The sequence below is a fragment of the Chryseobacterium sp. WG14 genome (assembly GCF_024586945.1).
Taxonomy (GTDB): domain Bacteria; phylum Bacteroidota; class Bacteroidia; order Flavobacteriales; family Weeksellaceae; genus Chryseobacterium.
In genome coordinates this window covers 173,015-230,685 of the sequence record NZ_JALCZD010000003.1, presented here as the reverse complement: position 1 = coordinate 230,685, position 57,671 = coordinate 173,015, and the positions used below count along the sequence as shown (strand labels likewise).

Genomic DNA, 57,671 nt, shown 5'->3' with positions numbered 1-57,671 from the left:
ACCTACTCCGGCAAAAACTGAAAGACCTCCGTGTCCTTTTGCAATATTGTTAATCAACTCCTGGATCAATACTGTTTTACCTACACCGGCACCACCGAACAAACCAATTTTACCTCCTTTTGCGTAAGGCTCCACTAAGTCGATTACTTTAATACCTGTAAATAAAACTTCTGCAGAAGTTGAAAGTTGATCAAATTTTGGAGCTTCTCTGTGAATTGGAAGTCCTCCCTCTTTAGAAATATTCTGAAGTCCGTCGATAGCATCACCAACAACGTTGAATAGTCTTCCGTTTACAGCCTCTCCGATTGGCATAGTAATAGGATTTCCGTATCCAATTACTTCTTGCCCTCTCTTAAGACCATCAGTAGCGTCCATTGCGATACATCTTACTGTATCTTCGCCAATATGTTGTTCTACCTCTAAAACTACTTTTTCACCGTTTTCTTTTGTAATTTCTAACGCGTCATAGATGCTAGGAACAGATTCCACATCTGCGAAGACAACGTCGATTACCGGACCAATAATTTGAGAAATTTTACCTTTAATTTGGTTTGCCATTGCTAAATTTTTTCTTGGTGCAAATATAGTGATTCTTCATAAACCCACAATTGGTAAAAAAAAGATTTTTATCATGCTTTTTCAGTAATGTAGGAAGATAATATTTTCCCAATGCAACAATATTTATCATTGAAATAATTGATACACTGTTATATTGATACATTGGCACATTATTTCTATATTTGCAGTCAAAATTTTTCCGTTTTGAAAGTTTTCAAAAATTTTACAGATTATTCTTCTCAAAAGCCTTTAGCATTGTCTTTAGGTATGTTTGACGGGGTACATCTTGGGCATAAAAGCATTATTGATGAGTTGATAACAATAGGTACAGAAAACAATCTGGAGACAGCAATTCTTACTTTTTGGCCACATCCCAGGTTTATTTTTAACCCCAATGAAGATTTAAAACTTCTGAATACTTTGGAAGAAAAGAAGCAGCTTATTGAAAAATATGGTATTGCCCATTTATTTCTGAAAGAATTTGATGAAGAGTTCAGAAACCTAACAGGTGAAGAGTTTGTGCGTCAGATTTTAATTGATAAGCTCAATGTAAAGTACCTGATTATAGGCTATGACCATTCTTTTGGGAAGAATAAAAGCGGAAATTTTGAATTGCTTCAAAAACTATCTAAAGAACTGGATTTTGAGGTTGAGCAAATGGAAGCGATCAATATTCACGAAAATAATATCAGTTCAACTAAAGTACGTAATGCTCTTTTAACCGGAAATATTAAAGAAGCCAATGAAATGCTGGGATACTCCTACTCTGTTTCCGGAACTGTAGTTCATGGGAAAAAGATCGGAAGAACCATTGGTTATCCAACAGCCAATATCGATACAGAATCAATTAAGCTATTACCTAAAAAAGGAGCTTATATTGTTGAAGTTGAAGTAAAAGGAAATCAATATAAAGGGATGTTGAGCATTGGAACCAATCCTACAGTAAACGGAGACAAACTAACCGTTGAAGTATACATTCTCAATTTTGATGATGATATTTATGATGAGAAAATTACCGTCAGGTTCAGAGATTTCCTTCATGATGAGATCAAGTTTGAAGGACTGGAAAAACTTATTGAAAGACTGGATGAGGATAAAAGATTAACAGAAGAATTTAATTTTTAAATAAAAACTGTTTCACACATTATGCATGAAACAGCTCGTCAATAGATTTTATTTTAGTATTTTTAAATAGACCTTTTGTAGTTCACCATTCAATTTTACATTGGGAAATTCTTTATCATGGTCTATATAGATATCTCTTTTTTCACCTGCTTTGCCATTTCCGTCAGAATCCCATTCTATTGAGACATAATATTTCATACTTCCTGCAGCTTTGGGATCAATGCGGCTTGCAGCATCTTTAGGTACGGGCAGATCAATCGTAAAAGGAACTGATGTTTGCTCGTATTCTTTTTCTGTAATTAATGTAGCCGGAGCATCAGCTAACAGCGGATCATGACCATATAAACTCACCTTCAATTTTGGGTTTTTAATAGTAAAATTATCCGTACCTGTAAATTCTAGTTTTAAATTTTCCTGATTATCAGATGGATTTGATTCTTCAGATTTTGCCTCAGTATTCTCAGAAAGAAGTTTCTTATCCCTCTTATTACAGCTGAATAATGTAACAGATAAGACTCCTGCAGTCATTAGTAATGTAAGATTTTTTCTCATTTAAATTTATTTTGTGAATTATTTTTAACTATAGGAAACAGGCAACAAAACGCATGCCTTAAAAGCGCATAAAACACCCTATTTTTCATCTCATAAAGACTCATTAATTACATTCTGAGCCTTCTTTGTTAAAGATTTAAATACCAGTTCATAAGACTGATCGATCAGTTTCAGTATAAGATCTCTCTTTAATCCATCTACTAAAACAGAATTCCAGTGAGTTTTATTCATATGATAAGCCCCTGTAATCTGAGGATATTGCTCACGAAGCTCTGCACTCCATTCAGGATCTGTTTTTACATTAATGGACAACGGCTGTCTTTCGAGGCCCATCAGCAGAAACATTTTAGTATCTACTTTTAGCACAAGGGTTTCATTATCAAATGGAAAGCTTTCCGTAACAGCTTTTTTAGCAAGGCAATAATCTAAAATTTCGTTGGCATTCATGGGAGTTATAGGTATTGGATGTAGATGTCTAGCAAAGATCTTTTAATCTTTTAATCTTTTAATCTTTTAATCTTTTAATCTTTTAATCTTTTAATCTTTTAATCTTTTAATCTTTTAATCTTTTAATCTTTTAATCTTTTAATCTTTAATTCAAATTTAGTAAATTTAAGAAAGAAAATATCACTACATCAAACCCCATTGTTATGAAAGCTTTAGTAATCGGTGCTACAGGCGCTACAGGAAAGGATTTAGTCAATCAGTTACTTAATGATAAAGATTTTGAGGAAGTAGATATTTTTGTAAGAAAACCTGTTGATATTCAGAATGAGCGGCTAAAAGTTCATGTTGTTAACTTTGAAAAGCCTGAAGAGTGGCAGGATATGGTAAAAGGTGATGTAGCATTTTCCTGTCTGGGAACTACTTTAAAAGATGCCGGAAGCAAGGAAGCGCAGAAGAAAGTTGATTTTGATTATCAGTATAATTTTGCAAAAATAGCTAAAGCAAATGAAGTGGAAGATTATATTCTGGTCTCTGCTTATGGTGCCAGTCCAACATCTAAAATTTTCTATTCCAAAATGAAAGGTGAGCTTGAAGAAGCTGTAAAACAACTGCATTTCAATAAAATAACTATTTTTAAACCCGGTATGCTTGAAAGAAAAGATTCTGAAAGAACGGGAGAAGTTTTAGGAAGCCGTATTATCAAGTTCGCGAATAAACTTGGATTATTGGAAAGCCAGAAGCCCTTACCTACAAATATTTTAGCAAAAGCAATGATTAATTCTTCCAAAATAAAAAGCAACGGCTACTCCAGCATAAAGCTTGGGAATATTTTCTGCTTTGCAGAAAAGGTGGTAGAAAGTTAGCGGTTGATAACTGAGAGATAAGGTTTATTTTAAAACATCCATTAAAAAAATTTGCCATACACCATCACAAGTTTGCAGGATCTGTTAGCTTATTATTAATTAATAAAAAAAGTGGATCCAACATCCACTTTTTTCAATATACAATTTATATTTTTTTATTTCAGATACTTTGTAATAGCATCATCCGTAGGTTTTGTAGTACTTACAAAAGTGTCTATCAACTTTCCATTTTCATCAACTAAGAATTTTGTAAAGTTCCAAAGAATGCTTGTATTTTTCACTCCGTTTAATTCTTTCTCTGTTAAATATTTAAAGATAGGCGCTGTATCATCTCCTTTTACGGAAACTTTTGCTGCCAATGGGAAAGTTACTCCATAATTTTTCTGACAGAAAGCTCCTATTTCCGTATTAGTACCCGGCTCCTGACCTCCAAAATTATTGGCAGGAAAACCTACTATTACCAATTTATCTTTGTACTGCTCATATACTTTTTCCAGATCTGCATACTGTGGAGTAAAGCCACATTCTGAGGCTGTATTGACAATAAGGATTTTCTTGCCTTTAAAATCTGCAAAGTTGATTTCTTTGCCATCAAGGCTTTCTACTTTGAAGTCATATATTGTTTTTCCCATAAGTTCTTTGGTTTTAGCTTGAGACAGTTCGCTTTTTTGATTCGTGCAGCTTTGCAGAAATGCTATAAAAGAAAGCATTAGTAAAAAAATATTTTTCATTTTTTATAGATTTTTTTGCAGCTAAACTGCGTTAATTTAAAACTTAAAAATATTGGCAGGAAAGACTTTGTTGATATCAATTTTATTAAGTAACATCACATAATCTCCGTCTTTTTTAGAACTTGAAGATTCTATTCTGAATGGCATTGTAAGGTTTCCTACTTTTTTATAATCGGAATATACCATTGTTTCATCTTTTTTTACTTCTTTTAAAAGCATATAAGTTTTTGTATCAAAATAGTACATATTCTTATTGACATTCTTTGTAAGCTCAACTTTATGACAGTAGATCTCTCCTACTTTTTCTTTCCCCAGGTATTTAGCATCGAAACCTTTGCTTTCCCAATCAATGAAATCATTATCAAAACTTTCAGAAACATATTCAGGATATTCCTGAAGTTTATTGGTAGCATAGTTCATTGCATACCCTTTATTTCCGTCAAACCCTTCAATGGCAGTATCTTTTCCATTAATGGTAATCACTGTTTTGGTAAGGTTTGGGCGTTGTTGATAAATTTTTATCGCATATTCATCTTTAATTCCCAAAACTACTTTTCCCTGAAGCAACACTGAGTTTAAAAGTTTCCAATTGGTTAATCCTCCGGACAATTCAATGTTTTTATCTATAATTTCTTTTGCGGTCTGTGCAAAAGAAAAATGCGAGAATATCAGGGCAAATACAAAAAGTAATTTCTTCATTAATTTTATTTATAAATTCAAATATAAGGGGATTTGGCCGAAAAAACAAGAAGCCTAATAAAGCAGAGAAAGTGAATCAGCTCAGTGGTAATTCACTAACCTACCGGTTTTGTTTATTCATTTTCAAATGGCTCGATTCTCAAATTTTAAATTAATTTTCTCGCTTTTTCCAGATCTTCAGGAGTATCAATGCCTACTCCAATGAAGTTGGTTTCTATCATCTTGATCTTCATTCCGTATTCAAGATAACGAATACATTCAATTTTTTCTGATATTTCAAGAGGCTTCATCTCCAGTTTTGAAAACTGCAGTAACGCTTCTTTCCGAAATGCATACACTCCGATATGTTTAAAATAATCTACGTGATAAGAAATTTCTCTGTGAAAAGGAATTACAGAGCGGCTGAAATACAAAGCAAAACCCTTATTATCAGTAATTACTTTTACATTATTGGGATTTTCAATTTCCTCTTTTTCAAGTAATTTTATTTTTAAGGATGCTAATGAGATTTCATGTTGATTATCATTTTTAAAGACCTCGATCAATTGCTGTAAAGGTTCCAGTTTTAGGAAAGGTTCATCACCCTGGACATTGATTACAATATCGCAATCAATATTCTGTACTGCTTCTGCAATACGGTCACTCCCCGTCTCATGTGGCCCTGTCATCACAGCTTTTCCTCCATTTGTTACAATTTCATCAAGGATAGTTTCAGAATCCGTAGCAACAAATACCTCATCAAACAGACCTGTCTCCACAACATTCTGATAGGTTGTTGTAATAACGGTTTTCTCTCCTAAATTCTGCATTAATTTTCCCGGAAAGCGGCTTGCTTCATATCGGGCAGGAATGACAGCGATTATTTTCATTAAGTAAACAATTAGTATTATTAAGAAGTTAATATCTCCTGTCTCAAGGAGGATGAATACTAGTTTATATTCTGATCAAAAGTAATAAAAAACTTTCTTATGACATTATTTTTATGCAATAACTCAGCTTTATTGAATCAAAAAGAAACTTTCACTCCTACCATATTATATTCCCATTGGCGGGATGCAAGAAAATCGAGTTTATATCTGGTCTGTTTAGCATGAGGGTCTGAAACAGTGAACCTGCTTCTTGAAATCGTTTTTCCTATGAAATACCCCATCAATAAGGCTAAAGGATAGTCTGAAGCCCAGTGAACCTTACTCTGCATCATTTGAAAACATAATGCTCCTGCTAATGTATAACCTACAGGCTTTATCCATTTTGCATCGGGATAATTGTCCGCAATAACCGTTAACCCGGCCATAAATGTCGTTAAATGCCCGGATGGCATTGCATCATAGCTTGAAGTATTTTTTCCAAATGCTGAAAAGCTTGGAAATGGATTCCAGGCACCTCCTTTATTGCCATTTGCTTCTGCTATAAATGGGCTTTCTCTTCCGGTAACTCTTTTGATTGTTTGGGTAAACACTCCTGAGAGGATTAAACTTTCCATTAACCCGCTTGCCGTAGCCTGAGCCCGGTAATCATTTTTGATTACACCATAGACTCCAAAACCAATCCCGGCCAATACTACCGTAGAACCATTACCTATCAGGTATAAGGTAGATCCAATATCTTTAGGAATTTTAAAAACGCCCCCTACTTTGCTGTAGGTATTATCTTCACTCATCCCCCATTTCTCAGCAATTTCTCTCGAATTATCCGTTAATTTCTGATCCACAGGTATCAGAATCAGGGTTGCTGCAAGTGCTCCCCCTAAATAATAGGCATGATCTTTTGCGACAAAGTCTTTATTGGTATTGATAAAGTTTCGGGGTAATTTGGTTACAAAATCCAGCAGTTTAGGCTTTAAATAGGTTCTGACAGAACCGTCTTTTAAAGTATACGTTTGAACTTTTAGCTGTTCTTCAGGTAATTCCTGAATTTTTAAAGTATCAACCTCTTGTGAGCACACCCATATTGACGCTGGTAATAGCAGAAATCTTAGTTTTTTCATCCTTGTTTTTTTCAGGCCTATTTTATTCTTATAAAGCCCCTCAAAGGTAATTCCAAGTTCATTCCATTCAACATGTTTATTCAATTTTTAATATTTATTTAATTTTTTTGCATAAAAATAATAATCGTTATTAGTTCATGTATTTAATCAAATAAATAATTCCGTACATCCAGAAGACGTACAGAAAAGAGTAGAAAAAACCGAATCCAAAACTTTTTAATATATCCCCTTTACATTTCCCTGAGTTCTTAAATACCTGACGTAAAGCACGAAAGAAAATCCAATATAACATAGCCGTAAAAAAAAGCAATGCAGACCAAAAGAAGAGTCCAACAAAATAGGAAAGAAATACAAGGACAATGGAAAATACAATCCATAAGACAATAGAAAGTATAGCTCCTCCTATTCCATCACCTACAGAAGGCGGATCAAATTCAAAACCATCAAATGTCGGAGTCTTATCAGAGTATCGTTTTAATCTTTCTTTGTTTAAGATACTTCCAACATTGTCTTTTAATTTCAACCCATAATACAGCCCCAAGCTGATAAACAGGAAAAATGATCCTGCCAAAATTGAAGTTGAGAGTATAGAGTTTTGAAACAAAGAACGGTGAGAACTTTTTCCCGAAAACCAAACACATGCAATTACCAGACTGATAATAGTCAGTGTTGAATAAAACAAAATCTTACTTTCAAGAAAAGTTTTTCTGGGAAGTTTCATAGTAACTGCGTTGGTAAAAAAAACTTCAACTCTGCGCAGTGTGACATTGCTAATACTTAATACTAATTTTAACTATGCTACACTGACAGAGTCGAAGGAATTATTTTTTGAGTTATGAGTTATGAATTTTTACTTTTTGTTGTCAATATAATACTTCGTATTATTTTTAAAATTTCTGAAGCCTGGTTTCTTACATCTTCAAATTCTTCTTTAGAAATATACTCTGTAGTAAATAAGAGCTCCAGCCAATATATTGTTTCATCACATTCCTTTTGAGAAATGGAGAGTTTGTGAACAAAATCTCTTTTACTCTAACCATTCAAGGCCTCTCTGACATTTGCTCCGACAGAAGTTCCTGAGCGTAATATTTGTTTAGAAAGAACAAATTCTTTTTTATCCGCAACAAGCTTTTTATAAACTGCAATAATATTTACAGCCAGATCAAAGCTCTTTTTCCCAACAATACTTTCACTCATAACTCATAACTCATAACTTAAAACTTATTTTAAAGCATTCAAAGCAGCCTCCAGTTTCGGAAGCATCACTTTAATTTCATCAATGGCAAGTCCTCCTACAGAAGCACGGAACCAAGGTTCAGATTTTTCTTCTCCGAAGGCTGAGAATGGCACCAAAGCAACTCCTGCATCATTGATTAAGTAGAATACAAGATCAGAAGAGTTTTCAATAACTTCTCCATCCGGTTTTGTTTTTCCGATATAGTCTAATTTAATGGTAAGATAAAGTGCTCCCATCGGCTCAATACTGTCTATAGCCAGCCCTTTTCCTTTTAAATCCTGGATTCCTCCATGAAGAACTTTTAAGCTGTTTTCAAGCTTCCCTTTGAAATCTTCCACAAAAACATTTACATTTTCCGGGTTTTCATAGAATTTAGCGGTCGCTTCCTGTTCTGGTTTTGGTGCCCAGGCTCCCACGTGCGTAAGAAGTGCTTTCATTTTATCAATAATATGAGCTGGTCCGAATCCCCATCCCACACGTACTCCTGTTGCAGCCAGACATTTGGAGATACCATCAATATAGATTGTATATTCTTTCAATTCCGGGAAAAGAGAAACCGGATCTACGTGCTCAGCTCCAAAAGTAAGGTTAGAATAGATTTGGTCATACATCAGGTATAACGGTTTTTCATCTGCTCCTCTCTTTTTGTTTTCAGCAATCACCAATTCACAGATTTCTGAAAGCTGCTCTCTTGTAAACATCGTTCCTGTAGGGTTTAATGGCGAGCAAAGTGCCAGTAAAACGGCTCCATCCAAATGAGGTTTTAAATCCTCTGCAGTAGGCAGGAAATTGGTCTCAGGTTTTGTTTTTACTTCCACAGCATTGGCTGAAGTAAGGTATGCGTAATGGTTGTTGTTCCATGATGGAGTTGGATATACAATTTTATCACCTTCATCTACAATGGTTTTGTAAACAGCATAGATCAAAGGTCTTGAACCTGCTGTGATCAAAATATCATTGGGTGCATAATCCAGATTCCATCTTGTTTTTAAATCTTTGGATACTTCTTTTCTTAAAGATAAAAGTCCGTTTGCAGGTGGATAATTTGTCAGATTATTCTGATAGGCTTTCTGAATTTCTTCCTTCAGCAATGCTGGAATAGGATAGATATTAGAATTCAGGTCACCAATAGTAAGATTGGCAATTTCTGCTCCCTTTGCTTTTAGATCATTTACTTCGTTACCAATTTTTACAATTTCAGAACCGATCAGGTTCGCTGCTAATTTTGAAACTTTCACTTTATATTTATTTAAAATTTACTAATATTATCTTCTCAGATTAATTTTCTCTCCTATTTGATCCACAGGTATATGGGCATCAAAAGCGGCTATTAGTTCTTTAGTTTTTTTTGCAGTATTGGAATTTGGATATTTTTTGATAAGTGCATTATATGCTTCTCTTTTATCATCATAAATTTTTCCTTCCTCACTATTATATATCCGGTCACTGTCCATTCCCAGAAGATAATCCAGCAAGTAGTTGTGATAATTATCTTTTGCTTTCTTTATCAGTGGGCTTTGGGAATATTTATTTATAAAATTCTCCCACTCGATCAATCGGCCTCCCAATTCTTCCCAGGTAATCAAAAGTCCACCGTTCACGGCATAATTTTCCTTATTATCTTTTGCCATCTGTGAGATGTAGGCGGCATAATCAGGTGTTACCTTATTCTTGAAAACAGACTCATAATATCCGGGCAATGAATGAATTTCCGTAAGTCCTTCTCCCATTTCCCTAAATTCAAGGCCTACCTTACTAAATTCGGCAGCCATTTTCTTTATATTATCCGGCAGATTATAGGTATCTGGTCCTGTATGATAATCAATATACTTGTCGAGTATCTCAGTTTGAGAATCATTAAAACATTCCGTGTATTTGTCTCTTATTTTCACATAATCTTCATACACTTTATTGTTCTGCTCCGGACTGTTTCCTGCAATTTCTTTGTCTATTTTAGTACGATACCATTGCAAAGCTGTAATATAATCCTCAGTCTTATTTTCTGAAGAACATGCTGTATCAATTGGTTTATACTGATCTTCCGGGGTTTCTTTTTTTGCAATTGAATCGTTTACCGGCTTTATGTCAGAAACTGCAGTCTCTTTTTTACAGGAAACTACAGCTGCCGACACTAAGCAAACTGCTATAATTTTTCTTATCATTTGCTGTCAATGGGATATTAATCCAGTTTTAAATCTGTTTTAACAGCTCCAATTTTGGCTTCTAATGATGTTAATTTGTCTCTGAAATCTGCTTCAGAAGTAACTGAATCTTTTACTGAAACATAAAACTTGATCTTCGGTTCTGTACCTGAAGGTCTTACGCAGACTTTTGTTCCATCCTGTGTGTAATAGATCAGTACATTAGACTTCGGAATATCATTCATAACCGTTTTTTCGTTCTTTAAAACATTAAAACTGGTCTGCTCCTTAAAGTCTTTTACCTCTTCCACTAATGAACCTGCCAATTCTTTTGGAGGGTTTTCACGGAAGTTTTTCATCATATTCTGGATCTCTTCAGCTCCTTCTTTTCCTTTTCTTACAATGTTGACCAACCCTTCATAGTACATTCCAAGATCCTGATAGATTTCAATCATGTATTGGTACATTGTTTTTCCATTCGCTTTGCACCATGCGGCAATTTCACAAGCCACAAGGATACTTCCGCAAGAGTCTTTATCACGTACAAAGTCTCCCGTCATAAAGCCAAAGCTTTCTTCCCCTCCGCATACAAATTTTTGTGTTCCTTCAGCTTCGCGAATCATTTTTCCAATCCATTTGAATCCTGTAAGGCCTGCTTTGCATTCTACACCAAACTTCTGAGCGATGTCAAAGAAGATATCTGAAGTCACAATGGTAGATCCAATGAACTCTTTTCCGGTAATTCTTCCCTGTTTTCTCCATTCATTTAAGATATAGTAAGTAAGGATCGTATTGGTTTGATTTCCGTTCAGTAACTGCATTTCACCGTCAAGGTTTCTAACGGCAATTCCAAGTCTGTCACCATCAGGGTCTGTTCCAATCACAATATCAGCGTTGGTAATTTTTGCAAGATCCATAGCCATTTCCAACGCAGCCGGCTCTTCCGGATTTGGAGAATCCACTGTTGGGAAATTGGGGCTTGGAATCATCTGCTCTTTAACAAGATCTATTTTTTTAAATCCTGCTTTTTCCAAAGCTTTAGGAACCGTTGTATAAGTTGTTCCGTGGATAGAAGTGAAAACAATATTTAAATTTTCTTTTCCCACGTTCTGATAGGTAGAGTTTTCAATACATGCATCGATATACACATCATCCTGCTCCTCTCCGATCCATTCGATCAGATCATCATTTCCGTTGAATTTAATCTCTTCAAATTTTACAGAGTATACTTCATTGATAATAGCTTCGTCATGTGGCGGAACAATCTGTGCTCCGTCATTCCAGTATACTTTATACCCATTATATTCTGGTGGGTTATGAGATGCTGTCAACACAATTCCCCCATTACATTTTTTATCACGAACAGTAAAAGATAATTCCGGAGTAGGCCTGTGATCTTTGAAAAGCAGGACTTTAATTCCATTGGCAGTCAAAACATCAGCAACCAGTTTTCCGAACTCTTTTGAATTGTGACGAACATCATAAGCAATCGCCACTTTAATTTCCTCTCCCTTGAACTGCTTCAGCATATAGTTGGCAAGCCCTTGTGTAGCCTGTCCCAATGTATATTTATTTAAGCGGTTGGTTCCTACTCCCATGATGCCACGCATCCCTCCTGTTCCAAATTCCAGCTCTCTGTAAAAAGAATCTTCAAGATCAGGCGAATTGCCTTCAATCAGTAATTGTACCGCATCTCTTGTTTCTTTGTCGAACGTATCATTTAACCAAAGTTGTGCTTTTTCTACTGTTGTCATATTTATGTCTAATTTTTTTAAGCTGGAAGTAGGAAGCTGGAGGCAAGAAGTTATATTGTGCTTCGCTTCAAAATTCTGGCTTTGTTTATTTATTTTATTTTTTATGTCTGGAGGAAAAATTTTCAATTCGGAAAACAAGAAGTTAAAAAAAACATCATTACTCCCATCTTCCAGCTTCTGCCCTCCAGCTACAATTACTCTAATTTTTTATTCTCAACTTTCGTTGTCTTATCAATTTTAAACGCTCTGATCGGATCATTGTAATAGACCAATTTTGCTGTATTCTGCACATGTCCTTTTAAAGAGTCTTTTACATTTACTTCAGCATAATTTCCATTTTTAGAATCAATATTCAGATTGGTAATTTTCCAGTAAGGGGCAATTAAACTTGCTGTATCTGAAATCTTAATCACCGCTTCTTTGGTTAATCCTAAAAAGTTGGCTCTGCTTCTGTTATGCATTTCCACTTCAGCCCTTCTTGTATTAACAGATCCCATAAAGGAAGCATTGTTTTTCATGCTAAGTCTGAAATTATCCGTTTTTATTTCACTTGAAATATTCATTTCTACAGAGTCGGAAACAGCTACTTTTTCAAGATTGTATTTTGAATAAATGGTTACATTATAAAAATCTACGCCTTTTGTTCCTCTTTTCTCTTTGATACTAAGTATTTTGTCGTTTACATCCACATCAAGATTATTAGCCACATTGGGATAGGTTTCTATTTCCACAAAATTTTTCGGGCCTCTGGCATAAAACACCCTGAATTTTCCTTCCAAATCCAGATTTACAAACTCTGAAACCTCCACATCTTTCTTCTCAATATTTCCTTTTGGAGAAACTTTCCCACAGGAAACCACTGCTACCAGCATCAATGTGTACAATACTTTCTTCATATTTATTTTTAAAATATTCTATATATTAATGGTAATGATCAGGCACGATCATTTCTTACTGAATTTCCTGAGACTATTTTTCATACCGGTTCAGGAACTCGCAATAATATTATGTAACAAAAATAGGATTAAAATTTTTAAAAAACTTTGTCATTTGACAATAAAATACCTGATAATTTTCAATTTTTCCGACTTTTTTGGAGCCAACCTATTCTTTATACCTTTTTGTATTCAGTTTTTTATAAAACCAGGTTTTAGGATTTTTAGTCATTGAGAACAAAAGCAGATAATCACGGCTTATATAAGTAATCTTCATCTGCACTGTATCTTTTAAGTCATTATATTTCATTTTCAATATATTATTCTCCTTTTGATAGATTCCGCTATCATCCATTGAAGAAAAAGACCTGTCTTTGTGAAAAGTAAGAACCGCTGTTTTGTATTGGGAAATTTTTCTTTTTTGAATCAATGTACTTATCTGTTGTTTTTCTCCATCATATACATCAGCAAATTGCCATGAACCAATGAGTTGGTTAGACGAACAGGAAAACAGGAAAACAGGAGAAACAGGAGAAAGAAAACGGAAAGAAGCCTCAACTTTGTCATGTGATTATTAATTTCTGTAAAAAGACAATACCTCAGAAAATTTCTGAGGTATTGTCTTGTTTTATATTCAGATTATACTTAACCTCCCCAGATTTCAGCAATCTTCACTTTTTCCAGCTGAACCTTTTCACCATCACATTCCGCATAGAGCTTAATATCCTTATACATAAAGGTGGGTACCAAGACAATATCTATAGGCTTACCTGGATGTTTTTCTTTGAAATTTTCAAATATTCTCATCAGCTCTGTATCATCAAATCCAATTTCTGCACTATATTTCTGCATCATAAAAGTAACATTGTAAGGAATGGCATCTTTTTTATAAACTTCGGCTGCTTTTGCCCCTATTAAATATTCTGATTCGCCATTATAATTCAGGCGGTAAATCTGATCAAAAGTATCTTTTCCATCATATGGATGAAGCCTGAAACGGTAATTGTACTTCTCTCTGTATTTGTCCCATAATCCAAAAGGAATTCCGTTTTTTGCAATTTCAGTTTTTATACTGTCAGAAATTGAGATTTTGTATAACTCATCAAAAAAACCTTGTTGAGTCCTATTATGTGGATTATCATAAAAGTCATTAACATCTACAGTTGTTTCCTTAGCCTGCAAACGACAGATCTCTCTGCGGTGATGGTTCCCTGACAGCCACACGATCACAACACCACCAGGAGCTGCCCCAATCGTAATTCCATCATAAGTACTCTCTTCCCAAGGAAAGTCACCATTGCCATCCGGATTTCCCTGTATCATAAAGCCTTCCCTAAACAATTGAAGCATCTTCTCTTTGGGTAAATCAGCATCTATCCGCCAAAACTTTTTCTCTGCATAACTTACATAGGTAAGATCTATATGGGATGGAATTGTACTGCCTCCCTGACCCGCTTCAGCCCCATCATACTGCCAGCTCCCTGTCGTAACTCCTGCTTTAGGAACTCCACAGATCAGCTCCTTTTTATCATCCGTTAATGTTCCGACATGTACCTCCACAGGATATTCCTTCGGGGCGGTCATCGTTACCCTATAAGAAAACTTTTCTTGTTGCCTGTTTTTTGTACAGCTTTCCCAAGCTAATACACTAAAAAAAATAAAAAGTAGTATTCTCATTGTATCTTTATCCTCCCCAGATTTCAACGATCTTCACTTTTTCCAGCTGAATCTTTTCACCATCACATTCCGCATAAAGCTTAATATCCTTATACATAAAGGTGGGTATCAATACAATATCTATAGGCTTACCTGGGTGTTTTTCTTTGAAATTTTCAAATATTCTCATCAGCTCTGTATCATCAAATCCAATTTCTGCACTATATTTCTGCATCATAAAAGTAACATTGTAAGGAATGGCATCTTTTTTATAAACTTCGGCTGCTTTTGCCCCTATTAAATATTCTGATTCGCCATTATAATTCAGGCGGTAAATCTGATCAAAAGTATCTTTTCCATCATATGGATGAAGCCTGAAACGGTAATTGTACTTCTCTCTGTATTTGTCCCATAATCCAAAAGGAATTCCGTTTTTCTCAATTTCAGTTTTTATACTGTCAGAAATTGAGATTTTGTATAACTCATCAAAAAAACCTTGTTGGGTCCTATTATGTGGATTATCATAAAAGTCATTAACATCTACAGTTGTTTCCTTAGCCTGCAAACGACAGACCTCTCTGCGGTGATGGTTCCCTGACAGCCACACGATCACAACACCACCGGGAGCTGCCCCAATCGTAATTCCGTCGTAGGTACTCTCTTCCCACGGAAAGTCACCATTGCTATCCGGATTTCCCTGTATCATAAAGCCTTCCCTAAACAATTGAAGCATTTTCTCTTTGGGTAAATCAGCATCTACCCGCCAGAATTTTTTCTCTGCATAACTTACATAGGTAAGATCCATATGGGATGGAATTGTACTGCCTCCCTGACCACCATTCTTCCCATCATATACCCATTTGGTATCTACAACTCCTGCTTTAGGAACTCCACAGATCAGCTCCTTTTTATCATCCGTTAATGTGCCTATATGTACCTCCACAGGATATTCTTCTGGTGCAGTCATCGTTACTGTATAAGGAAAGTTTTCTTTTAAGCCGTCTTTCATCCTTGCTGTATTTTCTTTTTGGCATGCCTGTAACAAAATTATGCCACAAAACAGACCGAGAATATATATTTTCATTTATTTATTTTTCTTCCATTTTTTCTTAACTTCTATCTTATCTGATCATTCCTGAAATAAGAAAATTCATTAATATACCGTCCGCTTTCGTTTGCCATTTACAATATTAGGATAATTTTTCTGGGTAACAAGATCAGATCCCGACTGCCCATAAGTAGCATTCCAATGAAGGTAATGATTTCTCAGGAACTTGATTTCTCTGTTCTTTTTATCCGCTTCCGCATCATTACGCTTTTGGCCTTCCAGCTGGCGCTGCTGCCATTCCAGAACCGCTCTTCTGTCGCCTGTGGCATGTACAACCGGAGGCTCTTTATACGCTTCCGGCTCTATAAATACTAAGGGAGGCCCTCCGTTAAAGGTATAATTTTTCAGCTTCTCCTTAATCCCTTCTAAAAATGCAGTATTACCGGGAATCCAATTGTTTTTGAAGTCTTTAAATTCTAATAAGGTTGTTTTGTTAATAGGAAGCTTTTTCATTTCACAAAAGTCGGCCATAATATGCAGAGGAATAAAGCTGTACTGGTTGCTGAGCTTTCTTTCCCCTTCCAGCCTGTAATTGTTAACATTAAGCCTGTAAAAAGGATCTTTCTTAATACTGAGCTCTCCGGGCAGAAACCAGCCCTGCCTGATGAGTTCTTCGGAAAGAGGATATAGTGAGTCCTTCACAATGGTGGCATCAATTCTCTTCGGATTATCTGACCACCCTTCCACATAAGCACCCCCTACATCGCAATGCACTCCGGGATAATGCAGCTCAATTCCTCCTTTTTTACCGCTGTCAGGTGGCGTTTTGGCTACAGAGGAAATATCTACCAGGCTGAAATTAGCCCGGTGCTCATCTGCCGCGACCATATGTACTACATAATCTGCCCTGTTGACATCATTCAGCCCAAGATCTCCGGAGTCATTCGACTGGAATAATCCATGATGGGGTACCGTATCATAAATCCCTACAAACCGGATCTGTATTTTTACCTGCTCATCCATCAATCCCGCTTCAGAAAGCAGCTGTCCCAGATACCCAAAGGCAGGCATCATTCTATTGGCGTAAGACTCTGCTACAGTATATCCAAACCTATCCTTAACAATAAAGCCTTCCTTCCAGGCTGTGGTATGTGCCCTGTAGCTTCCCTGTGTCACTACATGTACAAAATGCCTGGCTGCCGCAGCTCCCCGGCTAAAACCAAAAACATCAAATATCAAAGTCCCTACCACCTGTTTGTTTTTATTAGTATTCTTTAAGATTGTTGTGGCAACATCTCCGATCGATTTTCTTACCCGATCCATAATTCCGGCAGCTCCCATCCCAAAAGCAGGCCCCATCATCAGGTCATCTCCTTTATAATCACTTGCACCTAATGCATCTCCATAGTGTTTAGGAGCTGTATTGGTTCCCATCCCTTCAGTATATATAGCAAATTGTTTTTTATCTTCATTCTGTTTATAATTTTTAAATAAAATAGCGGGATTAGAAAGGTCATTTTCGAAGCTGGTCTCTCCTTTGGATGGATCATCATCCACAGCTCCTCCTTTTTTCTTATAGATTTTTTGGGCTTCAATATCGCTTATTCCAGATGCTTCTGCTTTTTTCACTTCTTTTCCTGTTACCTTTTGCCGTAGCTCAGTATTGTACATATTATTCAATGTACCATCCAGAAAAACTCCAAATGTAAAGTTAACAGCTCTTTTTTTAGTTTTTACTTTAACCTCATTTCTACCTACCACAACCGGATTATTAGTAGGTTTTGGTTGATCAATATGTGTTTTCAGTTCATTTTCTACCACCAGCTGTGTTTTCTCTTCCGCCTGGTCTATATGGTTTTTATATTCTATTTTTATATAGTATTCATGTTCACTTTCGTTTACCCAATCAGAATCATTCAGCTTTTTCTGGTATAAACTCAGCTGGTTAAAATATAAATAGGCATATCCCCTTTCGTTTATGGCACTGCTTGTATAAGTATCCATGGCACGGTCTCCGGTAGAATCATCTTCATAAACAGAAATTTTGAGGGTATCCCTTTTAGGAATATTGGCTGTTTTTATGCTAAGTTTTATTTTATCCAGATAACCTACTTTCCGTTTTCCAATGGCTCTTCCATTAAAATCCTGCCATTCTACAGATACTATTTTAGGGCGGTCTGCAAGAATGGTAAGATCAATAGAATAGGCATTCGGCCTGCCATTTTGTATAGCTACCGCAGTAAGCTTTACAGTTTTTCCAGCCAGGCTGATATTGAACTTAAAAACTCCGTTGGTATTTGTTGCCAACACTTTGCCACCATATTCTATTCTCCACTCTTTTGCATTTATTTTCTTGCCTTCTGAAGATAGCGAATAGGAGCAGCCTGTACCGGCAATTGGACGTGTGTCTCCTGTAATAACCATAGTAATCCAGTTTTAATTAGTTTTCATCTTTGTTTTTATTTCTTGTTGAATACAATATACGTAAACAATGAACTTGTTCATCATTTACCTCTATTCTATACAATTATTTTTGATTCCTCACAGAATAAGCATCTTCATAAGAATTCACGGAGGTATTATCTTTCACAGAAGTAATTATTTTTTTAATTTTTTTATTGTCGTAATAATAGTTTCTTTTATAATTAAAAGCAGCATCCTCATACTTCCCCTGCATTTCAATTTCTTCTAATCCGTCTTTGCCTTTTTTTATTTTGGCTGATGTTATTGTTGAGCTTTCAGGTAAATAGGGAAGTCCATTATTTTTTGGGAAAATAAAATCACAGCCACTATATCCTTCTTTTGTTGATTTGCAATTTTCTTTAATTATACTTTCAATTTCCAAGTCTTTCTTTGTAAAATTAAAATTACTTACAGGAACTTCATCCATTGATAACGGATTTCCTGATACAATAATATCTGAAAGACTCGTATAGTAATTAATGTATCTAATGCTTCCTCCAGCTACTCTTTTTTTCTGTTTTTCATCATAGTTAAATTCTTTTACAATCAGATCGTCTTTATTACGGTTAAATATTATGGAATCATTCTTAAAAGAACTACCATACACTCTTGCATATTCAATGTTATCAGGATGAAAATAATACGTTGACAGGATCTCATTATTGCTTAAATGAATTACTCTATAATCATGTTTTTGAGATTTACAGCCGAGGTAAAAAAAGAACACGATAAAAAAATACAGACTATTTCTTTTTTTCATTAGGTTTCTTTTTTCTGTTTTTTAATTCTTTCCAAAAAATAGTTCCTAAATACACTGCTCTTGATTCCAGAGCAATAGTATCTTCAGTAGCGTATTTATTATTAGGATTTTTGCCCGGAGTATATTTTTCCTTGGGGGCATTAAAGGTAGCGCCTAATCTTTCTACACCCGTTTGCCATTTGGTATGATGTTCATCTGAGATTATCCATCCCATTGTATTCATATGAATTTCAAATTTTCCTGTTGAATATCTATCATCATCTGCTGAAAAAGCAGCCTGTTCTGCACCATCCCACATCGTAGCCCCATTACTGGGATCTTCATTTGTTGTCAATGAGCGGATGATTGCTGCCACCGCCAGCTGCATTTTTGTTTCATTTCTTTTTTCAATTTTTGTATTTCTGAATAAAACAGCCTGCTTACTATTTATTCCATAAGCAACCTTATTGATTTTATGCACAGAGGCTATTGCAAGCATTTCTGAAGCAAGCTCATCTTCAATACCAATATTACCTCTGTATGCTGAACTTTCGCCATATATAGTGGATGCTTTCTCTACAAACTTTTCATTTGAAATAAATGTCTCTTTCTCTTTTAATAAATTGGTTCCAACATTAATTCCTGACCATTTTTTATCTGCCTCCACCTTATCATATTCCTTCTGAGTAGTTAAATATATTTTAGTACTCTTTTCTAATCCGCCCAGGTACAGCCCTTCTTTAGTATAATAGATATATTCCGTATTATCCTCTTCCAAAGGCAGCAGCTGCGCTGCCACTTCCGGTCGTACATTATCTACATTTTGCTGATTGGGTTCTGCAGTTTGTCCATGAAATATAATTTCTATGCTGGGAGTTCCACTTACAGCGCAGGTAGCTTTACTGTCCTCAAGGAGAGCTTTTCCGCCATTATCTTCTATTGTGATATTTTCATAGTAGCCATCCCATTTTGTAACAGAAGGGGTGCAGGGATTATTATTCATTTTGGCACAGCTTCCGAAAGTATTTTTCTCAAAAGTTGCTCCAATGTCTACGTGGGTGGCCATTAATTTATCACTGCCGTCTTTATCGTTGATATACCGTTTACTCTGGGTTTTTACCATAAGCTTATCCGGGGCTGTTCCGAACTGGCACTTACAGATTGCTCCCTGGCAAACCAAATGTTTTTCACTCATCATTTTTTGTGTTTTAATGTTTTTGTTCTGCTGTCTCTTTAATGCAGGGAAATATTAGCTTTATGAGGGATTTTTCTACCTTAATTTATTTCACTATACTGCAAAGAATTCATTTTCAAAAACGGATTATTTTCTGTAAAAGTAATGTCTGACCAGCCAGCTGATTCAGATTTATGGTAGAATAGATTAAGCCTGCCAAAGGCTTCAGGGGACGAAAAGTGCCTGCATATTAATATTTTTTATGAGTTGGTAAATCAAAGATAAGCTTCCTGACGATATATTTCAATATAAATTTTAATTTCTTGATTATCATAGAATGTTGATAATGTTCCCGTTACCGAAAACACATTCCGGGATTCTTTATCCAGTTGGTAGTCAAGCTCTATTTTTCCTTTATCTTCATCCAGACTTATTTCGTCATAGCATTGATCTCCTTTAACCTGAATAACAATTCTTCCGCTGTCTGAAAAAGTTCTTTGCAATGAAAAAACAGTATCATAATAAATCATCTCTCCAAAAGAAGGAAAATAAAAATTCAGACGTTCTTCTTTCTGATAATCAGGATATGAATCATAAAGAGGAATAAAGAATATGGGATAAAATACATTACGCTGTAAACTTCCCACCCCGTTCTCAATATTTTCGTAAAAATAGTCATATGTTGTAATAAGCCCTTCTGCTGTTTCCCCCACATAATACTGTTGAATTCTTGGACGGTATATTTCATTCCATCGGGTTTGTATATCTTCAGCATTTTCAATCCGATCTGGTTTTCCTTTCTTGTTCAAAGACATATGTATCGGGTATAATGCTTTTCCAGCAGTTTCCATGATTTTCTCAACCATCAGATCCACTTCGTTATTATTTACCTGTAATTTCTGCCGGAAAATGGAAACCTTACGATCGTCAAACCTTTGAATATCAATAAGATAATATATATTTAATTCTTGTGATTGTTGTGTGATCAGAACGCCATATGTAAGCATTTCAGATGCCTCGGGAACATCAATACGGGAAACCGGGAGTTGTTTTTCCTTCCATTTCTTGTATTTTTCTTTGGGAATATAAATACTGTTAATGTACTTGGGAAGTCTTTCCGGAAGCAGCTCATGCAGTGCACAGTTCCGGTTGTGAAATGAGATCAGTTCATTTTTAGAAATATCATATTCTTTTGAGAGAGAGTCAATATCTACCAAGTCCCTGATCTCTATTTTAATGCCGTCCATTGTTTTTATAATTTTTTCATCATTACGAATATCAGAAAATAAATTAACGGAATCAAAAAAAATACTCCTGAAAAGCATATTGCTCTTCAGGAGTATTAATATATTGGTCCTTCTTATTGAAATATTTTAAATCACATCATCAATATTATAATTCTTATGCTCACGGTTGGTTCTGATAATCATTTCTCCTAAAAACCCTGCCACAAACAGCAATGTTCCCATAATCATCATCGTTAACGCAATATAGAACCACGGATTATTGGTAATTAAATGCCCATAAATTCCTCTGGCAACATCAATAAGTTTTGAAACTCCCAGCCACAATGCAGAAAGAAAACCGAAAATGAACATTACTGTTCCAACGGCACCAAAGAAATGCATAGGCCTTCCTCCAAAACGGCTTACAAACCAAAGGGTTACCAGATCCAGAAAACCTCTGATAAATCTTTCTGTACCAAATTTGGAAGTTCCGTAAGGTCTTGCCTGATGTTTTACTTCTTTTTCTGTAATTCTCCGGAATCCTGCATTGGCAGCCAATACCGGAATATAACGGTGCATATCTCCATATACGTCGATAGATTTTACCACCTGTCTTTTGTAGGCTTTCAAACCACAATTGAAATCATGAAGTTCAACTCCGGAAACTTTTCTTGCTGCTGCATTAAACAGTTTCGATGGGATATTTTTTGTCATCACATTATCAAAACGCTTCTTCTTCCACCCGGAAACAATGTCATAATTATCATTAATTACCATATTGTAGAGTTCCGGAATTTCTTCGGGAAAGTCCTGTAAATCTGCATCCATGGTGATCACCACATCTCCGTTTGTTCTTCCAAAAGCAGCATGAAGCGCCTGTGATTTTCCGTAATTTCTGGAAAATTTAATAGCGTGGATTTGAGGATACTGTACTTTTAAATTCTCAATAATGCTCCACGATAAATCCGTACTTCCATCATCTACAAACCAGATCTCATAAGACAGATTACCGGTTGTGCAGACCTTATCAATTCTTGAAAAAAGCTCTTCCAGAGAGTCTTCTTCGTTCAGTAACGGAATAACTATAGATAAATTCATTTAATTTTTAATAAAAATTAGGCTTGATTTGTTTCTTCTGGCTGAATTGTTTTTGTTCTGAAAAACGCCCCGAAAAACACCGACAAAACTACGTAAAATATAAGAATTGCTGCAAAATATCCTGAAAAATGACTTGCGGTAAGCATATCTTTTCCTTTTACAGCCTCCGGGGTGAAGCTTTGTGACCTCTCTTTGTATTTCTGATCCAGCTCATCAATGTCCTTTTGATGTTTTAAAATCTTTCTCGCAGAAGTATATTCTGTATCCAATTCTGATTTTTGTCTTTGAACATATTGGTAATTTAACAGCTTTTTAGCATCCGTATCTGCAAAATTTAAGAAAGCATAAATACTGAAAATAGAAAGAATTCCTCCGATAAACATCGGAACAAATGCTCTCTTAAAAGCTTCTCTAAAACCCAGTTTATGGTTGTTCCAGTATGATTTTACAGACCAGAATGCTGTAGCAGCATAGATAACAGGCAACACGAAAGCATTGACTTTCAGTGAAGTATCAAAATAATTGATGCCTGAGAAAAATGAATACACTACAAAGAAAATGATCATTGTAGCAATAAAAAGTATAATTCCTAATGTTGATGGACTTTTCGTCATATTTAATTTTTTAAGAAAAAAGTTGAAAAATTATTTCCCTACATGTCAGCTGTTTAGCGCTATCACTGCATTTTTTCAACAAATTTTCTTTGATAAAGTTTTGAAGTTTATAAATTATTCCTACCTTTGCAACGGCAAGTCCTAAACAACCAGCTCCTGAGAATCCTCCAGGGTGGGAACGCAGCAAAGGTAATTGGTCGTAGCGGTGTGATTTAGGTAGCTTGCCATTTTTTTTTGGTTTAAGTTGAGAGAGGTAATTTGATAATTATCTTTTTTTGTTTTTAATACCTTACGCATCATTTTCTAATTTCAGATTACCCTTATTTTTTAAAATTCGAACTCCTCTCCCAGTTTTGGTAAAACAAGTTCTACATTTCTGTCTGCAAAATGCTTTAATGCACTTTCATGATTAATTTCAATTGCAGGGAAAGTATCAAAGTGGCAACCGATTACTTTTGGTGTCTTTAATAATTCTGCTGCTGCAAAAGAAGCTTTTCTCGGACACATCGTGTAGTGGCTCCCAACAGGAAGGATAGAAAGATCAATATTTCCGTATAACCTTGGGAACAGCTCCATATCAGCCATTACTCCTGTATCACCAGCCAAATAAATGTTTTTACCTTCAGGAAGTCTGAAGATATATCCTACAGGAACACCTCCATAGCTTCCATCCGGAAAAGAACTCGTATGATGAGCCGGAACCATGGAAATTTTAAGATCGTCGATTTTTGCCGACCCTCCTAAGTTGACATCGTCTGTATTTTTTGCTGATTTAAAGTACCCACATACTTCAGGAACTCCAATTATGGTAGCTTCCGGATAATGCTGCAACACTTCACCCACATCAGCAATATGATCTCCATGAGCATGCGTCAACAGAATATAGTCGATTTTTTGGGCGGTAATGTCAAATCCTGACTCCGTTTTTTTGTAATTGTAGAAAGGGTCACTCAAAATTGTCTTATCCTTATAGGTGAACAAGAAGCAATTTTGCCCTAAGAATTGTATTTTCATTTTCAATTTAATTTTTAATTATTATTAAACATAAATGACTCAAATGATTTCACAAATAACTAATATAAATTTAGTGACATTTGTGAAAAGCATTCGTGCCATCTGTGTTCTTTAAATGTAAGAGCGATCTTCTTTATAAGATTTTCGCTTATTTTGACGGGAATTTATCTTCAATCAGCCTCAAGTTGATTCCATGCTCCAGATAAGCTTTACAGCCATCTAAAACCGTTGTAAAACCCCCAGTATTATCATTGATTATTTTTAAGAGATCTTCGCCGGTTTGGCTGAATCCATAACTTTTAATGACAACAAGGGTTCCTTTTTCCATTGCTCTGAATTCATAATCTACATGCGTTGAAGGTTCTCCCCACTCCGTTTTAATCAGTTGGTTGGGAATAATCTGATGAACTTTCACTTCGGATTTTACGCCGTACATTTCCCATTCCCAGGCTACGGTTTTACCTTCCTCTAATTTTCCGGTAGATTTTGTAAACCAAAAATGAGTGGTTACTTCAGGATTGATGAATGCTTCAAAAACATCTTCAATCGGTTTTCTGATAAGCATTTGTGCTTCAACAAAGATTGTAGAACTCATGATAAAATATTTTTAGATTTAGTGAAATAAATTAAGTCCTGCTGCTGTAAGAATTGCCATAATAAACGTCATAATACCCACCTGCTTCAGATACTGATCTAATTCTTTAGGTTCTTTTACCGACATGATACTTCTCCTTAATTTCGCAAGTGGAAATAACAGGATCATTACAATAAATACGTAATAGTTCTGAGCCTGTATAAACCCGTTAACTCCTAAAAATATAAGAATCAATACTAAAGGAAGCTGTAACAGGACCATTTCATAGATCATTGCATTTTTAAACCCTATCCTTAAGGCAAAACTATTTTTCCCTGATAGCTTATCACTTTCAATATCCCTCATATTGTTAAGGTTCAAAACAGCCATGCTCATCATCCCTACTGCCGTTCCTGGCAACAGCATATCCCAGCTGAAGGTTTTGGTAAACAGAAAATAGCTTCCGCATACAGAAACCAGTCCAAAAAAGATGAATACGAAGATGTCTCCCAACCCCATGTATCCGTAAGGTTTTTTACCTACTGTATATCCAATGGCAGCTAGAATACTTGCGACTCCCAACCCTATGAAGATATAGAATTCATTCATATAGTCCGGGATGAAAGCTACATACAGCAAAGCGACTGTAGCAATGAAAGACAGTGCTGCAAAAAGAATGACCGCATTTTTCATCTGTTTGGCAGTAATTTTCCCTGATGCAACAGCTCTTGATTCCGCTTCATTGATTCTTCTGGCATCTGTTCCTTTTACCCCATCGCCATAATCATTGGCATAATTTGACAAAATCTGGTATAAAAGTGTTACCAAAAGTGCCAGTGCAAAAATTTTCCAGTCCCAGATTCCTCCTTCTCTGTAAAGCCTCCATTTTGCAATAAAAGCTCCCATAATAATTCCGCTTAAAGAAAGCGGCAGTGTTCTTAGCCTTGCGGCTTTTATCCAATCAGTCATAATTTGTATAATGTAAAATGTATGATGTACAAAGTAAAAGTCTAATGTGTTGAATCATTAATACATTTTACTTTGTACTTTTTACAGTTTATGATATCCATTGATCTTCTCCGAAGTTCGGTTTTCTTTTTTCAAGGAAGGCATTTCTTCCTTCTTTGGCTTCTTCCGTCATATAGGCAAGACGTGTAGCTTCACCGGCAAAAACCTGCTGCCCCACCATGCCATCGTCCGTAAGGTTCATTGCAAATTTCAGCATTCTGATAGAGGTTGGAGATTTTTCTAATATTTCCTGTGCCCATTCATAGGCAGTATCTTCTAATTCCGCATGGGGAACCACTTTATTAACCATTCCCATTTCAAGAGCTTCCTGAGCAGAGTAATTTCTTCCTAAGAAGAAGATTTCACGGGCTTTCTTCTGTCCAACCATTTTAGCAAGATAAGCAGATCCGTACCCACCGTCAAAACTTGTTACGTCAGCATCTGTCTGCTTAAAAATAGCATGCTCCTCACTTGCTAAAGTCAGGTCACATACTACGTGAAGAGAGTGTCCTCCGCCAACAGCCCATCCCGGAACAACCGCGATAACTACTTTCGGCATAAAACGGATCAAACGCTGAACTTCAAGAATATTCAAACGGTGTCTTCCGTCTTCTCCCACATACCCCTGGTGCCCTCTTGCTTTTTGGTCTCCACCGCTACAAAAAGCCCAGCCTCCATCTTTCGGACTTGGCCCTTCTCCTGAAAGCAATACCACCCCTATAGAAGGATCTTCATAGACATCATAAAAAGCATCATATAATTCTGAAGTTGTTTTGGGTCTGAAAGCGTTACGTACTTCCGGTCTGTTAAAAGCAATCCTTGCTACTCCATTACATTTTTTATAGGTAATATCTTCGTATTCTTTGACGGTTTTCCACTCAATCATCTTGTAAAAATTTTTCCCAAAGATACGGAATTACAGAGAATTTTTAGAGTGAAATTTAGGGGTCTCTGCTACAAAAATAAGGATTCTTCAATCCCGGAAAAAAACAAAACCGGAACATTTCTGCTCCGGTTTTATTATCATTTTCTTAAAGCTATTATTTTGCTTTAGCACTAAGCTCAGTTTCTTTAGCTTTCATTTCTTTTACTTTATCTATATTTTTAGTTACAACATAGATTTCTTTAAGTGCAGAAACGGCATCCAGACTTTGAGGTGCAGCTTTGTACCATGCTTCAGCATAAGGTAAAGCTTTAGCAAATCTCTCTTTTCTTGCATCAATCAGTTTGGTAGCTTCATCCGGCTTGTCTTTTCTCAAAGCATTGATCTCTGTTACAATCTTAGAGTCGTCCCCAATAGTTGTATACACAAGATTTTGGTGTGCTTCTGCCATGGTAGGCTTAAGCTCTACTGCTTTTTTGAATGATTCAATAGCATCTGCTGTTGTAGCTGGATTTTTAGACTGCATTACTCCAAGGTTATACCAGTTTGTTGCATCAGTAGGGTTTTTAGCCAACTGTTCTTTTAGAGTTCCCATAAACTTTTCCGTGTTTCCAGACTGGAAATAAGCGGAGCTTTGAGATTCTTTAAGCTTAGCATTATTAGGGAATTTAGCCAATCCTTTTTCTATAATAACAAGAGCTTCATCAGTTTTCTTTGCATTAAGAAGCAATGAAGTTAAAGTTTCATACAGATCCGGTTCTATACTTTTAGACTGTTCAGTTTTAAAATCTGAATAATCAGTATTTTTTTTCATAAGCTCCCAGGTAGCCTTATCTAAATTAACAACCTGTCCGGATTTCTTATCTTTTGCAGTATAAGTAGTCTCCACTCCGGTAAATCCGGAATTGATAAGATCAGTATATATTTTAATTGCAGGATCAGTATTATTTGCCAATGCATGACTAAGCCCTGCATAATACATATAGATCTTATTATCCTGACCATTAGCCTTCAATAAGTCATAAACTTCTACAAACTTAGGGGCTGCAACTGCATAATTTTTTGCATTATAGGCCTCCATAGCAGCTGTATTAGCCGCCTGAAGCTGAGCGTTTACATCTTTTTTCTGTCCAAAAGCAAAAGAAGATGCTACGATAGCTATACCTAAAATAAGTTTCTTCATAATAACTATTTTATATTAATTGTACAATTTATTCTTCAGAATCAGAATTCCCATTTTCCTCTGCCGGAGTTTCATTTTCAGCCTGAGGTACTTCATCATTTTCCTGGTTATCAGTTACAATTTCTACTCCTTCTGTTCCTTCTTCAATTTCTTCTTCTACATCTTTATCCATTTCTACTTTTGCAATTGCTGCAATTTCGTCATTCTTCTTAAGGTTAATTACTTTCACTCCCTGAGTATTTCTACCCATTATTCTCATTTCATCCATTCCCATTCTGATAGCAACTCCGGATTTATTGATGATCATCAATCCATCTTCATCTGTTACATTCTGAATAGCAATCAGATGTCCTGTTTTTTCGGTAATGTTTAGGGTAATAACTCCTTTTCCTCCTCTGTTTGTAATTCTGTAGTCTTCTACTGCAGTTCTTTTTCCGTATCCTTTTTCAGATACTACAAGTACTGTTTCGTTCTCCACATCATTCACAACAATCATACCAATTGCCTCGTCTCCTTCTTCAAGAGCAATTCCTCTTACCCCAATGGATCCTCTACCTACTTCTCTTACTTTTTCTTCAGGGAAACGGATACACTTACCGTTTTTAGTAGCGATCATAATCTGGGAGGTACCATTTGTAAGGTAAGCTCCTAATAGCTGGTCATTATCTCTGATCTCAATAGCATTCACCCCATTTACCCTTGGTCTTGAATAGGCTTCAAGTGATGTTTTCTTAATGGTACCATTTTTAGTTACCATCACAACGCTCATTTGGTTTACATATTCAGAATCTTTAAGGTTATTGGTTCTGATATATGCTTTGATTTTATCATCCGGTTCAATGTTGATAAGGTTTTGTACCGCTCTTCCTTTTGAAGTTTTAGAACCTTCAGGAATTTCAAATACTCTTAACCAATAACATCTTCCTTTTTCTGTAAAGAATAGCATATACTGGTGGTTGGTAGCAGAAACAATATACTCCAGGAAGTCTTCATCCCTTGTAGTTGCCGCTCTGTTTCCTACACCTCCTCTACTTTGAATTTTATATTCTGAAAGTGAAGTTCTCTTAATATATCCTGCGTGAGAGATTGTAAGAACTACAGATTCATTTGGAATAATATCTTCAATAGACATTTCTCCTCCTGAATAATCAATCTCCGTTCTTCTTTCGTCACCATATTTTTCTTTGATTTCAAGCAATTCTTCTTTGATAATTTCGAATCTTCTTGGCTCATTCGCTAAGATATCTTCCAAATTCTGAATTTCTTTCATAATGGCATCATACTCATCACGGATTTTATCAAGCTCCATTCCTGTTAAACGGGCTAATCTAAGATCCAGAATTGCCTGAGCCTGAATTTCTGAAAGCTCAAATGCTTCGATCAAGCCTTCTTTTGCTCCCTGAGGATTGGCACTATGACGGATGATAGCAATTGCTCTGTCTAAGGAATCCTGAGTTCCTATCACCTTCATGAATCCTTCTAAGATATGAGCTCTTTCCTTCGCTTTTTTAAGCTCATACTGAGTTCTTCTTACAATTACTTCATGTCTGTGTTCCACAAAGTGATGGATGATATCTTTAAGATTCAGCTGTTCCGGTCTTCCGTGTACCAAGGCAATATTGTTAACACTGAAAGAAGTCTGAAGCGATGTATATTTATACAATAAGTTCAGGACAACATTTGGAATAGCATCATTTTTCAATTCATAAACAACACGAAGTCCGTTTCTGTCTGATTCATCTCTGATCTCATAGATCCCAGGGATTTTATCATCTTTAACAAGTTCTGCAGTTCTGGCAATCATTTCCGCCTTGTTCACCTGATAAGGAATCTCAGTTACAATAATGGCATTTCTGTTTCCAATTTCATCAAAGCTTACTTTAGCTCTCAAAACAACTCTACCTCTTCCTGTATGGAAAGCATCTCTTACCCCGTCATAACCATAGATAATTCCACCTGTAGGAAAATCCGGAGCAATGATATGCTGCATCAGCTCATCAATTGTTATTTCTCTGTTATCAATATATGCACAGATGGCATCTATAGATTCTGATAAGTTATGAGGTGCCATATTGGTGGCCATACCTACCGCAATCCCTGAAGTTCCGTTTACCAAAAGATTAGGAACCTTAGTAGGCATTACTGTTGGCTCCTGTAGACTGTCGTCAAAGTTATTCTGAAAATCAACTGTTTCTTTATCAAGGTCTGAAAGAATCTCATCAGAGATCTTCTTTAATCTTGCCTCAGTATAACGCATTGCTGCCGGCGGGTCACCATCCATTGAACCGAAGTTACCCTGCCCGTCCACTTGTGGATAACGCAAGCTCCAGTTCTGGGCCATTCTCACCATTGCATCGTACACAGAGGAGTCTCCGTGTGGGTGATATTTACCTAAAACATCCCCAACAATTCTTGCAGATTTTAAATATTTTCTATTAGAAAAAACCCCTAATCCATACATACCGTAAAGTACTCTTCTATGAACGGGTTTCAAACCGTCTCTTACATCCGGTAACGCTCTTGAGACGATAACAGACATCGAATAATCGATATAAGACGATTTCATTTCATCAACGATGTTGATAGGAATCAGTCTTTCTCCTTCTTTTTGCATAAACAAATTTTATTATAATGATAGCCAGACCTTTAGCTGTATGTCTGAAAATTATTTATTTCGAATTTTTATTAACGGGCTAATTTACGAAAAAATTGCCGATTTTTGTGGTAGAATTTATCCAAAAAATCTTAAAAATTCATAAAATATGAGCATATTAAGTATAACTTTCCACTGTACGAAAAATAATCTCGAGGAATGGGAAAATTATATTGATGAAACACTGGTGGTAATGACTGAAAACTTGATGGATGTGAACAAATATATCCTTTCTGAAGTACACAGTGATTATATTGAAGACGGGAAAAATTACAACCTTCTTTTGATCTTTGATAATGATGAACTCCGAAATGATTTTATTGAAAGTGAATTAAAAAATATAGCTGAGCGCGTTGAAACAAAATTCGGTCAGGAAGTTATCATCTTCAATACTTTTTTAAATCCTAAAAAATCCAGATTTTAATATCAATAAATAGAAAAGGACTATACTTATTTCTATTCTGAACATAAAAAAAGAGGTTATTGTTTTAACCTCTTTTTTTCTTCATTATCTATGATGGCCATGACCGCGGCCTTTATGATGGTGACCACGACCTCTATCTTCATAAATATATACTTTTTTTACCTGGCCGGGAGCATAGTATCTTGCACTCCCTCCATACACTTTTTTCGCCTGCCCTGGTGGAAGCCTTCTTCCGTGATGCTCATGAACCACACAAGATGTCAGCATCAGCATAACCACACCTGCTCCCATCACTTTAAACATACTTTTCATTATTTTCACTTTTTCAAACTTAGTTGCCAAAAGATAACAAGGTTAATGCCAAATTGTTCGAAATTCCAGATTCCGGATATAAAGTGTAAACCCTAAAATAGATAAAACGGTTTTATAGGTGCTCGTATTTCATTAAATTATTTCACTTCTTTTCTCAAACATGATCAAATCTTTCCATTCCCCGTTGAGTTTTCCTATTTTTTTACGAACCCCCACTATTCTGAAGCCATTTTTCTGATGGAATTTGATAGACATTTCATTTTCAGGGAAGATATTGGTCTGTAAAGTCCAGAATCCGTGATCCTCGCTATCCAAAATCATCTTTTTAAGCAGTACTGATCCCAATCCTTTCCCCTGATAGTCTGTATCGAAATAAATACTCACTTCTGCAACTCCTTTGTAACATTCTCTTTTACTCACCAACTTCAAGGCACACCATCCTACTATTTCATTATTCTCATTTTCCAATACCCAGCGACAGGCATTAAAGTATTCCATATCCCAGGCTTCCACAGTAGGAATTACTGTTTCAAAAGTGGCTATACCACTGTCAACTCCCTGTCTGAAAATCTCAAGTACCCGGGCCCCATCATCGGGAAGCATCTCTCTTAGTTCGTAATTCATTCTGTTTAATGGTATTTTCTTTTATTTTTTCTTTTGATTCTTGTATAATGAGTCTGCTTGCTTTTCTCATCCTCAGAAACCACACTTATGTTTCCGTCAACTTCCAAGACAGACAGTTTTACCTTTTTTATTTGGTCAATGCCATGTTCCCTGATTGCTTCTTCCAGTTCACTTTCGGTAATTTTCACTCTATTCAAGGCTATCTGATCTACAATTCCATCTTTGATAAGTACTACCGGATCATCTTCCATAAATGTTTCAAAGGAACGGTTGGAAAACATGAGTCTTTTTAGCAAAAAATTAGCCACAAACAAAACCAGGGCTGCAATAAGTCCACCCTGAAGTGAAGTATCCGGTCCCACCATTGCATTCTGAACGGCATTGGAGATCAGCAGCAATAAAACAATATCCCCTGCATTAAGCTGAGATAATTGATTTTTTCCAAATAAACGGATGGCGATCACCATGAAAAGGTAAACGCAGAGAGAACGGACTACGACATTAAGAATAGGATCCACAGCTATTTTTTATCTATTCAAATGTATTAATTTTTATCATCCCTTATTATAATTGAATTGATTTTTTCTACCCTTAAAGAATAACAACGGATTTCCATTTTTTAATGATGTACTATTTTAACCTATCTAAATGTTTTGATTCTAAAAAATAAGCCATTATAAGCAGTAAAAACATCGCACCATCTGATATGAACTGTACAGGCCACTGACCAGGATAAGAAAACTCCGGATCAAACAGGGCTGTTCCCGGAAATAAAATAGACATTGCCTGCGTTATCCAATAAAGACTGGCAAAGATGATTGACAGTCTGAAAACAGCCCATTTATCGTCTTTCTGAACCCAAATAAACCACAATGACAAGAGTCCAAGTACTGCAACTACAAAATCATGGAGTGATGAACAGTAAAAAAGAAACCCATAGGAATTGTGAAGCACGAATGCTTTATTTACAGGGTACATTGGAAGTAATCCATGGAAAATGGAAAACATTGGTTTTATTTTCTATCATGAATGGTAATAAACGTTTCAAAGAAATAAAAAACAGCATTCCTAAAATCAGTGGGAAAGTTTTAGCAAAGGAACTAAGAGACCTGGAACAAAATAAACTTATTAACAGAACTATTCAGAATGATTTACTTACGATCATTGAGTACACCCCTACCCGGCATACCACTACATTAAGATCTGTATTTATGTCGATGATCGATTGGGGGAAAATCCACAGAAAGAAAATCATTGAAGATTGGTAGACTTTCTTTGGCAGATGTACCTACTACTCCATTTCCTTTATAAAAATATTCTACAAACGGGCCTGATGCGCCATAATATATAGGTGCAGAAATTCCCGCATTCCATTCGAATTTATCCTTAGGCCCACAGCTTATTATTAACAATAAGTTGGGTAAGAATAATGCTATGTTTTTTATTTTTTTCATCATGGAAATGTTATTCTTCCTGCCAATATTCAAGGTCTGTTGGCTTGTGAAGAGGAATTCTACCTTCCCATTTGGAGACTACTAATCCTTTTGGGAGAGTGTATTTTGATACATCATATTTTCTTGTTTCATTATTGAGCTTGGCTAATCGAAATTTCATGATACGTTCTTTTGAGGTGGAACTTTGCAGCCATATTGTTCCAAATGTGTAATTCTCAGAAAGATTCAACTTGTCCATCACATACACGATATGGACGTTTTTATTTTTTTTATAAAATGAATCAAAAGTATTTTGAAAGTCAGCAGGGAAAACAATCTCACCTTTATACCATTGTTTATTATCATCGGAAATCCATTGTACTGTTGTATGAACAGGAAACTTTCCTTCTTTTACTCCAGCATTAATATGGTTAGACAACCAATCCTTATAAGGAATAATAAACTGATTCTCATTTAAAAATATATAGCTGCCATCTTTGGAAAAAGCTGTAACGGATTCATAAAAATCACGATTTTCTTCACTGCTAAATCCTATGTCATATTTATAAGTTTTTTCACCTTTTCCCAAACTGAATAAGGAATGCCGTGTAGATAAGCATATTTCAAAATATCTTTTGCTTCATCTCCTGCTGATGTCCAAAGAGTAACCGAATTAGAATCATCTTTATTGGTCTCTCCTACACGCTTGGCTTTTATTTTAGTAATTTCTTCGTTTCCAAATGAACCAGAGAGCCAAACTGTTACATTTCCTCCAGGAGCCATACCTGTGATAATTTGACTATAATTTTCTTTCTTCCCTTTAATTTCTTTTCCTCTTTTAAATAGCTCCAACATTTTTTCTCTTGGAAGTTTTGCCCCAACTTTATATTCAATCAAATCAAGGCCACAGCGCCAGCTAACAGAAATACTATCAGGAACAGGTTTAAATATTTCGCCTCCTGTATAACCGCCACTTGTCATTCCCCAACCAGGATTTATCCCTACATTCGCTGATGTTCCTGCCACCCCATTTCCTTGATAGAAATATTCTACAAATGGACCTCCTGAGATATAATTTTTTGGTGCGGAAATTCCTGCATTCCATTCAAATTTATCTTTAGGGCCACAGCTTATTATTAACAATAAGTTGGGTAAGAATAATGCTATGTTTTTTATTTTTTTCATCATGGAAAACGTTATTCTTCCTGCCAATATTCAAGGTCTGTTGGCTTGTGAAGAGGAATTCTTCCTTCCCATTTAGGGACTACAAATCCTTTGGGAAGAGTGTATTTCGGTGACATCAGTTTTTTCTGTTCATCATTAAACCTTCCTAAACGAAAACGCATTACCTGATCTTGTTTTTGCTTGTTTACAAAATAGATAACTCCTTCAACAAAATCTCCCCCAGTATCTTTAGGGATTGTCACAATCATTCGATCATAGCCACCTTTTTCAAATGTTGCCTGAAGGTTTTGTGGTAAAACTACACTTCCTTCAAACCAACGCGATTCATCATCATAAGAATGCCAGATCAAATCCATCTGCACAGGGAGTTTTAGCAGATGTGATGGATTAGGATTTTTTGGGTACCCAATAAAACGATTTGACCATTTTAAAAAATAAGGTGTTGAATCTAGAAAATAGACACTTCCATCTTTTGAATAATAAATGATTGAATATTTATAATCTTCTTCACTGCTAAAGCCCAGATCGTATTTATATTGCTTATCTCCTTTTTCCCAAACTGAATAAGGAATACCGTGTAGATAAGCATATTTCAAAATATCTTTTGCTTCATTTCCTGTTGATGTCCAAAGAGTAACCGAATTAGAATCATCTTTATTGGTCTCTCCTACGCGCTTGGCTCTTATTTTAGTAATTTCTTCATTTCCAAATGAACCAGAGAGCCAAACCGTTACATTTCCTCCAGGAGCCATACCTGTGATAATTTGACTATAATTTTCTTTCTCCCCTGTAATTTCTTTCCCTCTTCTAAATAATTCTAACATTTTTTCTCTTGGAAGTTTTGCCCCAACTTTATATTCAATTAGGTCAAGACCACAGCGCCAGCTAACAGAAATACTATCAGGAACAGGTTTAAATATTTCGCCTCCTGTATAACCGCCACTTGTCATTCCCCAACCAGGATTTATTCCTACATTGGCGGATGTACCCGCTACCCCCTTTCCTTGATAAAAATATTCTACAAATGGACCTCCTGAGATATAATTTTTTGGTGCGGAAATTCCTGCATTCCATTCAAATTTATCTTTAGGTCCACAGCTTATTATTAACAATAAGTTTGGTAACAATAATGCAATATTTTTAATTTTATTTTTTGTTATCATACACTCTTATCTAAGGATACCATTTTTCTCTTTCATAATAAATATTACCATCTTTATCTACTTTAGGGGCTACTGGTTGGTTGACAAAACCTACACTTTCCAGAAGATGATGATCTCCTGTTTTTACGCCTAACGCGGCCAGTCCTCCAAAGTTAGCAGAAAGATGGATATAATGGTTACAGATATGCTGATATATTTCTGAAGGCATCGTATAATTTCCAACCCCTTCTTTTTTACTTTCTTCCAGCATCAGATTCATATACTGTTTCAAAACTTTATATTTATCCGTATCCGGAATTTCATATTCAAATTTTTTCTTTACATCTGGTGATTTATTATAATCATCATAAAAAGGCACCTTATTATCAATAGCTTTATGCAGCATCATATACATGGGTACTAAGCTGTATTTATTAGATATATACCGGGAATCTTCCAGAATATAATGGTCTGATTCTTTGGTTTGGAATACCCGAAAGTAAGGACTTGTGGATACTGTTTTTTCTTTATCCGGGAAATCCGGCTCTGCTTTGTTCTCCCGTGTTCCCACTCCTGCACTCGTTATGGTTGTTTCTTTTACGTGATCGTACGTATTTCTAAATACAATCTCTTTTTCTGTAGAGATGCGCTGGTTGATATAAAACTGTCTTATTTTTTCTTTTTCCTTAAGGGTTTTATCATCCCCTGTTTTCATATCAAAATAATCCAAAACAGCGGTATATTTATCCAGATGGGCATAGCCACCTCCTATATCTGAATGGGCTCCCAACATTGATATCGTATACCCTTCTTCTGTGGGAGTTAATGCAAAGTTTTTCCGCCATTCATTATGGGCCGTAATATGGAAGATCTTTTTGATGCCCAATCCTGATACTTTCGTTTTGATGTCCTGAAGCGAAGCCTGACCCAAAAATGCTGCAATACTGTAAGGAACAGTTAACGGATTTGTAATAAGGGCTCCTGCTACTTTATATCCTATATTTTCTTTCACGACCATATCGGAAATTACGGTATCAAATACCCCCAGAAAACGGATTTCTATGGAAAAAGTATCTCCAACAGGTTGATACCCTGCCTTTGCCAATCTTTTTCCAAAAAGCCCCCCTGCATGTACAGAGACATAAGATACCTTGGGACGTCCCATTTTGGTATCCATTTCATCCCGCATCACGGTATCATATTTTACCGATTTCTTTACTTCATTGCAAAAATGCCTTGCTGCTGCGGCACCCCTGCTAAACCCAAAAACATCAAATACAATCTTATTAATTTTTTTATTTTTAGAAATACCTCTAAACTCATTTTCTATTACACTTTTAATCCCTTCTTCTACTCTGCCAATTACCCCCCAATCTCCTCTTCCTGCACAGGAACCTGCAATATCGTCTTCTTTATCCTGTTTCGTTCCTATTCCTTCTACATATTGTTTTAAAATAGCATAGTTTCCATATTCCGGATGAGCGTCTTCACTTCCTTTTGCGTCTTCACTCGGGTTCTTTTTCTCTTTATAAAGATCAAACAGTTTTGCAACGTTGGAATATGGATTCCAGTAACTGTCACGGTCTGAGATTTTAATCTTTTTCTGTTTTCCGGTTTTGGGATCTTTGATGGTTTCGTAATATTCCTGGGGAACGGTATCATTTTTATAATAAGTTTCCCCGGAGTTGATCTTACTGTAATAGGTTTTATCAGAATTATACCTGTTATTTCCTGTGCCATCAAAAAACATCCCGATAAAAACATTTACAGAGTCTTTAGGCTGATATGCCGGAGCTTTTTCCACTGCGGAGCCGTGATGAATATCTTTATCTGCATTCAGATTATTCAAACCTGATGCATTGATATTGGTATTTCCTTCAGAGTACAGGTTATATCCTTTTTCTGTTACCTTGGTATATTTCCCGTTGACAATTCTTGTTCTGCTCATAGGAAAAATATTAGTGGTTATGACCTTTTTCGCCACTGTTCATATAGATTGAGCTTTTCGTATGGCTTGTAAAATTTTCTTCAGTACTGAAATTCATTTCTTTTCTTGAAATTTCATTACGTTCCTGTTTTACTTCGCTGTGTACGTCTCCTTCTATAAACTCTGTAAGTTTTCCAGTGATGAAAACCTGGGAATCTCCTATCACAGAAGAGGTTTTTATCATCCCCACGCTTTCACTATGATTCATCGTCACCGTATCTGTTTTATTCATTCCAACGCTGGTAGACATATTTTGCCCGACATTGATATTGAGGTTTCCTCCTGCATTGAAGTTGATATCATTAGGTGCAGATACTGTGATGTTTCCTTTGCCGTCCATGAAATAATTGTTACCGCTTGGGTCTACAATATTTACGCTTCCTTCGGCATCATTCATCAGAATACGGATACCGCTTCGGGTCTGAATAGATTTTAAATGGTTATTCACACCGCCACCTAGGGCAACTCCACCATGGAATATTCCGCCCATCACGAAAGGACGATCCGGATGGTTATGTACAAATCCTACCATTACCTGATCTCCTACTTCAGGAATGGCTACATAGCCTCTGTTTTGGATGATCTGATCTGTTCCTCCGGCATCCGGGCTCATTACCCTGATAAAATCTGTTGTTTCATTAAGCTGCCACAGGAATTTTACTTTTACGCGTCCCTGTCCCAAAGGGTCTTCGTTGGAAACTACCACCGCAGGCTGTGTTTCTGCAAAAGGGGTGGTAAATTCAGGTTTCGGGATGAATCCTGTATCAGAAGCAATGGCTTCAAAACTTCCTTTATAATGGCCTAAGGTATCAATCTCATGGGTAACTTCTGTCATCATCAGTTTTGTGAAATACCCTGTTTTGCTGGAATCAGGTTTTCTCAGATAAAGATCTGCGGTACAGCCCGGATATAGAAACGGCATTGTGGTATCACCAGATACTCCAAATACATCTACTCCTTTACTGCCCCATGCTCCTGTTTGGGAATTCACCACATCCATATCGGTAGCGGCCCTGATGGGAGCCGGCTGAAGTGAAGGGGTTTTAAAAATACCTTGATTATTTGAATAAGTAGTTTGAGCAAGACTTCCCATATGTTTTAATGGAGTTTCGCCTGAAGTCAGCATGGTATTTTTACTGCTGTTGTACCCATAATAACCGGGTTGGGTATGGAGTGCCCTAAGTTCGGTATGAATATTTGAGGCACTACTTCCGCTTATCAGCTCAAGAGGAGCAGCCGGAGCCGGCATATTTCCGAAATGCAGTACTTCTCCATCATAGAAAAACTGTTCTCCATAGGCTTCTGCCAACCTGCATAAATAATTGTAATGGGTTTCATTGTACTGGGAGCTGTAGACAATTTGTGATGAGGCTTTGGCATTTACCCTGAAATCATACCAAAACGGATCTATTCCCTGTTTAATAACCTCATCGGCTATAATTCCAGTATTGACAGGTTGTGATCCTCCAAAACTCTGGGTATGCGGAGATCCGTCTAAAAGAATGGTAGGACTGAAGCCTTTTAAAACTATATTTCCCAAACTGTGAGCTTCCTGGCTGAATCCTACCTTGGTAATGATTCCTACGAAAACTCTTTCAGGACTGTTTTTGGTTTCAAAATCTTTGTAAGCAATTTTGATGGTAAGACGCTTGCCTAAAAATGTATTGGCCTGTTCCAGCTGATGTCCCTGTTTTTCGGATAGGGCATCATGAGCCAGTGTTAACTCAAATTCGTGATGGGTTACAGCGCTCTGCTTTAGTTTGAAATGTTTAAAACTGGAAATGATTTCACCATTGATAACGGCAGAAAGCTTGACGATTCGGTTGATTCCCGCTGTATTATTTTCTTTTACTGCCTGAGCGTTATCAGGAGCACGGTATCCATCAGTAAAGGATACGCGTTCTGAAGTCGTATTTTTTTTCATGCTTTATATTTGTGTTATTCTGAATCTAATGATCACAAATATAAAAAATATTTTAAATTAAATCTAAATAAAGGGAAATATACCTGCTTTATAGAATATTCAAGAAATAGCTCAATAACTAATGTCTTGGTATATCTTTTGAATTTTCAAAAAACAATAATTCTATACTATGATACGACTACTTTTTATATGTGTAAGCTTCATCTTCTGCTTTATTGCTTGTAGTAAAACAGCATCTTCATCGACAGATAAAAAACAGATCACCGAAAAAGTAAACCAACTTTACAGCCAATATGGGAAATCCAATGAAACCGTATATAATCAGCCTATTCCGGATGATTTATTTTCCCCGGACTTAAAAAAGGCTTTGCAAAATGCCATAAATGCTTCAAAGGCTGATATTGAGAAGGTGAAAAGCAGCGATCATCCGGATGAGAAGCCTTTGATATTTGAAGGGGCTATGTTTTCAAGTTTATATGAAGGCTATACTGCTTACAAGATCCAATCTATGGACATTCACAATGCTTCAGCCCAGGTGCTCGTCCGTTTTGAGTACAATATAACCTATCCTACAGTATCATGGACAGATACCATACATTGGTGGAACGTGATGGGAGCTGGAAAATTGATAATATCACCTTTGATTCTATCGGAAATTCTAAAGATCTTAAAACAAGAATGAAAGAGTTTGTACAAAGTACCCGTTAAAAATAAAACCGCTTATAAAAGCGGTTTTTATTTTTTTATGGACACTGAACGATTGGGATTTCACTGCAGAAAACTTTATCTGCCCATTCGCAATAGGTGCAATATTGTTTAGGTTCTCCTCCATACACTGATTTTAAATCTAATTTAGTCAGTTTCTTTAAATTTTTCATATCGTTTTAATTTTATGGTTAAACAAAATTAAACGAATCCTATTAATTATTATTATAATTTAATATTCAAAATTTTCATTATTTACACTATTTAGATAAAATCCGTATAAGGATCTACTTCGCTTTATTTACAATAATAGACTCTTAAGACTATCTGTTATTGATTTCTACGGTTACAGGCATCACATAGGTATAGGCAACCATATTGTCACTTATTTTTTTGCGGTCTACTCTATAATCAAGTTCGCTTAAAACATTCTCAATTTCTTTGCTTACGCTTTTGCAATCGCCACTGGAATGGACATTTACAATTTTTCCGTTTTTAGCAATATCAAATTTCACTACTGAATTGACGGTTCCCTGTCTGTATTCAGGCTTGGTAAGATCAAAATTGGCGATCAGTTGAGACCTGATGTCATTAAAAGTTTCACTTTTATTCAATTGAATTTCCTGGATTGTATTATGATCTGTAGTTTGTGCCTGAGCAATATTGGCTACCGCTGAAAATGCAACAACAAAAAGTAAAGCGGTCAATATTTGAATTTTATTTCTCATAACTATTTGGTTTTAAGATTATATTTGGGTTTATTCTCTATCTCTTACTCAAAGTTATTAAAAATAATTCATATTAATTTTACATTCAGTTAACATTGAGTTAACATTAAAACATAAGTATCTGATTAACAATTGTATAAATTTATAAAATACGTGAAAATTTAATATTGAAAGTTAGATTACAATACTAAATCTTTACTATTTCACCTGTTTTTTAATCCGATCGGGTGCTTCAACTTGAAAATACCTGTATTTAAATAAAAAAAAGAATCTGCTTTCGCAAATTCTTTCCTATACTTATATTGATGTTCTGATTATTCCAGTTCCCTTTTCAAAAATTTTCCTGTCAGACTTTTCTTAGATTTTACAATTTCTTCAGGAGTTCCCTGGGCTACGATCTGTCCTCCATACTTTCCTCCTTCAGGGCCTACATCAATAATATGGTCTGCCAATTTAATTACATCCATATTATGTTCGATGATGATAAATGAGTTTCCTAATTCCACTAATTTATTAATGGCTTCCATCAGGATTTTCACGTCTTCAAAATGCAGTCCGGTAGTAGGTTCATCCAGGATATAAAGGGTATTTCCAGTTTGTCTTTTTGCCAGTTCCGTTGCCAGCTTGATACGCTGTGCTTCTCCTCCGGAAAGGGTTGTTGACTGTTGTCCCAGAGTAATATATCCTAAACCTACATCCTGTAATGTTTTTACTTTTGCAAAAATCTTAGGAATAGGCTGGAAGAAATCTACCGCTTCATCAATCGTCATATCCAGTACATCGGAAATGGATTTTCCCTTGTAGCGGACTTCCAGCGTTTCCCTGTTGAAACGCTTTCCGTTACAGGTTTCACAGTGAACGTATACATCCGGAAGGAAGTTCATTTCAATGACTTTCAATCCTCCCCCCTGGCAGGTTTCACATCTTCCGCCTTTTACATTGAAAGAGAATCTTCCCGGCTTATATCCACGGATTTTACTCTCAGGTAATTCTGCAAAAAGATTTCTGATGTCTGTAAACATTCCTGTGTAGGTTGCAGGATTGGAACGTGGCGTTCTTCCAATGGGAGTCTGGTCTACATCCACAATTTTGTCAATATTATCCAGACCTTCAATTTTTTTATAAGGTAAAGGCTCCTGAACTGCTCTGTAGAAATGTTTATTAAGGATTGGGTATAATGTTCCGTTGATCAGTGAAGATTTTCCACTTCCTGAAATTCCGGTTACCACAACCAGTTTTCCCAGAGGAACATCCAGTGTTACATTTTTAAGATTGTTTCCTGTAGCTCCTTTTAATAATATATTTTTTCCGCTTCCTGCTCTTCTTTCCTCAGGAATGGCGATTTTTCTTTTTCCATTGATATACTGAGCGGTTATGGTATCCGCTTTCAATAAATCTTTCGGTTTTCCCTGCCAAAGGATCTCTCCTCCGAATTTTCCGGCTCTGGGACCAATATCCAGCACCTCATCGGCTTCAAGAATCATATCTTTATCATGCTCAACCACCAATACAGAGTTTCCGATATCTCTAAGGTTCTTTAATGAGTGAATAAGCCTTTCATTATCTCTCTGGTGAAGACCGATACTTGGCTCGTCCAGAATATACAACACATTAACCAATTGAGACCCAATCTGTGTTGCCAGACGTATTCTTTGAGATTCTCCTCCGGAAAGGGTTTTGGAACTTCTGCTCAAACTTAGATAATCCAAACCAACATCCAGCAGAAACTGAAGCCTGGTTTCAATTTCCTTTAAAATTTCGTGAGCGATAATTTTATTTTTTTCAGAGAATTTATCTTTAACGTCAATTAACCAATCTTTTAAATCAGCTAAGCTTAACCCATTGACCTCAGCAATATTTTTACCATCTATTTTAAAGCTTAAGCTTGAAGGCTGAAGGCGGCTTCCATTACATTCAGGACAGGTTTCTTCTGTGGTAAAATGCCTTTCCAGCAAGATAGCCTCATAAGATTCTCTTTCCTCAATAATTTCCTCCATAAAAGGAATAAGACCATCAAAACTGATCTTTATCTTTTTGGTAATTCCTGCGTATTTAAGATCTTTATTAAATTCTTTGTGACAGCCGTTATAAATGTAATTCAAAGCTTCTTCCGGAATATCCTGTAAAGGCGTTGTTAACCCCAGTCCGAAGATCTCAAGGATATTTTTAATCTGCGCCAGTATCCATTTGTTTGATTTGATATCTTCCAGAGGTAATAATGCACCCTGATTGATTGACAGTTTTGGATTTTCTGTAAAATAATCGGTGTTGATCTTTTTGATCATCCCAAGTCCTTTACAGTTTGGGCAGCTTCCTTTTGGGGAGTTGAATGAAAAAGTATTAGGCTCCGGCAATGCTAAGGAATGTCCTGTTTCAGCATCCATTAAATTTTTGGAAAAATATTCAATAGCTGTACTTCCCAGCTTCTGGATTCCAATGATGCCCTCGCCCATTTCCATTGCGGTACGCAACGATTTTTCCATTCTGCTTTCTGAAGCACTTTCCCCGATGATCCAACGGTCGATAACGATATCAATATCATGGGTTTTATAACGGTCAAGCTTTAAATCATACTCAATATCCTGTAATTCTCCATCAATTCTAGCCTGTCCATAGCCCTTTTTTGCCATCTGTACGAAAAGTTCATGGTAATGTCCTTTTCTGGACCGTACTACGGGTGCCAGCAACATTATTTTCTCTCCTTTATAGTTTTCCTTGATGGTCTCAAGAATCTGATCTTCCGTATAGCTTACCAGCTTTTGCCCGGTAGACAAAGAGTAAGCATCAGAAACCCTTGCATATAAAAGACGTAGAAAATCGTACAGCTCTGTAACGGTTCCTACGGTAGAACGTGGGTTTTTATTGGTTGTTTTCTGCTCAATAGCAATGACAGGTGAAAGTCCTTCTATTTTATCTACATCCGGACGCTCCAGCCCGCCTAAAAACTGACGTGCATAGGCAGAGAATGTCTCAATATAGCGACGCTGGCCTTCTGCAAAGATGGTATCAAAAGCCAGTGAAGATTTTCCACTCCCCGAAAGACCGGTAATTACTACCAGTTCATTTCTAGGAATTTTAACGTTAATATTCTTTAGATTGTGCTCACGTGCTCCGTAAACTTCTATATATTCTGTTGATTTGCTCATAATTCAGAGTGACTTTGCCTGAAAATCACAACGTGCAAAATTACGGAATTTTATGGAAATTTATTAACCGTAAAAGGTATAAAAGTTTAATCTTTATTAAATTGAGTGATACAGAAGTACTCAGAGAAATCTATAAAAGGTTTTGCTGATTTTTCAGAAAAATAAAAAAGACCAATACAGATTATATTGGTCCTTTATTGTGTATAGGGTATATTATTATTTTACAAACGAATTGTATGAACTTAATACCGATTCATAAGATGAGTCGATCTGCTGAATGTTATTATCAGGAATTTTTCCGGCTTCCTTAGCATCCCTGATCAGTTTTCTGTAGGTATCTAAAAAGCTGGAAGCATTCTTGTTAAAAATTTCAAACTGAGATTTTTTATAAGCATACTGTGGATCTTTCACATCGAATACCAATTTTGCATTGGCTTCCACAGCTTTGGCGAATTCATTATACTTTTTCTGTGCCTCTGCTTCATTAAATTTTTCTGTATATTGTTTACCAAGCAGTTCCACCACAGAATCTAAAGAATTCATTACATTTTTGGAAGATAAAATATAGTTTTTCAACGGATGATCTTTAAGGATTACTTCTTCAGCGGCATCTGTTGCAGGCTTAATCTTCATTATAATATTCTCCCCAGCTAAATAGAGTGCATCGGCTTCAGTTTCAATCTCTTTTCTTAAATTCTCTGCTTTGGCACCTTTATCATCTTTATAATCTTCAGAATTCATATAAGATTTAAGCTCTTCAAATTTCTTCTCTATTTTTTCTTTTTTGGTTTTGTAAATATTAAAATCTGATTCAATTCCGGCTTTATCTTTTTCAAATCCGGAGGGAACCTCTTTGATTTTTGAAAAGCTGTAATCCATTGAACTTATTACAGGCATCATCATTACATTCCCGCCTTTTGATCTTACGACTGCTTCATCAGCATATTTTAAGATTCTCTCAACATGTTTCGAAGTGTTTTTATAAGAATCAATAAAATTATTGTTAAAATCAATAATAGTGTTTGCTTCCTGTTCTCCTCCCAAATTCAGAACTGCGTTCCCCAGTTTATCAGCTCCTTTTTTACAGCTTATATTCACTACTGCCAGGGACAAGGCCATAGCCATTATCATAATCTTTCTCATATTTTTGGTATTGTTTTAATTTTACATATCCTGAAATTCAACATCTTCATTGGTTATTTTCACCAGATATTCAATACCGTCTATTGCTTTGGCAATAATCTGATTTCTAAGAATATTGGACATATTTTCCCAATACGCTCTTCCATAGAAGGAATAGTTTTGGGGAACAATCTCCACTTCTACCGTTCTTACAAAACCTTCTTTAGGTCTGTTGCTTACCATGGTTCCCCTTCTTACTCTTACATCTCTCATTTCATCTTTCAGAATCATCCTGCAGTAATTCTTAACGTCTTCAAGTGAAATGATCTTATCTCTTGTTGTTAATGCATATTTATAAGCCTGGATGCTGTCTGTTCCTTTTTGCTCCTCTGCTCCTCCCAGGGTTTCAGCAAGCAAAACAATGGTCTGAGATTTCAGCTGGTTAGACAGCTCTGTTCCCGGACGCATATGATTGGCTAAAGTACAGTGGGTTACCCAGAAAGAAGCATACGTATGATCTGTTTTTTCTACAGGCTCCATAATGACATAATTCAGTTCCTGTCTGATATTTCTCTTGGCATTATTCACTTTCTGTACCATAGATTTCATTTTGTCAGACATTTCGCTCAATACCCCTTTTACATTATCTCTGTTCAGAAGGGAAAAAGCAGCAATTTCATCCCGGGTCAGCTCCAGAACATTGGCAATCATATCCACAGCATTTCTACTGGTAAAACGTTCCATTCCTCCTTTCCTAACGGTATACAAACCTTTTTTAAGATCATCCGCCGGTGTGAAAGGGATTTCTGTATATTTCCTTCCGTCTCCGTCCTGAACATCATCTACATATAGAAAATGTTCTCCTTCGTCAGTAACCAAAGGAATATTATTCCCCATGATATCTAAACTGTATTCTGTTTTCTTCCAACCTCTATTGTAGATAGGAAATGCATTCAGCACAAATGAAAAGTTATCCAGGATTTCAGCAGAAAACTGGGGTGGAAATTCAAAAGTTAACCATAGGAACTTTTTATTGTCCATATATTTCACAATCTCCTCTTTTCCGTGAAGGAATTCAAGATTTTGCGGAAGTTTTCCCGGCTCTGAAAATAAACTGTTGGAAATTCCTGTTACCTCAATAAATTTATGACGGTAAATACTTTTAATATCTTCAATCACTTTATTCCGGATAGACTGCTCTCTGAACATCTGTTCGTAACCGTCCGGCTGGTTTTCTGTAAGGTAGCTTAATCCCTCTCTTACAAATAGTGGATTTCCATTACTGGTAACGGTAATATAAGGTAATAATTTATAGACAAAATCCAAATGCTCAAAAGCAGGATTGGAACAAAAGATACTTAAATATTTAGGGAAATTTTCGTTTGTATATTTACTGACATCAACTCCTACTGTAATTTTTCTATAATCTTCGGGTTTTCCCGGAAACCTGGCAATAGGAATTTTATTGAACCGGTCATCTATACTGTAGCAAGTATTTCCTACAAACATGATGGAAGTATGAACTTTATTGATCCTTACATTTCCTACGGGAGTGAAAGGAATATTCAACTGTTTGTCGGACTCTGATTTTATGGTGGAAGTCATCTGCTTACGGAAGAAAAACTCCGTATGTTCCAATAAAACTTCGGAAGACTCATAAGGCTGTGTAAAAGCTACAGAGTGAGCGGGAATAGGATGGGTATAAATAGATGGCGTAAGAAGTTTTGCCAGTTTTTCTAAAATACGGGCATTGACCGTCTGAATTTCATTATTAGCCTTAAAGACCTCTGTACTGAATGCATCTATCAGTAGTTTTACAAAAGGATCTAAAGATTGCGGGCTCTTGAGTCCCCAAACTTTAGTGGCATTCTGAAGCATTCTGGCTTTTACAGATTCTTTGGAATATATATTCTGATCTAAATTCATAAATTTTTGGTGCTGTTAAAAAAAATTAATCAATAGACATCGGGCTTAGAAACAATTCTGTTGAAAAACTGAAACGTTCTCCCGTAGCTTCCATTTTTGCATTGATCGCAATTCTTACTTTCTTTTTGATTTCTGTGTGCTCTTTGGTATCGTAGCTGTGTTCTACAAACTGTATATTGGCATCAATCTGTGGCTGTACAATGCGGGGTTCGTATTCCTGAATCTGTCTTTTAAGACTTTTAACAAAAACATTTTCCCAGATCGCGCTGGTGACTCCGTTATCAAATTCCAGGTTCCAAACGTCGTTGCCATAATTTTCATCATATCTGTTCTCCCCTTTTTTAGTGGTAATCAGTAACATGATATTGTGGGCAATACTTTCCCCCATATCGCAGGTATCAATGCTTCCGCCTTCAGTCATTAAAGTTGAAGGTACAAAAGGCATTCTGTAATTTGGTGTATCCATAATCAACTTCTTATTTTTTACTTCATGGTTAAGTTTACTTAAAAACGAAATACCAAAATACACATTTTCACTAAATAAATGTTTAATAAATTAAAATATTATTCAAAAACAAAGGCTTCCAAATTGAATTGAAAGCCTTGCTGCTATTATATCTTATATGATATCAGTGTGTTTTTTTGCGGTTAATAAAATAATAGACCGGAAGTCCCAGCACAACCATAATCAACCCAGGCCATGTATATTGCTGTTTGTAAATTAAAAGCAGTATACAGAAGCCTGTTCCAATCACTAAATAAACAATTGGAGTAATTGGATAAAGCCAGGTTTTATAAGGTCTTTCAAGGCCAGGCTGCCTGATTCTTAAATAAATCACCCCGAAAACGGTAATCATATAAAATAAAACGATGACAAAAGAGATCATATCCAACAGGTTTCCATACTGCCCGCTCAAACAAAGAAGTGAAGCCCAGACTCCCTGCATCCATAATGCATTTTCAGGAACTTCATTTTTATTATTTTTTTCTGCTGATGTAAAGAACATTCCATCTTTTGCCATAGTCTGAAAAACCCTTGCTCCGGCTAAGATTAATCCGTTATTACATCCAAATGTGGAAATCATAACCAGTAAAGCGATAATCACTGTTCCTGCACTTCCAAAAATATTCTGTGATGCTGCTACCGCTACCCTGTCATTGGTCGCAAATGCAATTCCATCTCTGTCTAATGCATTTAAATAGACAAAATTAACTGCAATATAGAGAAGCATCACCGCAGAAGTTCCATAAATCATAGATTTCACGACATTTCTCTTCGGGTTATCAATTTCTCCGGAAACAAATGTTACACTTTCCCAGGCTACAGAACTGAATACAGAACCTACCATGGCAGCAGCAATACCTCCCAATAACGTCATTCCACCAATAGGCTGCCAACCTTCTTTAAGGAAGTTGCCATTAAAGTCTTTCTTAAGATTGTTAAATGAATCCGTACCAAGGCTGAAGTTTTCAGCCATATGCGAAAAATCCACCAGTATAAAGCCTGCAGCAACCAAGCCCAGTAAAGCAATAATTTTAGAACCTGTAAATATATTCTGAAGTACTTTTCCACTTTGTACCCCTCTTGTATTAATATAGGTAAGTAAGAGAATGACAGCAATAGCTAAAATCTGTATCCATGTAATTTTAAATTCTCCACTTTGAAAAATAGGTGCGGCATCATTAAGTGACGGAATAAGGTAGGCTGTAAATTTACCAAAAGCCATTGCCACCGCTGCAATAGTTCCGGTTTGTATTACCGTAAATAATCCCCATCCATAAAGGAATCCCATCTTCTTTCCGAAAATCTCTTTCAGATAGGTGTATTGTCCTCCAGCTTTTGGAAACAGAGCGGAAAGCTCTCCATAGCTTATTGCAGCGGCAACGGTCATCACTCCTGTTATAATCCAGACAACAACCAGCCAGTATCCGGATCCCAGGTTACGCATCATATCAGCGCTTACAATGAAGATCCCACTTCCGATCATTGAGCCCATTACCAGCATAATGGCATCCCATAATTTCAATTTTTTTTGCATAGTCAAGTATAGGCGTCAAATATAAACAAATCTGTCTTTTATTCTGAATTTTATTACAAATTCGATAATACACCTGTTTTATATCAACTTTTAATTGATTTTTGATTCAATATTAATTAGTACTTTTGAAAAAAATAATAAAATGAAATTCAAGACCATCATATTTGCAGCTGCAATAAGTGTTTCTTCATTGGCTTTCGCACAGGAAGTGGGACCTCCGGCAGGTAATGCTATAGTAGGTGATACGTATGGAGCAAGTGTAGCTTCCGGAACTGAATCTAAGGCTATCACCGTGGATCAACTGGGTAAACAGCTTAAAAAAGATAACAAAAAGCTGGAGAATGTAGCTATTAAGGGTAAAGTAACCGATGTATGCGATAAAAAAGGATGCTGGCTTACTATTCAGACTGAAGACAATTCTAAATTTTTTGTGAAAATGAAAGATTATGGATTCTTTGTACCTACAGCTTTAAAAGGTAAAAATGTTGTATTGGAAGGAAATGCAGAAAGAAAAATAACTTCTGTAAATGAGCAGAAACATTATGCTGAAGATGCTAAAAAACCGCAGTCAGAAATTGATGCGATCACTCAGCCTAAAGAGGAGATCAGATTTGTAGCTAACGGAATTAAAGTCGTTAACTAAGACTCTGCTCTACTATATAAAAAATAAATACGGCAATCAAGAGATTGCCGTATTTTTTAATCTTCTATTGTAAAACTTGCTGCTGCATCCAGTTTGGGATATTTAGTTTCAGAAATAAATTTCTTTCCTGTACAGTCTATTTCCAGCCAGCCTTTTCGTTTTTTCACATCTCCTACTTCCATGACAAAAGGGATAAAGGAAATCTCATCTTTTCCATCCTCTTTTATTTCTCTGTACTGAACAGCAATGTCCAGGATACATTCATGCTCCGTATTCAGTCTTACGTTTCTGTAGACAATATCATAATGGGTTTCTTTATTTTCAGGAATTTCAAGATAAGCCTCCCATCCGGTAGTTTCAGAATTGAGTTCACTTATTGCTTTCAGAGCATAGTAAAGGGCCACTGTATAATACTTCCTTGTGCCTTTTCTGGTATAATCATCTATGAAATGCCCTCCTTCAAATAAAATAGTCGGCATCCCTGCTTTTATAAAATTATCACCGGTTGAAGTAGGATAAAACTCATCAGAATATCTTCCAATCTGATTAGGGATCATTTCCTTTAAATGATGATAAACATTTCCAATCACTGCCATACATTTTTTCCTGTTTTCAGTTACGGTACGTTCTATATTTTCAGAAGGCGCTAAAAAAGAAAGTGTAGCAGGATGAATACCGTCAGTAGTAAAAATCGTTCTCTGCTCATGAAGGTTCAGAGCATAGTCATATTTTTTTGAGGCTACAGCATTCTTAAGAAACTTAATCTCTCTACTGGCTTCATTGTGAAAATCCCTGTTCAGGTCAATATCTACAGCATTCAGCCTTGTCCACCTTTCTGAACCGTCGGGGTTAAGCATAAAAATAAAATCAAGTCTAATCTTACTGAACAAATCTTCTTTCATTTCAGGAGCCTTATCTAAACTTACCAAAAGATCCAGCATCGCATGGGTAGCATTAGATTCGTTTCCGTGCATTTGCGACCACGCTAAAATATGAATATCACCTGTTCCGATGCTCAATTGATATATAGGTTTATCTAAATATGATTTTCCGATCTCCAGAATATAATCGCCGAGATTCGTCTGTAGGTAAGAAAATAATTTTTCAGGGGAAATATACCGATTAGGAAAATTAGGATGTTGGAAATAGATCTGTTCAAAATTCATTGTTGGAATAGTTTACAAAAATCAAATTTAACCATTTTAAGGCATAAAAACCAGATTAACATCTGTAAACAATTATAAAAACAGTAAAAATTTTAAAATTTCCTTATCTGATCAATTTGTTTACATAAGTGAAACTATACAATTTAAAGAGATTCTAGTCAATTAACATCTGTAACATTGTTAAACAGCATGAAGAGCCATATTGTCTGTTGGTAAAATTGTGGATTGTGAATAATTTAATTCAATATATTTAAATAACTACAATTCAATACTTTACAAAATCTATCTCAATCATGTTTATAAAGATACTTGAAGTGAATAAAAACCTGTTTTATAGCAAATAGGCATAATTTTATTAAACATGTCTAATGTGGATAAGTCCGTATTTTACATTACTATACATTTGTAAATTAACGAAACTCCAGGGAATTTTATCAGAAATGAAGTTCAATTTTTATTATTAAGAGTTTTATCTAATGAAATAAAATAGTTTTGGTGGACACGGAGATATTTAGCTCTAAAAAGTTTATAAAAGTGGTATTAATCCCCTATTTACATTATTAATTTACCATTGTATACAATAGAAAACATAGTTATAAAGCATTACAAGTCAGTATTTGCTCTATTATATATTCTTTGTAAGGATATAGTAGTTAACAATGTAAATAGTAGAAAATAGAAAATTATTTCCGATAAGTACTTCTGAAAAAGTCTCATAATTTACATTTATAATCAAGTTTTATCGGAAAAAACGGTTAAAAATAGGAAATATCATGGAGCTTATTGTACTCTGTAAGTAATAAAATTATTAGCTTAATACAATTGTAATTAAAATGTATATCATTGTTTTTCTTATAGTTATGTGTAGTTTACATTTGTATTGAATAAATTTTTATTGTAATTTACATTTGTGGTTTGTTTTTGTAAATTATATTATTTACATTTGTAACATAATTAAAAGCTTATTTTTATGAGTTTAAACGAGAGAATTTCACAAGTTATAGAGTATTCTAATTTTACGCCTTCCGAGTTTGCCGATGAGATTGATGTACAGCGATCATCCATTTCACATATTACTTCAGGCCGAAATAAACCCTCTCTGGAGTTTATCATAAAAATAAAATCGCGCTTCCCGGAACTTCTTTGGGATTGGCTGGTTACGGGTGAGGGCGAAATGCTGAAATCTGAACTTCCGGAAATAACAGTAGATGAAGATGAGGCTCATGATGATGAAAAAGAAAAAGGAAGGCCAACACCTCTACCCGATCTTTTCACGATGATGAATACCGATGATGAATTTGGAGCTGACGAGATGGAAGCAGACGTTCCCGTAGAAGGTCCTGTAGAATCGGTTATATCGGCCCAAAGTAAAGCTCAGGAAAAAATATCGGATTCTCAGCGATTAGAAAATTCAGCGGATCAAATTATCAGCCAAGCTATTGGAAATCAAACGAATAAGATAAAACGTATTGTTTTGTTCTATGAAAATGGAAAATTCGAAAGTTTTGAGCCCTAAAAAACCTGACCAAAGAAAATTGGTCAGGCTAAAAAATATTTGAAGAAGAAAACTAAAGCTATTGCTTTATTTTATTTTTAAAACTTTATGAATCTGTAGTTGTAAATTTTCTATTGGTTGATCAGGAAGCTTCAGGAATAAAACCCCAACATACTATTTAAAAAAACGAATGAAGATAATCCTGACTGGAGTAATGAGTGTCAATTTTTTCATGCATCAGTTTTTTATTGTTAATCAAATATAATAATTTAAAATTAAATCAGCAATAAAAATAAAATTATTTTACGATATATATAACACAAATGAGAATTAGACTTAATATCCCTAATATGCATTGTTTTTTTAACCTTAATAAATTGACTGTAAAGCTGTTATATTTATTGTATTCTTACCATAAAAAAAGCCCACATTTCTGTGAGCTTAATATGTACCGATAATAAGTGTTATTTTTTTCTTCTTTCCAGTTCACTTTTAATAAGTCCCAGTTCTCTTCCCGTCTGTCCGGCCACAGAAGTGTTCTCACGGGCTCTTCTTGTCAAATAGGGAACAACATCCTTTACAGGTCCGTATGGAAGATATTTAGCCACATTATAGCCCTTATCAGACAAATAGAAAGTGATATTATCACTCATCCCGTAAAGCTGCCCAAAATAAATGTGAGGATTGTCACTGCTTAAAGATTTGGCTTTCATCTTATCCATAATCAGTTCTGAAGAGATTTCGTTATGAGTTCCAAAGAAAGCAGAAACCTTATCCAGGTGATTCATTACAAAATCAATTCCTGCATTATAGTTTTTATCTGAAGCTTCCTTGGTAGGCTGAATAGGATCTGCATATCCTTTTTCTGCTGCTCTGGCTCTTTCTTTCTCCATATAAGCACCACGAACAATCTTGTAACCTATGAAATAGTTCTTTTCTTTTGCTCTCTGAAGGTTTGCTTCCATGTATTCCAGTCTTCCTGTTCTGTACATCTGGATGGTATTCCAAACGATCGGTTTTTCCTGATTATACTTTTCCATCATTTCTTCACAAAGGTGATCTGCGGCATCCTGCATCCAGGTTTCTTCAGCATCCACCATTACTTTTTTATCATTTTCATGGCAAAGGCTGCATACCTCATCAAATCTCCTTACTACTCTTTCCCATTCTTCTTTCTGGCTTGTGGTAAGCTCCGCACCTTTTCCAACAGCTTCATACAAGTCAATTCTTCCAAATGCTGTAGGCTTGAATACGATAAAAGGAATGGCAGGATTTCCCACTGAGAATTTAACAATGTCCTTAATTTCTTTGCAAACCGCATCAAAAGTTTCTTCATCTTCCTTACCTTCAATAGAGTAATCGAAAATACTTCCAACTCCTCTTTTGAAAAGCTGCTTTACAACTTTCATACTTTCTTCACGGGTTTCACCTCCACAAAATTGTGCAAACAGAGTGTTTTTTACAATTCCTGTTACGAAAGGAAAATTATTGTGTACTGTAAAATTAAGGACAGATGTTCCAAGGCTGGTAAGTGCAGGCTGTTCAATCATTTTAAACATCCAGTAAGCCTTTCTCAGTTGTGCATCAGATTTATCTGCAAATGCAACTTTAGTATCATTAAAAATGGGCATTCCTATTTATTAAATTTAGTTTTACAAAGGTAATAATAACCTTAGTTTATTTAAAGAATTTTTTTTATAATTTACTTTCAATTCCATTCAAAAGCATTGCAATAATTCCTACAAAAACCCAAAAACGTAATATATTAATTGTAAAGAAGTTACTTCTTCTTGAAGAATTTAAAAGTAGATAAATACAAATGATCATTACAAGTAATCCGCTGGCAAAATAATAAGCCATAAAACCAGTTATCCCGGTTTTGGTAATAATTTTCATTGAAACAGCCATCGTGATCAGAAGCAGTGAGATAAGGATGGTTTTTGTATTTTTAGTCTTAAAATAGTTGGGAATTGTGACGTACCCGAATGCTTTGTCTACACTCCTGGTAAGGGTGTCTTTTACAATATCAATACAAAGAAGGATCAGGAAAAGAAACACAGCCATCAGAATTACTTTTCTGGAAAAAGTTGCATAATATACCATCATTCCAAAGAAAGGATATAAAGTAAGGCTTACAAAAGTGAGATTGTTGAGGATCAGTATTCTACTCAGTTTATGGCTGTAAAACCACATAAAAAACTGGTAAACAAGAAAAAAAAAGAAAACATTATGGGAAATCATCCAGGCTACTCCCAGGGAAATAATACTTAATACCAGATAAGCGTATAAAAAGTACTTCTGCTTAATAAAACTCTGAATTCTGGTTCTGAAAGGTTTTACGATATGGTCTTTCTCCAGATCATAAAACTGGTTGATAATTCCACCGGCTAAAATGGTAAGGACCGTACAGAAAATAATGCCATGAACTTTAAAATCGAATACAAAATTTCTGAATGTTTCATCCTGATTGAAGAGAAAAAAAGTGGAAACATAGAGTGCAAATGTCAGCAGGGCAGCTACAAAAAAGCGAGCTCCGAGCATAAAGCCCACGAATTGTGAAAATCTATAAAATAAAGATTTAGAGATATAATTTTCAGATTGGAAAGTTTCTTTTTCAGAATTCATTCCAACCTGTTTAAAATCTGTAAATCACTTCTTTTTGGAAACCATCAAGCATTTTTTCTGCTTTCTCATAGTCTTTGGTAAATCCTAAAATATAACCACCGCCGCCGCTTCCGCAGAGTTTAAGGTAATAGGCATTAGAATCCAGCCCTTTTTTCCAGATATTAAAAATACTTTCAGGAATCATAGGACGGAAATGTTCGTATGCCCAATGAGAAAGTTTCTTTAAATTTCTAAAGAACGGATTCATATCTTTTTTAAGGAAAGATTCTATACAAGCGTTATTGTAACGGATAAACTCTTCTTTTAATGTTTTACGGAAACCTTCCGTTTTCATTTTTTCAAAGAAAATCTGGATCATGGGCCCGGTTTCACCTGTTATTCCGGAATCAATAAGGAAAATAGCTCCCTTACCTTCTTCTCCGTCCGGAATTGATACCCTATCTAAATTTTCTTTATTTTCAATCAGAATAGGCAGATTCATATAGCAGATTAACGGGTCCATTCCTGAACTTTTACCATGGAAATAGCTTTCCATTTCTCCGAAAACAGCTTTTAATTTTTTAAGATTATCTTTCGAGATGCTATCAGCATTCAGCTTACTGATTGAATATTTTTCAAAAATAGCTGCTACCAGAGCTCCTGAACTTCCCACTCCATATCCCTGAGGAATATTGGAATCAAAGAAAAGTCCGTTTAAAATATCAGTCTTAAAGCTTCCGATATCTAACTTAAAGTCATCAGAAAGATTAAGCACGGTAAGGTAATCAGCATATTTTTGCAGATGTCTGTTTGACTTAAGCTCAAATTCAGAGCTCAAATCTGAAAATTTTAAAGTTCCTTTATAGAAGCTGTAAGGTACTACAAGCCCCTGGGAATCTTCAATCATTCCATATTCTCCAAACAGGATTATTTTTGCATAAAATAGAGGGTTCGTCATTTTGACAATAAATCTTTTTGCAAAGTTAAAATTATTCTGCTGAATATAAGCAAAACTTGGACCGAATTCAAATTTATTTAAGGCTGAAGGCTGGCTTTCCGTTTTCCATCATTCTCATAAAGAAAAGATGTTGTTATAAACACAGCAAAAAAGCCTGATCAGATCAGGCTTTTGCATCATATTTTTAAGTTTATTGTTTTATCAATTTCTTATTCACCGTTTGTTTTTCGGTCTCTATACTGATTACATAGTTTCCTGTCTGTATAGAAGAAAGATTGATTTCCGTTTTGTTGCCTTTCAAAGAAGAAGCTGAAGTTACTAACCTTCCAGCTTCATCAAAAATTTTGTAAGATTTTAAATTTTCTTTTGATGAGATGATGATCATTGTTTTTGCCGGGTTTGGATAGATTGAGATGGTATTATCCTTCACCTCTATATCTTCCACGCCTAAAAATTTACATAGGAATCCGGCATTCCATCCATTACCTGTGCCCGATTCATTAGAGAAAAATTCAACTGTAATCGCACCGGTAGGATCTGTAGATACAAATGGTCCCGGAGGTAAAGTCCCTGTAAGGTTATTTCCGTTTGGAAACAGTGGAGAACCTGCTGAAGGTCCATTATACACATACATATAGTCCTTAAAATTTTCCAAATTAAATTCGTTAAAAACCAAGGTTAGTTTGGAGTTGGACAGTGGATAAAAAGTTTTGGTAAGCTTTTCATTATTAGAATATCTTCCTGAAGCACCACCCGAATCTGTAAATCGTATCCCTGAACACCAGTCTCCGTCTGTTAAAAATGTTCTGTATTTTTGGTAGGCTGACGAACCTGAACATTCGCTTCCAATGGATAAATTATAATAGGTATTAGGATCCAGGTTGCTTAAATTAAAGCTATTGGAATTAACAGTTCCTGACTGCACAATAGTTCCGTCCATTTTAGAGAGTCTATATTTCCATGATGACGAAAATCCATCTATAATAAAGGCACTTGCTGAATTCTGTGTTGTGTCGGTAATACTTACATCCAACACAGTAATTTCACAGGAAGAGGTACAGTTGGTACCCAGGCAAGCTTTTGAATTAATTGTATTCCTTATGAACTCAGCTGGCTGTGGTCCAAATCCATTGGCAAAATTGATTCCCACTCCGGCCATCAAGTGGCAGTAGCTCATTATAGTACCTCCTCCAGATCCCGGAATTGGCCCAGCACATGCATTTCCCTGATTTCCACTTTGAGTTCCACAGCCATCAATGGCTGTATTATTACCATTCCAAACGCAGGCATGGGTATGCTGAGATCCTAGTCCATGCCCCATTTCGTGGGTCGTTACGTTGACCGTCCAGGAATACATTGGAAACTGCTGATAATTGATTTGAACCGGTGCGTAACAATATTTCAAATCTGAACATAGAGAATTGATGTAGGCATATCCGGTAGCTGTAGGTGAGGTCACCAGCTGGGCAATATCACCATTAAAATAAGGCCTGCCATTTCTGAATACTCCCAAATCTGGATCATAATTGCCTGTATAAGGATCCGGCGTTGTCCATACATACATTTCACTTAAAGAGACTTTAATATCATCATTAAAATAAATGGTTTCAACACTATTATGAATAGCGGTCATCCAGTTAATGGTAGCGTTTATATTGGAACCATTGCTTTGATAGGGTTTATAACCTACTTCGTAAAATACCCGTACACAATTATCTGTCATCGTCCTTCTTGTAAGCTGTCCGG

The 57,671-nt window shown here is 35.8% G+C and carries 54 protein-coding genes, 1 other RNA gene and 1 pseudogene (2 of these 56 running past the window's edge); 8 read left to right on the top strand and 48 right to left on the bottom strand.

The genetic code is table 11. The annotated features are described in order from the left end of the window. A protein-coding gene (gene atpD / locus MP478_RS07095) for a F0F1 ATP synthase subunit beta (RefSeq protein ID WP_257200026.1) crosses the window boundary here: on the bottom strand, positions 1–558 show its 5' portion. 951 nt of this gene lie to the left of the window's left edge; 558 of the gene's 1,509 nt are visible here — the first part of the coding sequence; its start codon is at positions 556–558; its stop codon lies off the left edge, out of view. A gap of 204 nt (positions 559–762) precedes the next feature. Between atpD and MP478_RS07090 the strand changes: the two genes are divergently transcribed. After that, complete coding sequence (locus tag MP478_RS07090; protein WP_257188912.1) at positions 763–1,683, top strand: bifunctional riboflavin kinase/FAD synthetase; 921 nt, start codon at positions 763–765, stop codon at positions 1,681–1,683. A 48-nt stretch (positions 1,684–1,731) separates the two neighbouring features. Here MP478_RS07090 and MP478_RS07085 read toward each other — a convergent pair whose 3' ends face one another. Both MP478_RS07085 and MP478_RS07080 read right to left on the bottom strand, forming a co-directional pair. Continuing rightward, complete coding sequence (locus MP478_RS07085; protein ID WP_257200025.1) at positions 1,732–2,235, bottom strand: YbaY family lipoprotein; 504 nt, start codon at positions 2,233–2,235, stop codon at positions 1,732–1,734. A 90-nt stretch (positions 2,236–2,325) separates the two neighbouring features. Next, positions 2,326–2,682, bottom strand: a complete 357-nt coding sequence (locus tag MP478_RS07080; protein WP_230035461.1) for an MmcQ/YjbR family DNA-binding protein — start codon at positions 2,680–2,682, stop codon at positions 2,326–2,328. A gap of 203 nt (positions 2,683–2,885) precedes the next feature. Between MP478_RS07080 and MP478_RS07075 the strand changes: the two genes are divergently transcribed. After that, positions 2,886–3,545 (top strand): NAD(P)H-binding protein, encoded by a 660-nt coding sequence (locus MP478_RS07075; RefSeq protein ID WP_230035459.1) that lies wholly within the window; start codon positions 2,886–2,888, stop codon positions 3,543–3,545. Between the two features lie 155 nt (positions 3,546–3,700). Here MP478_RS07075 and MP478_RS07070 read toward each other — a convergent pair whose 3' ends face one another. From MP478_RS07070 to MP478_RS06980, 19 genes and pseudogenes are all read right to left on the bottom strand, one after another. After that, a complete protein-coding gene (locus MP478_RS07070; RefSeq protein ID WP_230035457.1) occupies positions 3,701–4,276 on the bottom strand; it encodes a glutathione peroxidase in 576 nt (191 codons plus the stop codon). A 36-nt stretch (positions 4,277–4,312) separates the two neighbouring features. Beyond that, positions 4,313–4,975 (bottom strand): histidine kinase, encoded by a 663-nt coding sequence (locus tag MP478_RS07065; RefSeq protein ID WP_257200024.1) that lies wholly within the window; start codon positions 4,973–4,975, stop codon positions 4,313–4,315. A 146-nt stretch (positions 4,976–5,121) separates the two neighbouring features. Further along, a complete protein-coding gene (kdsB, locus tag MP478_RS07060) occupies positions 5,122–5,844 on the bottom strand; it encodes a 3-deoxy-manno-octulosonate cytidylyltransferase (RefSeq protein ID WP_230035453.1) in 723 nt (240 codons plus the stop codon). A gap of 137 nt (positions 5,845–5,981) precedes the next feature. Then, on the bottom strand, positions 5,982–7,046 hold the full coding sequence (locus MP478_RS07055; RefSeq protein WP_257200023.1) for a phosphatase PAP2 family protein: 1,065 nt from the start codon (positions 7,044–7,046) through the stop codon (positions 5,982–5,984). 46 nt (positions 7,047–7,092) lie between these two features. After that, positions 7,093–7,683: a hypothetical protein gene (locus tag MP478_RS07050; protein WP_230035448.1), complete on the bottom strand. Its 591-nt coding sequence runs from the start codon at positions 7,681–7,683 to the stop codon at positions 7,093–7,095. A gap of 119 nt (positions 7,684–7,802) precedes the next feature. Next, positions 7,803–8,159: pseudogene (locus MP478_RS07045) on the bottom strand (four helix bundle protein). 24 nt (positions 8,160–8,183) lie between these two features. Further along, positions 8,184–9,437: an aminotransferase class I/II-fold pyridoxal phosphate-dependent enzyme gene (locus tag MP478_RS07040; RefSeq protein WP_257200022.1), complete on the bottom strand. Its 1,254-nt coding sequence runs from the start codon at positions 9,435–9,437 to the stop codon at positions 8,184–8,186. A gap of 27 nt (positions 9,438–9,464) precedes the next feature. Next, positions 9,465–10,361, bottom strand: a complete 897-nt coding sequence (locus MP478_RS07035) for a hypothetical protein (protein ID WP_257200021.1) — start codon at positions 10,359–10,361, stop codon at positions 9,465–9,467. Positions 10,362–10,378: 17 nt separating this feature from the next. Then, positions 10,379–12,094 carry a phospho-sugar mutase gene (locus MP478_RS07030; RefSeq protein ID WP_257200020.1) on the bottom strand — a complete coding sequence of 572 codons (1,716 nt, stop codon included), beginning with the start codon at positions 12,092–12,094 and terminating at the stop codon, positions 10,379–10,381. 194 nt (positions 12,095–12,288) lie between these two features. Continuing rightward, positions 12,289–12,990 carry a DUF2807 domain-containing protein gene (locus MP478_RS07025; protein WP_257200019.1) on the bottom strand — a complete coding sequence of 234 codons (702 nt, stop codon included), beginning with the start codon at positions 12,988–12,990 and terminating at the stop codon, positions 12,289–12,291. Positions 12,991–13,198: 208 nt separating this feature from the next. Continuing rightward, positions 13,199–13,459 carry a hypothetical protein gene (locus MP478_RS07020; RefSeq protein WP_257200018.1) on the bottom strand — a complete coding sequence of 87 codons (261 nt, stop codon included), beginning with the start codon at positions 13,457–13,459 and terminating at the stop codon, positions 13,199–13,201. A gap of 215 nt (positions 13,460–13,674) precedes the next feature. Beyond that, a complete protein-coding gene (locus MP478_RS07015) occupies positions 13,675–14,706 on the bottom strand; it encodes a DUF2931 family protein (protein WP_257200017.1) in 1,032 nt (343 codons plus the stop codon). A 7-nt stretch (positions 14,707–14,713) separates the two neighbouring features. Beyond that, on the bottom strand, positions 14,714–15,694 hold the full coding sequence (locus tag MP478_RS07010; protein ID WP_257200016.1) for a DUF2931 family protein: 981 nt from the start codon (positions 15,692–15,694) through the stop codon (positions 14,714–14,716). 144 nt (positions 15,695–15,838) lie between these two features. Then, positions 15,839–18,157 (bottom strand): DUF2235 domain-containing protein, encoded by a 2,319-nt coding sequence (locus MP478_RS07005; protein ID WP_257200015.1) that lies wholly within the window; start codon positions 18,155–18,157, stop codon positions 15,839–15,841. A gap of 103 nt (positions 18,158–18,260) precedes the next feature. Then, positions 18,261–18,956 (bottom strand): hypothetical protein, encoded by a 696-nt coding sequence (locus MP478_RS07000; RefSeq protein WP_257200014.1) that lies wholly within the window; start codon positions 18,954–18,956, stop codon positions 18,261–18,263. Beyond that, positions 18,940–20,133: a DUF4280 domain-containing protein gene (locus MP478_RS22525; protein WP_306552693.1), complete on the bottom strand. Its 1,194-nt coding sequence runs from the start codon at positions 20,131–20,133 to the stop codon at positions 18,940–18,942. The genes MP478_RS07000 and MP478_RS22525 overlap by 17 nt, the downstream gene beginning before the upstream one ends. Positions 20,134–20,384: 251 nt before the next feature. Then, positions 20,385–21,356: a hypothetical protein gene (locus tag MP478_RS06990; protein WP_257200013.1), complete on the bottom strand. Its 972-nt coding sequence runs from the start codon at positions 21,354–21,356 to the stop codon at positions 20,385–20,387. Between the two features lie 126 nt (positions 21,357–21,482). Continuing rightward, entirely contained in the window at positions 21,483–22,433 is a 951-nt protein-coding gene (locus tag MP478_RS06985; protein WP_257200012.1) for a glycosyltransferase family 2 protein, read from the bottom strand. A gap of 17 nt (positions 22,434–22,450) precedes the next feature. Beyond that, entirely contained in the window at positions 22,451–23,047 is a 597-nt protein-coding gene (locus MP478_RS06980; protein ID WP_230035424.1) for a DUF4199 domain-containing protein, read from the bottom strand. A gap of 132 nt (positions 23,048–23,179) precedes the next feature. On the opposite strand from MP478_RS06980, the gene ffs reads away from it, so the two are divergent. Then, an RNA gene (gene ffs, locus MP478_RS06975) (signal recognition particle sRNA small type) lies at positions 23,180–23,277 on the top strand. 97 nt (positions 23,278–23,374) lie between these two features. On the opposite strand, the gene MP478_RS06970 is transcribed toward ffs, so the two are convergent. The 6 genes from MP478_RS06970 to gyrA form a co-directional block, all read right to left on the bottom strand. Beyond that, complete coding sequence (locus tag MP478_RS06970; RefSeq protein WP_257200011.1) at positions 23,375–24,061, bottom strand: metal-dependent hydrolase; 687 nt, start codon at positions 24,059–24,061, stop codon at positions 23,375–23,377. 148 nt (positions 24,062–24,209) lie between these two features. Then, entirely contained in the window at positions 24,210–24,656 is a 447-nt protein-coding gene (locus MP478_RS06965; protein WP_230035420.1) for an SRPBCC family protein, read from the bottom strand. Positions 24,657–24,674: 18 nt separating this feature from the next. Then, a complete protein-coding gene (gene menA / locus MP478_RS06960; protein WP_257200010.1) occupies positions 24,675–25,604 on the bottom strand; it encodes a 1,4-dihydroxy-2-naphthoate octaprenyltransferase in 930 nt (309 codons plus the stop codon). A gap of 88 nt (positions 25,605–25,692) precedes the next feature. Then, the gene (locus MP478_RS06955) at positions 25,693–26,529 is read right to left on the bottom strand and encodes a 1,4-dihydroxy-2-naphthoyl-CoA synthase (protein WP_047495817.1); all 837 of its coding nucleotides are present in this window, start codon (positions 26,527–26,529) and stop codon (positions 25,693–25,695) included. A gap of 154 nt (positions 26,530–26,683) precedes the next feature. Then, a complete protein-coding gene (locus tag MP478_RS06950) occupies positions 26,684–27,709 on the bottom strand; it encodes a hypothetical protein (protein ID WP_257188925.1) in 1,026 nt (341 codons plus the stop codon). A 28-nt stretch (positions 27,710–27,737) separates the two neighbouring features. Beyond that, a complete protein-coding gene (gene gyrA, locus MP478_RS06945) occupies positions 27,738–30,323 on the bottom strand; it encodes a DNA gyrase subunit A (RefSeq protein ID WP_257188926.1) in 2,586 nt (861 codons plus the stop codon). A 148-nt stretch (positions 30,324–30,471) separates the two neighbouring features. On the opposite strand from gyrA, the gene MP478_RS06940 reads away from it, so the two are divergent. Further along, positions 30,472–30,786 (top strand): DUF4286 family protein, encoded by a 315-nt coding sequence (locus MP478_RS06940; RefSeq protein ID WP_230035412.1) that lies wholly within the window; start codon positions 30,472–30,474, stop codon positions 30,784–30,786. A gap of 84 nt (positions 30,787–30,870) precedes the next feature. Here MP478_RS06940 and MP478_RS06935 read toward each other — a convergent pair whose 3' ends face one another. The 3 genes from MP478_RS06935 to MP478_RS06925 form a co-directional block, all read right to left on the bottom strand. Next, positions 30,871–31,098: a hypothetical protein gene (locus MP478_RS06935; protein WP_257188927.1), complete on the bottom strand. Its 228-nt coding sequence runs from the start codon at positions 31,096–31,098 to the stop codon at positions 30,871–30,873. 132 nt (positions 31,099–31,230) lie between these two features. Further along, positions 31,231–31,722, bottom strand: a complete 492-nt coding sequence (locus tag MP478_RS06930) for a GNAT family N-acetyltransferase (protein ID WP_257200009.1) — start codon at positions 31,720–31,722, stop codon at positions 31,231–31,233. 5 nt (positions 31,723–31,727) lie between these two features. Beyond that, positions 31,728–32,240, bottom strand: a complete 513-nt coding sequence (locus tag MP478_RS06925; RefSeq protein ID WP_257188928.1) for a YetF domain-containing protein — start codon at positions 32,238–32,240, stop codon at positions 31,728–31,730. A 354-nt stretch (positions 32,241–32,594) separates the two neighbouring features. Here MP478_RS06925 and MP478_RS06920 point away from each other — a divergent pair, with 354 nt between their 5' ends. After that, positions 32,595–32,990 carry a helix-turn-helix domain-containing protein gene (locus tag MP478_RS06920; RefSeq protein WP_257200008.1) on the top strand — a complete coding sequence of 132 codons (396 nt, stop codon included), beginning with the start codon at positions 32,595–32,597 and terminating at the stop codon, positions 32,988–32,990. A gap of 196 nt (positions 32,991–33,186) precedes the next feature. Here the strand turns inward: MP478_RS06920 and MP478_RS06915 are convergent, their stop codons facing one another. The 5 genes from MP478_RS06915 to MP478_RS06895 are packed head-to-tail and all read right to left on the bottom strand — an operon-like array spanning position 33,187 to position 39,393. Further along, positions 33,187–33,744 carry a hypothetical protein gene (locus MP478_RS06915; RefSeq protein ID WP_257200007.1) on the bottom strand — a complete coding sequence of 186 codons (558 nt, stop codon included), beginning with the start codon at positions 33,742–33,744 and terminating at the stop codon, positions 33,187–33,189. After that, positions 33,708–34,343 carry a DUF2931 family protein gene (locus MP478_RS06910; protein WP_257200006.1) on the bottom strand — a complete coding sequence of 212 codons (636 nt, stop codon included), beginning with the start codon at positions 34,341–34,343 and terminating at the stop codon, positions 33,708–33,710. Before MP478_RS06910 ends, MP478_RS06915 begins: the two co-directional genes overlap by 37 nt. A gap of 8 nt (positions 34,344–34,351) precedes the next feature. Next, a complete protein-coding gene (locus tag MP478_RS06905) occupies positions 34,352–35,503 on the bottom strand; it encodes a DUF2931 family protein (RefSeq protein ID WP_257200005.1) in 1,152 nt (383 codons plus the stop codon). Between the two features lie 10 nt (positions 35,504–35,513). Continuing rightward, positions 35,514–37,430 carry a DUF2235 domain-containing protein gene (locus MP478_RS06900; RefSeq protein WP_257200004.1) on the bottom strand — a complete coding sequence of 639 codons (1,917 nt, stop codon included), beginning with the start codon at positions 37,428–37,430 and terminating at the stop codon, positions 35,514–35,516. A gap of 10 nt (positions 37,431–37,440) precedes the next feature. Beyond that, complete coding sequence (locus tag MP478_RS06895) at positions 37,441–39,393, bottom strand: type VI secretion system Vgr family protein (RefSeq protein WP_257200003.1); 1,953 nt, start codon at positions 39,391–39,393, stop codon at positions 37,441–37,443. A gap of 169 nt (positions 39,394–39,562) precedes the next feature. Between MP478_RS06895 and MP478_RS06890 the strand changes: the two genes are divergently transcribed. Then, a complete protein-coding gene (locus MP478_RS06890) occupies positions 39,563–40,075 on the top strand; it encodes a hypothetical protein (protein WP_257200002.1) in 513 nt (170 codons plus the stop codon). A 61-nt stretch (positions 40,076–40,136) separates the two neighbouring features. On the opposite strand, the gene MP478_RS06885 is transcribed toward MP478_RS06890, so the two are convergent. From MP478_RS06885 to MP478_RS06855, 7 genes are all read right to left on the bottom strand, one after another. After that, entirely contained in the window at positions 40,137–40,271 is a 135-nt protein-coding gene (locus MP478_RS06885) for a protein with bacteriocin-type signal sequence (protein WP_230035401.1), read from the bottom strand. 150 nt (positions 40,272–40,421) lie between these two features. Beyond that, a complete protein-coding gene (locus MP478_RS06880; RefSeq protein ID WP_257188930.1) occupies positions 40,422–40,826 on the bottom strand; it encodes a hypothetical protein in 405 nt (134 codons plus the stop codon). Between the two features lie 314 nt (positions 40,827–41,140). After that, complete coding sequence (gene uvrA / locus MP478_RS06875) at positions 41,141–43,972, bottom strand: excinuclease ABC subunit UvrA (RefSeq protein WP_257200001.1); 2,832 nt, start codon at positions 43,970–43,972, stop codon at positions 41,141–41,143. A 216-nt stretch (positions 43,973–44,188) separates the two neighbouring features. Continuing rightward, positions 44,189–45,115: a YiiG family protein gene (locus tag MP478_RS06870; protein WP_257200000.1), complete on the bottom strand. Its 927-nt coding sequence runs from the start codon at positions 45,113–45,115 to the stop codon at positions 44,189–44,191. A 21-nt stretch (positions 45,116–45,136) separates the two neighbouring features. Then, positions 45,137–47,020, bottom strand: coding sequence for a type VI secretion system baseplate subunit TssF (locus MP478_RS06865; protein ID WP_230035375.1), 1,884 nt, complete (start codon positions 47,018–47,020; stop codon positions 45,137–45,139). Between the two features lie 25 nt (positions 47,021–47,045). Next, positions 47,046–47,486, bottom strand: a complete 441-nt coding sequence (locus tag MP478_RS06860) for a GPW/gp25 family protein (RefSeq protein WP_257188933.1) — start codon at positions 47,484–47,486, stop codon at positions 47,046–47,048. Between the two features lie 163 nt (positions 47,487–47,649). After that, entirely contained in the window at positions 47,650–49,059 is a 1,410-nt protein-coding gene (locus MP478_RS06855; protein WP_257199999.1) for an APC family permease, read from the bottom strand. Positions 49,060–49,201: 142 nt separating this feature from the next. Here MP478_RS06855 and MP478_RS06850 point away from each other — a divergent pair, with 142 nt between their 5' ends. Next, complete coding sequence (locus tag MP478_RS06850) at positions 49,202–49,702, top strand: DUF4920 domain-containing protein (RefSeq protein WP_257199998.1); 501 nt, start codon at positions 49,202–49,204, stop codon at positions 49,700–49,702. Positions 49,703–49,758: 56 nt separating this feature from the next. Here MP478_RS06850 and MP478_RS06845 read toward each other — a convergent pair whose 3' ends face one another. Beyond that, a complete protein-coding gene (locus tag MP478_RS06845) occupies positions 49,759–50,868 on the bottom strand; it encodes a M14 family zinc carboxypeptidase (protein WP_257199997.1) in 1,110 nt (369 codons plus the stop codon). Between the two features lie 970 nt (positions 50,869–51,838). On the opposite strand from MP478_RS06845, the gene MP478_RS06840 reads away from it, so the two are divergent. Then, complete coding sequence (locus MP478_RS06840) at positions 51,839–52,384, top strand: helix-turn-helix transcriptional regulator (RefSeq protein WP_257199996.1); 546 nt, start codon at positions 51,839–51,841, stop codon at positions 52,382–52,384. A 443-nt stretch (positions 52,385–52,827) separates the two neighbouring features. Here MP478_RS06840 and MP478_RS06835 read toward each other — a convergent pair whose 3' ends face one another. From MP478_RS06835 to MP478_RS06820, 4 genes are all read right to left on the bottom strand, one after another. Then, a complete protein-coding gene (locus tag MP478_RS06835; RefSeq protein WP_257199995.1) occupies positions 52,828–53,994 on the bottom strand; it encodes a proline dehydrogenase family protein in 1,167 nt (388 codons plus the stop codon). Positions 53,995–54,058: 64 nt separating this feature from the next. Beyond that, the gene (locus MP478_RS06830; protein ID WP_257199994.1) at positions 54,059–54,988 is read right to left on the bottom strand and encodes a UbiA family prenyltransferase; all 930 of its coding nucleotides are present in this window, start codon (positions 54,986–54,988) and stop codon (positions 54,059–54,061) included. A gap of 10 nt (positions 54,989–54,998) precedes the next feature. Continuing rightward, the gene (locus tag MP478_RS06825) at positions 54,999–55,925 is read right to left on the bottom strand and encodes a mevalonate kinase (RefSeq protein ID WP_257199993.1); all 927 of its coding nucleotides are present in this window, start codon (positions 55,923–55,925) and stop codon (positions 54,999–55,001) included. A 190-nt stretch (positions 55,926–56,115) separates the two neighbouring features. Beyond that, a protein-coding gene (locus MP478_RS06820; RefSeq protein WP_257199992.1) for a T9SS type A sorting domain-containing protein crosses the window boundary here: on the bottom strand, positions 56,116–57,671 show its 3' portion. It continues 613 nt past the right edge of the window; only the last 1,556 of its 2,169 coding nucleotides appear in the window; its start codon lies off the right edge, out of view; it ends in the stop codon at positions 56,116–56,118.

Excerpts from the sequence above, each read along its gene's own strand:
- MP478_RS07085 (WP_257200025.1), bottom strand. The coding sequence starts at position 2,235 with ATGAGAAAAAATCTTACATTACTAATGACTGCAGGAGTCTTATCTGTT.
- MP478_RS07080 (WP_230035461.1), bottom strand. The coding sequence starts at position 2,682 with ATGAATGCCAACGAAATTTTAGATTATTGCCTTGCTAAAAAAGCTGTT.
- MP478_RS07075 (WP_230035459.1), top strand. The coding sequence starts at position 2,886 with ATGAAAGCTTTAGTAATCGGTGCTACAGGCGCTACAGGAAAGGATTTA.
- MP478_RS07070 (WP_230035457.1), bottom strand. The coding sequence starts at position 4,276 with ATGAAAAATATTTTTTTACTAATGCTTTCTTTTATAGCATTTCTGCAA.
- MP478_RS07065 (WP_257200024.1), bottom strand. The coding sequence starts at position 4,975 with ATGAAGAAATTACTTTTTGTATTTGCCCTGATATTCTCGCATTTTTCT.
- kdsB (WP_230035453.1), bottom strand. The coding sequence starts at position 5,844 with ATGAAAATAATCGCTGTCATTCCTGCCCGATATGAAGCAAGCCGCTTT.
- MP478_RS07050 (WP_230035448.1), bottom strand. The coding sequence starts at position 7,683 with ATGAAACTTCCCAGAAAAACTTTTCTTGAAAGTAAGATTTTGTTTTAT.
- MP478_RS07035 (WP_257200021.1), bottom strand. The coding sequence starts at position 10,361 with ATGATAAGAAAAATTATAGCAGTTTGCTTAGTGTCGGCAGCTGTAGTT.
- MP478_RS07030 (WP_257200020.1), bottom strand. The coding sequence starts at position 12,094 with ATGACAACAGTAGAAAAAGCACAACTTTGGTTAAATGATACGTTCGAC.
- MP478_RS07025 (WP_257200019.1), bottom strand. The coding sequence starts at position 12,990 with ATGAAGAAAGTATTGTACACATTGATGCTGGTAGCAGTGGTTTCCTGT.
- MP478_RS07015 (WP_257200017.1), bottom strand. The coding sequence starts at position 14,706 with ATGAGAATACTACTTTTTATTTTTTTTAGTGTATTAGCTTGGGAAAGC.
- MP478_RS07010 (WP_257200016.1), bottom strand. The coding sequence starts at position 15,694 with ATGAAAGACGGCTTAAAAGAAAACTTTCCTTATACAGTAACGATGACT.
- MP478_RS07005 (WP_257200015.1), bottom strand. The coding sequence starts at position 18,157 with ATGGTTATTACAGGAGACACACGTCCAATTGCCGGTACAGGCTGCTCC.
- MP478_RS07000 (WP_257200014.1), bottom strand. The coding sequence starts at position 18,956 with ATGAAAAAAAGAAATAGTCTGTATTTTTTTATCGTGTTCTTTTTTTAC.
- MP478_RS22525 (WP_306552693.1), bottom strand. The coding sequence starts at position 20,133 with ATGATGAGTGAAAAACATTTGGTTTGCCAGGGAGCAATCTGTAAGTGC.
- MP478_RS06990 (WP_257200013.1), bottom strand. The coding sequence starts at position 21,356 with ATGGACGGCATTAAAATAGAGATCAGGGACTTGGTAGATATTGACTCT.
- MP478_RS06985 (WP_257200012.1), bottom strand. The coding sequence starts at position 22,433 with ATGAATTTATCTATAGTTATTCCGTTACTGAACGAAGAAGACTCTCTG.
- MP478_RS06980 (WP_230035424.1), bottom strand. The coding sequence starts at position 23,047 with ATGACGAAAAGTCCATCAACATTAGGAATTATACTTTTTATTGCTACA.
- MP478_RS06970 (WP_257200011.1), bottom strand. The coding sequence starts at position 24,061 with ATGAAAATACAATTCTTAGGGCAAAATTGCTTCTTGTTCACCTATAAG.
- MP478_RS06965 (WP_230035420.1), bottom strand. The coding sequence starts at position 24,656 with ATGAGTTCTACAATCTTTGTTGAAGCACAAATGCTTATCAGAAAACCG.
- menA (WP_257200010.1), bottom strand. The coding sequence starts at position 25,604 with ATGACTGATTGGATAAAAGCCGCAAGGCTAAGAACACTGCCGCTTTCT.
- MP478_RS06955 (WP_047495817.1), bottom strand. The coding sequence starts at position 26,529 with ATGATTGAGTGGAAAACCGTCAAAGAATACGAAGATATTACCTATAAA.
- MP478_RS06950 (WP_257188925.1), bottom strand. The coding sequence starts at position 27,709 with ATGAAGAAACTTATTTTAGGTATAGCTATCGTAGCATCTTCTTTTGCT.
- gyrA (WP_257188926.1), bottom strand. The coding sequence starts at position 30,323 with ATGCAAAAAGAAGGAGAAAGACTGATTCCTATCAACATCGTTGATGAA.
- MP478_RS06940 (WP_230035412.1), top strand. The coding sequence starts at position 30,472 with ATGAGCATATTAAGTATAACTTTCCACTGTACGAAAAATAATCTCGAG.
- MP478_RS06935 (WP_257188927.1), bottom strand. The coding sequence starts at position 31,098 with ATGAAAAGTATGTTTAAAGTGATGGGAGCAGGTGTGGTTATGCTGATG.
- MP478_RS06930 (WP_257200009.1), bottom strand. The coding sequence starts at position 31,722 with ATGAATTACGAACTAAGAGAGATGCTTCCCGATGATGGGGCCCGGGTA.
- MP478_RS06920 (WP_257200008.1), top strand. The coding sequence starts at position 32,595 with ATGACAAGAGTCCAAGTACTGCAACTACAAAATCATGGAGTGATGAAC.
- MP478_RS06910 (WP_257200006.1), bottom strand. The coding sequence starts at position 34,343 with ATGATGAAAAAAATAAAAAACATAGCATTATTCTTACCCAACTTATTG.
- MP478_RS06905 (WP_257200005.1), bottom strand. The coding sequence starts at position 35,503 with ATGATAACAAAAAATAAAATTAAAAATATTGCATTATTGTTACCAAAC.
- MP478_RS06900 (WP_257200004.1), bottom strand. The coding sequence starts at position 37,430 with ATGAGCAGAACAAGAATTGTCAACGGGAAATATACCAAGGTAACAGAA.
- MP478_RS06895 (WP_257200003.1), bottom strand. The coding sequence starts at position 39,393 with ATGAAAAAAAATACGACTTCAGAACGCGTATCCTTTACTGATGGATAC.
- MP478_RS06890 (WP_257200002.1), top strand. The coding sequence starts at position 39,563 with ATGATACGACTACTTTTTATATGTGTAAGCTTCATCTTCTGCTTTATT.
- MP478_RS06885 (WP_230035401.1), bottom strand. The coding sequence starts at position 40,271 with ATGAAAAATTTAAAGAAACTGACTAAATTAGATTTAAAATCAGTGTAT.
- MP478_RS06880 (WP_257188930.1), bottom strand. The coding sequence starts at position 40,826 with ATGAGAAATAAAATTCAAATATTGACCGCTTTACTTTTTGTTGTTGCA.
- uvrA (WP_257200001.1), bottom strand. The coding sequence starts at position 43,972 with ATGAGCAAATCAACAGAATATATAGAAGTTTACGGAGCACGTGAGCAC.
- MP478_RS06870 (WP_257200000.1), bottom strand. The coding sequence starts at position 45,115 with ATGAGAAAGATTATGATAATGGCTATGGCCTTGTCCCTGGCAGTAGTG.
- MP478_RS06865 (WP_230035375.1), bottom strand. The coding sequence starts at position 47,020 with ATGAATTTAGATCAGAATATATATTCCAAAGAATCTGTAAAAGCCAGA.
- MP478_RS06860 (WP_257188933.1), bottom strand. The coding sequence starts at position 47,486 with ATGGATACACCAAATTACAGAATGCCTTTTGTACCTTCAACTTTAATG.
- MP478_RS06855 (WP_257199999.1), bottom strand. The coding sequence starts at position 49,059 with ATGCAAAAAAAATTGAAATTATGGGATGCCATTATGCTGGTAATGGGC.
- MP478_RS06850 (WP_257199998.1), top strand. The coding sequence starts at position 49,202 with ATGAAATTCAAGACCATCATATTTGCAGCTGCAATAAGTGTTTCTTCA.
- MP478_RS06845 (WP_257199997.1), bottom strand. The coding sequence starts at position 50,868 with ATGAATTTTGAACAGATCTATTTCCAACATCCTAATTTTCCTAATCGG.
- MP478_RS06840 (WP_257199996.1), top strand. The coding sequence starts at position 51,839 with ATGAGTTTAAACGAGAGAATTTCACAAGTTATAGAGTATTCTAATTTT.
- MP478_RS06835 (WP_257199995.1), bottom strand. The coding sequence starts at position 53,994 with ATGCCCATTTTTAATGATACTAAAGTTGCATTTGCAGATAAATCTGAT.
- MP478_RS06830 (WP_257199994.1), bottom strand. The coding sequence starts at position 54,988 with ATGAATTCTGAAAAAGAAACTTTCCAATCTGAAAATTATATCTCTAAA.
- MP478_RS06825 (WP_257199993.1), bottom strand. The coding sequence starts at position 55,925 with ATGACGAACCCTCTATTTTATGCAAAAATAATCCTGTTTGGAGAATAT.